The following is a 55,409-nucleotide window of genomic DNA, read 5'->3' as shown; positions in this document are numbered from 1 at the left end:
TCTTTGAATGGGGCTATTTCTAAGGAGGCAACTACATGCCTATAAAATTCAAGAAGATAGATGAAACAAATTACGAGGAGTGCGCAACGTCAGAGTTTGCGGCAGGTGAAATGGTACTATGCCACCAGTAGAGTAGGAGGAGCACATGAAAAAGGAAAACATCATTACTGCGGTCGTGTTAGCGTCCGTGTTGGCTTTATACATAGTTATTCAATTTGATAAACATACGGTCATGGGTGAGGAGCTCGAGAAACGCCTTGGTGAGAACGCGGAGTTTGTGCAACTAGATGTGACGGTTTTTGATGAGCAGACGGAGAATCACGTGGCTGCTTCACATATGACCATGTCAGCTGATGGGATTTCAAATTTATTTGAAGAGTTAGATTCACTCGAATTAACAAAAGTCGATGAGATAATGACGAATGCCAGATATCAGCTTCGGTTGACCTACAAAAAGGAAGTGAACAATAATCATTTTCAAGAACGCATGTTAATGATGTCAGTAAGTGAGGATCAGATTTTTATGAATCGACCTTATGAAGTTAAAGATGCCAATCCTGTTGAAATTTTAGAAACCTTCTTCGATGAAGAGGGGGTTGAAATAGAGGAAATGCGGTAGTGGTTAGGGGAATAAGTCTATGCTTTAAAAACAAACGCAGTTACATATGTGGTGAGAAAGCCATGACATAAACGGGCCGTTAATTCTTGTGAACAGGCCGTATATTTTTAAAATCAGGCCGTAAAATCTCAAAAAGGGGCCGTAAAAATTTGAAAACGGGCCGATAATCTTGAAAAAGAGGCCAAATAGATTTGAATTTTATTGGGGTTAAAGGGGGAGCGTATGAAGCAAAACATACTTATCATTACCGCGATTATAGGGGTGTTAGGACTTTATATATTTATTCAAACTCAAAAACATACGACCTTTGGCGAAAAAGTTCAGGATCAATTGGATGGCGGTGAGGTCTTGGGAATAATAGTGACAAAGTTTGAGGAAGATGAACCGGAATATCCGAGGTACCCTGACCGAGTTGCTGAGACAACACTGAAAAAAGAAGGTGCGCAAACATTTTTAGAGGGCCTTGAATCGATTAGATTAAAGGAAGTTGACAATCTTCTGGATCACCCAAAATATAGAATCACCATTTCATATGAGGTTGAAGTACAAGAGCGACATACACAGCATAAGACCATGTCATTCTCTTTAAATGAGGATTTGGTTCAACATGATGGAACGTATGAGTCAAAGGAAGATATTAACCCCGTCCAACTGGTTGAGGAATTACTTGAAGAACAGGACGTCGAATGGGAAAATTTACGTAACTAACTTTAGAGAAACAAGAGGGGATTTCATTGGACCAAACAGGATTAGTACTAGAGGGTGGAGGTAGCCGAGGCGTTTATACGGCTGGCGTGCTTCACTACTTAATGGACCAGAATATTTACTTACCATATACGATAGGGGTTTCGGCGGGGGCGTGTAACGGCTCGTCTTATTTATCCAGGCAGATTGACCGTAATCGGACGGTGAATATTGATTTTGTGAACCATCCAGAGTATTTATCGTTGCGTAACTGGATTAAGAAGCGGCAAATTTTCGGGATGGATTTTTTATTTGATACGTTACCAAATAAGCTTGCGCCGTTTGATTTTGACGCTTACTATGAAGCGGATGAAGAGTTTGTCATTGGCGTTACGGATTGTGTGACGGGTGAGGCCTTGTTTTATAAAAAATCGGAGTATCCAACTGATGTCGTGACGTTGCTTCGGGCTTCGAGTTCTCTTCCGATGTTCGCGCCGATGGTTGAATTTGATGGGCGCTATTTAATGGATGGCGGGATTGCTACACCAATTCCAATTAAGCAGTCTGAGAAGGATGGTAATACGAAGAACGTGGTCGTTTTAACGCGTAACCGTGGCTATTATAAAAAGCCTCAGTCGTTTATGAAGTATATGCGAAAGAAGTATGCTGACTTTCCTGGGTTGTTGGACGCGATGGAGAAACGTCATGAGGTCTACAATGACTTAACGGACTACATATTTGATCAAGAGGAAAAAGGCAACGTATTTGTGATCTGTCCGTCTGAAAAGTTAAAAGTCGGTCGGGTTGAGCGGAATAAAAATAAGTTAACTGCTTTGTATCATCAAGGGTATCAAGATGTGAAAGGCATGGAACATCAGTTGAAGGAGTTTTTAGGAGCCTAGAGTACCAAACGCGGCTCATTGTAGATAAAGGAATTTGTTTCCATTATGTAGAAGTAGATCAAGGAGTGTGTGTAATGGAACTATTGAAAAATTTCAATGAGTTTATAGTAGAGTATCGTGAGTCTTGGAACAGTACGGATGCGAATCGAATAGCTTCGCATAATTCTGATGAGCTTAAGGTTCGTTGGGCTAATCCAGATGGTGAAGTGTCAGACTGGGGAAGTGAGGGTTCCAAAGAAGGTTGGATTCAGGCTTACAAACAATTTGAAGGCCGTAATCCTAAATGGTACTTCGAGGATGTTTTAACCGTAATTAATAGTCAGCAAGAAGGTGTCGCCGTGTTTTGGGTGACGTTTGAAATTGACGGAAAACTAACGAACTCAAATTTATTATTCACCGAAACCTTCCGTCAAGAGAATGGGGAATGGAAGAAGATTCGAGAGTATATCGAGAACGGTTTTAGTAGTGATCAAAAAGTTCATACATAGGATTAGGGGGAACCGAAATGTATCCACCGAAGCATATTGTTTCGGCCGCGACGGTTGTATTAAATGAGAACAATGAGTTGTTATTGATTAAAGGGCCTAGGCGAGGTTGGGAGATGCCTGGTGGTCAAGTTGAAGAAGGCGAGTCGTTAGAAGAAGCGGCCATACGAGAAACGAAAGAGGAATCAGGTATCGACGTCGAGGTGTTAAAGTTCTGCGGAATTTATCAAAACGTTGAGCGATCGATCTGCAATACATTATTTTTATGTAAAGCAGTCGGTGGTGAGCCCACGACAAGTCCAGAAAGTTTAGAGGTCGGATTTTTCCCTATCCAAGAAGCGTTAGATATGGTGACGTTTGCGAACTTTAGAGAGCGAATTGAGGCTTGTTTAGATGAAGCGGCACAGCCTGTTTTTGTCGAATTTTAACTGTTTATGTCTGAGGGGCTCCATAGTATAATTAGTTTAGAATACTAATTGAAGGGAAGAGGACCTCAATTGGAAACGAAAGAATTTAGTATGATTATGCAGGAAATTCGTGAGTTGTCGGACAAGTTTAGTGGCTTGGAAGAGAAGGTCGACAACCTAGACAGTGAAGTGAAAGTCTTATCTGAGAAGGTTGATCAGAACACTCAAAGCATTCAAGAACTAAAACAAAGTCATGATGAATTGAGAGAAAGCCACGATAAATTAAGGTTAAGTCATGATGAGTTAAGAGAAAGCCACGATGAGTTAAGAGTGAGCCACGATGAATTAAGGCAGAGCCACGATGAGTTAAGAGTGAGCCACAATGAATTAAGGCAGAGCCACGATGAGTTAAGAGTGAGCCACGATGAATTAAGGCAGAGCCACGATGAGTTAAGAGTGAGCCACAATGAACTAAAAATCAGTCATGACGAATTAAGACTTAACCATGTTGAGCTAAAACAGGGTCAACAAGACCTGAAAGAAGGCCAGGCTGAGTTGAAAAAAGGACTCGATAGTTTAAATGAGAAGACAGAATATATACAACATAAATTAATGGATCATGATGAAGATATTTTTCATCTAAAAAAGAGAGCTTACTAGATTAAACCCACTACAACCGATGTAGTGGGTTTTGTTTAATTACAGGCTTCATGGTCACTGTAACCATTCTGCACCTTTAGGACGTGTCCTGTCTCTTTCTCGACGTGAACGAATTTCTGATCGCAAAAGTCACCTCTATGTCTGAATTCGACCGCGAAATAATTACCGTGATCTGTTACGACATCAATTTTTTCATGTGGGGCATCAGACCATTTAATACCAGGCGGTGTGTCCCAGGGCGAATCCTGGTTAGGTAAATAGGTGTTGAGTCGCCCTTCGATATGACGGTTGGCGATGGCCTGAGCCTGTTCTTCTGATAATGGAAGGTCATCTTGATTTATTTTGAGAGATTCAACTGCCCAAGATTTATTTGAGCTTTGGAACCAAATGATTGAGGCAACTGCGACAACGAGAATAATTGATGATAGAATGAGATTCTTTTTCATATTTTCCTCCGAACCTTGATTTGGTGAAAATTTTACCAGTTTTGAAGGTGGATTTCAACATGTTCCATGTACTGTTTGTCCGTACACGGGTGGACAACCAACCTTTTATTAATAGAAAGCGTGTGAAAGTCGATAGAAAGTGAGCTAATGTTGATAGAGAACGTTCAATTGTCGATAGGGTCGGCGCGATTGTAGATAGAGAGCGCTGGAATGTCGATAGGGTCGGCGCGATTGTAGATAGAGAGCGCTGAAACGTCGATAGGGACGGTGCAATTGTCGATAGAGAATGCTGGAATGTCGATAGGGACGGTGCAATTGTCGATAGAGAATGCTGGAATGTCGATAGGGTCGGCGCGATTGTAGATAGAGAGCGCTGGAATGTCGATAGGGTCGGCGCGATTGTAGATAGAGAGTGTTGAATTGTCGATAGGGACGGTGCAATTGTCGATAGAGAGCGCTGGAATGTCGATAGAGAACGTAGAAATGTGGATAGGGGCCGCGCAAATGTTGATAGAGAGAGCTTATTTGTTGATAGGGGAGGCGTAATTGTCGATAGGGGCAGGGCAGCTTTCAATAGAATACCATAAATATCGATATCAACTTGTTTGAAACATAATTAAGGGTCACTTCGTATATGTTGTAAGTACATACTTAAGGAGAAAAACTATGAAATTTAAATTTTGCATTCCAAAGGCAGACGAAGAATATGACCAAACGCTGAAGCAGGAAGGTTGGACGCCGTTAAAAGAGCCGAAAACGATAGGGAAGGCAACGTTGATTTCAGTCCCGTTTATGTTGGTCAACTTAGTAATGAGTTTAGCGGTTATTATATTGGCAGACGGTCTCACTTGGCGTGAATTTGGTTTTACTAAAGAAGGGTTTGAGTTCGCGATTACGATCTGGCATATACTTGGATTTTTTGCCATGATCATCATTCATGAGTTAATTCATTTTGTGTTTGTGCCGAACTTTTTAGGGTCCGAAAAAACGTACCTCGGGATTACGTGGCAGGCTGGGTTTATTATAACTGAAGATATCATCTCAAAATCTCGCTTTCTATTAGTCTCGTTTGCGCCGTTTATAGTGATTTCGGTCATTCTGCCGTTTGTGTTGGCTTGGTTTGATTTATTGACGCCATTTCTAAAGTTTTTAATAGTTTTAAATGGAGTTTCATCATCTGTCGATTTCCTGAATTCCTATATGATTATGAGACAGGTGCCTAAGGGAGGACAGATCATTAACAATGGTTTTAAGACATACTGGAAAGCTGCATAGATGTTATAATGGTTCTGAGGTGAGTCAACATGGTCTGTTTTTTAAATTCGTTTTTAATTGCCCTTTTTACGTTTATATACTTAATTATTTTTTCATTAATCCAACCGCTGTTCGGTATTGAGAGTGACGGCCTAAATACATTGAGCCATGTCGCGGGGCTTGCGTTGTCTATTACGCTTGCTGTTTGGACGACGAAAAAAGTATTACCAAAGGTGTCACGAGGTCAAGTGTGCGAGAGGGGAGTACGTTATTAAAAAAGTAGTTGTTGTTTTAGTAATGCTATTTATTTTCATAGGTGGGATGACACGGTTATATCCGCAGTCATTCCTTAGTGTATCGGATTATAAGTTTGAACCGGATACTGGCGAGGTAGCAGGTTTGCAGGAAGACCTTGAGAATTTAAAAACATTAATAGAGTCTGACACAACGGAAGATGCGGCAGTGATGCGAGCCGAGACAGTAGTTGATTTATTCAATATGGAATGGCTCCATGATTCAGTAGAAATGGATGACGCATATTTAGATCAAATAGGCTTGTTGCTCTCATCAGCAAGAGAAGATGTCATGACGTTAATGGTACGGGAAAATTATAATGAAACCACCAAGGAGTGGCTGGCTCTAACAAGTTATAACTTAATCAACGCTGAAATTAAGTTGGCCAGGTTAAGCGAATCGAATTGGGCATCAAGAAGGGAGCTAGATCATGAGTTTAGAAGGATGCATCAAGATCTAGCTAATAGTATAGATCATTTCAATACTTTCTTTGAACGTCGTGTTAGCTTAGGATCTGAACAGTAAACGAAACGAGTGCAAAGAATGATATTAAGAAGTATAAATAACCGAATGCTTTTTTGCCTTCTTTGTAGGCAGAAGCCCCTGACACACCTGTCACTACGGCTATAAGTAAGAATAAGTTAGTTGACGATAAAGAAAATCCATCATATGTGTTATGTAAAACAAAGATCAACGCGGCAATCCCAAAGATCGCGAGTTCAATTTTTCTAAGCATCAAAAACGCCCTTTCTAACAAACTATTGAATTCAAGTATATCAAAAAGAGGAAAAAACGGAACACCCTTTATGCGTGGGTGTTCCGTTTTCCTCATAAATCTGGATTTTTCCCTATAAAATTAATTTTTTCCTTATATATTTAAAAATTTCCTTATAAATCTGGAAAATTCCTTACATATTAAAATTTTTTCTCATAAATTAACCATTACAATGCGTCGCCGATGACTTTTCGGTAGTAGATGACCGACAGGATTCCGAAAATAGAGTAAAGTCCGGTATAGAGTCCCATCACCAAGAGCATTGGCGTCCAAACTTCGGATCCGAAGAAGAACCAGCCTGATTGGACGGCGAAATAACTGTGCAGTAACCCGATGGCTAGCGGGATTCCGAAGTTAAAGAGTTGCTTATACTGGATTCCTTTTAACAGGTCAAATTGAGTAAACCCGAGTTTTCTGAGGACGGTGTAGCTAGGTTTCTCACTTTCGCTTTCATCCATTTGTTTAAAGTAAAGAACGCAGCCTGACGTGACAAGGAAAGTTAGCCCAAGGAAGCCGACGATAAACATGACAAGTCCCATGTTCATCTTTTGATCTCGAATCGACTGAAGTTGCGACTCGTTCCCAGCAAATTCATGAATGCCATGGTTGAAAAATAAGTCATTAGCAGTTTCTAACTCACTCTCACTAACATCGACTCCTGTGAACATGAGCGAGCTGCGTTGGTAGTCCGGGTCCATGTCAGCACGTAATGTCTCGTAAGTTGATTCATCAACCACTGCGAGCGGCATGCCTCCACCATTAGTATAATATGATGATACTAGGTACTCACGGTTAAGGCCAGTTTGCTCAAGTTCATGCGTGTCGCTCTGCCCGAACAACGTGATTTGACCTGAATTCTTAATGGACATGAACCTCATCATTAAGTCTGAGTAGCCTGTAAGTAATGTATCCCCTTGAGCTACGTCAATATGGTCAAAGTTGGCATCGCTGACGAGCGGAAGTGTTAATCTGCTTGGGTCCATGGTGATCGTCGGGTCTTCATCTATATCAAGCTCTAAAATATCTGAAACATTGGCCTCGTATTGAATCACTTCTATTTGTGTCATGGAGTAGTCGATCTCGTTGTTCTCCAAGACAGTTGTAAATTCCTCAACAGACCCCTCATCTGCTAACGCAAAATCGTGTACGACATAATCTTCAGCAAGTTGTTCAGCTGAGTAGTAAGAGATATAACTTAAGCTTAATAACCCAATCGCTAAAGCTGAGATGGTCGTAATAATCGTTAGTAATAACGCATTCGATTTCATTCTGAACATAATCGATGATAATGACATGACTTTGTTGATGTTCAAATAGCCCTTTTGTTGCTTGCGGATGAGTTGGAAAATAAACGCGACGGATCCTTTGTAAAACAAGTACGTTCCGATAATGACTGACCCTAAGATGAACAACATCGCCATGTACAGTTCTTGGATGGACATAAATGCCCCGTCGAATAACATCTGTGACACGTAGTAGCCTGTGCCAATCATCGCAATTCCGAAAAAGCCAATGATCATTTGCCAAATGGACATTCGTTTAACCTTGGTTTCAGTAGATGATCTAACTTGGAACAAGGCTAGTATACTTTGTTTTTTAATAAAAATATAATTCGTCAACATAATCAGTAAATAGATTCCGAAAAAGACGAGAACAGTTTGAACTAGTGCTTCTTGAGAAAAGGTTAAAGTTGCGACGGCTTCTACGTTTGTAATTTTAAACACAATCATGACAATTAATTTTGATACCGAGAAACCTATTACAAGGCCGATGATCATGGACGCAAAATAAAGAATAAAATTTTCGATACTTAAGATGCGAAAAATTCGTCCTTTCGTCATCCCAATTAACTGAAATAATCCAATCTCGCTGCTCCGGCGCTTAATAAATAAGTTGTTCGCATAAATCAAGAAAACTCCTACAATCACGATCAGGACAATTGATCCAGCCTTAACAGCTGCTTGGCCTTTAATCGAACCAGTTGCAGGGTCCATCGATGGATCGTATTGCAGGGTGACAAAGGCAAAGTAAATGGCGACACTAAAGATTAAGGCAAATACATACAAATAATAGTTACTTAAATTTTTCTTAAGGTTGCGTAGGATCAATTGATTAACGTTCATGTTGCACGCCACCTAATACGCCCTGTGTCTTCATAATGTCCTGAAAGAAGCTTTGTCTATCTTCATTGCCTTTATTAAGTTGTGTGTATACTTGCCCATCTTTTATAAAAATAACGCGTTTACTGTAGCTTGCCGCCACGGGGTCGTGTGTCACCATCATGATCGTTGCCTTTAGTTTGTCGTTCAAATCGCTAAGTTTATTTAATAAGTTGGAAGCTGACTTCGAATCGAGCGCCCCTGTTGGTTCATCAGCAAAAATAATACTCGGTTCATGAATGAAAGCACGTGCTGCAGAGGTCCGCTGTTTTTGCCCACCAGAGATTTCATTTGGATATTTATCTCGCACGTCATAGATGCCAAGCTCATTTGCCAGGTCTTCAAAACGTTCACTGGCTTCCTTTTTTGAAACCTTTTGAATGGATAGTGGCAGTAAGATGTTCTCTTTTACCGTTAAAGTGTCAAGTAGATTATACTCTTGAAAAATAAACCCGAGGTGATGCTTGCGAAATTCTGCAAGCTTCTTCGATTTCATACTCGTAATCAGGTTACCGTCTACCTCGATCGTCCCATGGCTGACTTGATCAATGGATGATAGAACGTTCAGCAATGTCGTTTTACCAGAACCGGATGCCCCCATAATACTAACGAATTCACCTTCTTCAAGGTTCAAATCGATGCCTTTCAATACTTCTTGTCGATTAAATTTGTTTCCAAAGCTTTTATGGATTTTGTGAGCTTTAAGTAGACTCATGTGAAAAACTCCTTTTCCGTTTATCTGAATTCATTGTAAAGGGGGGATGGGTGTCTTTTCCTTCATTTTACCTAACAATTAGGAAAAGCATGTGACGTTTTTGTCACATGCGTGTGAGGTTGATGGTTTTTTGAATGATTGGTGTGACTAAGTAACCTATGATAAAGCCTGTTGTATTAAGGATTAAGTCGTCGATATCCATGCTCCCGCGTTCTAAAATTAGTTGAAGTGTTTCTATGATGCTAATCGACGTGACAGCGATTAATATTAGTGTGAGTAAATTGGGACTTTTAGCGATTAAACGATAATAGATTCCAAGAGGAGCGGTTAAAGCAATGTTGGCACCGATGTTATAGAGCGCCACAAGCGGTTCAGCATTTCCTGATAAATATAATTGGATTGTTTCAAATGGCATCATATTAATGTTGTCGGCACCTGGTCCGTTTGGTCTGAAAAATAATAACGTGATTAACCCCGCTGTGTAAATCACTATTCCTAGGTGGAGTACGTTAACAGGGATTGTAATCTTTTTATGTGACCACAAAAGGCCGGCAAAAAGGCCAAGCGCAGTTACACAAACCCACGCGACACCGATGACGACGGCATGTAAGTAGTCCATGAGCTCAAGCCAGGTTGGGAACAGGATGATAAAAATGATCTGTGAAAATAAGATACTTGTTACGAGTTTTTTCATAGGTCACCTGCAATTTGAGTGAAGTCATTTTTTTCAGGAAAGGTCAAGGTGAAGGTCGTGCCTTCTCCCAAAGTTGACTCGACATTTAGCTTGATTTGTAATGAGTTGGCCACCTGTTGCGCTAGGTAAAGCCCCATGCCTGTAGCGGAGTTGTCTTGATGCTTCTCTGTCGATGTGAATCCTTTTTCAAATATACGCGGCAAGTCTTTGGCGTCAATACCACGGCCGTGGTCTTTGATTTGAAGCTTGGAGTGGCCGCTTTCCTTATAACTTTTTAAAATAATATCGGCCTTCTCACTATATTTAACGGCGTTTGATAGCAATTGTCTGATGATGAACGCTAGCCATTTTCCGTCTGTTAAAACCTCGTTCACCTCAAGGTCAACGTCAAATCCGATTCCTTTGTGAATGCACCAGGATTTAAGGTCTCTAATTTCCTGGTGAATAATGGGCTCTAAGGCTGTTTTCTCAATATATAAATCATTTTCAATAATCGCCATTCGTTTTCTATGTAATTGTTGGTCTAGAAGTAAATGAATTCGAAGCCATTCGTAATTTAGGCTCGTTTTCAATGCTTGGTCGTCAATTCGATCAATGATGAGTTGCATGGCTGTTAAAGGTGTTTTCACTTCATGAATCCATGAAAGCAGTTCATCTTTTTCTTGTTCTAAATGGGTTCGATTATTGGACTCGATTTGTTTTAGCTGTTCAGACTGTTGAATGATATTTTCCGAAACCATTTTCTCAAAAGGAGAGCGTGGTTTCGCTAACTCAGTGTCATCCAAATAATTAGACCGTTCGTTTAATGATTTATAAAAACGTGTTTCCCGGTGATAGCGAATAATCAGGAAAAACACAAAAACGACGCTTGATAAGAACGAATAATAAGCGATTGTCCCTAACGCGATTTGGGCATCAAGGTACGATAGAAATAACAATAAGGCATGTAGCATCACCCATAGTAAGATCCAACTTTTTCGTTCGATTATAAATTTCCCAATCATATTTTTACCCTTCCTTAGCTATGTAACCTTGTCCGACCTTTGTTTCGATGTTAGAGCCCAGATCAATCTCATCAAGGCGCTTTCTTAAACGATTCACATTGACGGTTAATGTGTTGTCGCTGATGAACCGCTCATCCTCCCAAAGGCTGTGAATGAGGTCCTCACGGCTGACAATATTGTTTTTGTGTTCGATTAGTTTTTTTAAAATATACGTTTCGTTTTTCGTCAATTCAATCGTGCCGTGGTCATTGGAAACAGCATTTTTTTCATAATCAATCGTCGCCCCACACCACGTCTTCAGTTGCACTTGATCCGTGTTGTAGTTATAGACGCGACGAAGAGTGGCCTGAATTTTGGCAATGAGAACATCAAAATGGAAAGGCTTTTGAATATAATCATCCGCCCCAAGCTGCATTGACATGACCATGTCGGTCGGGTGGTCACGTGACGAGAGGAAAATAATCGGCACATTCGAATGCGCACGGATCATGCGACACCAATGAAACCCATCAAACTTGGGAAGCTGTATATCAATAACCACAAGGTCAGGCTTGATTTCAGTGAATTCTTCTATGACCCTCTCGAAATTTTGTATTCCATATACATCATAAGACCATTGCGTTAATCGTTCTTTGATTTCATTAAAAAGGGACTCGTCATCCTCAATGATGAGTAACTTAAACATCGTATCATCCTTCTAATTTTTCTTATTAACGCTAGTATACCAAATGTTAGCAACTGACGTAGAGAGAGGTTGCTGAAGAGAGGAGAGTTTTCGCCGAAGAGGGAAGAGATTTCGCCGAAGAGGGAAGAGATTTCGCCGAAGAGGGAAGAGATTTCGCCGAAGTACATTGAATCGTTCAATACCTAACGGATAACTGAGTCAGTTTTTAGAAGGAAATTATAAAAAAATGTCGAAGTAGGTTATTAAGGAAAAAAATGTAATAAAGCAGAGGAATCCCTTATGTTAACTCTAAAAATTAATACCATTGAACAATCAGCTAGTTGGGTGAAGCGTCATGCTCGTCCTTTAGAAGTGGCAAGGTGGGAGTATGAGTTTGAGGAAGGTTCGCAACAAAATGTGATGAACTATCTATCGGCTTTTCAAAACGAAGATGGTGGGTTTGCGCATGGACTTGAGCCGGACTTCTGGGTGCCTCACTCAAATGCGATGGCGACGTGGGCTGCGGGAAGAATCTTAATTGAACTGGATGCGCGTGCGGATCACGAGATTGTTCAGAAGATGGTGACGTATTTAATTAATACGTCTCAAAAGTCGGGAATGTGGGCGTCGGTGATTCCTGAAAATAGTGATTACCCTCATGCACCTTGGTGGGGTTACTCGGAAGATGCTCAGAACAATTGGATGTTTAATCCGAGTGTGGAGCTCGCGGCAATGTTAATTCACTGGTCTGATGAGGAAGATGAGGCGTGGCAAGTTGGATGGCAGTCTGTTTCAAAAGCCTGCGAACGGCTTATGGCAGCAGAGGAAATGGACTTTCATGAAGTTAGTAATTTTAAACAAATGACAAGTTTGCTAGATTTACATAAGAAAGTTTTCAAGAATCAAACAGGTCATGATTATAATGTTGTTTTGGAAAAAGTAAAAAGCTTAATTTTACATAGTGTCGAGCAGGATCCAACTAAATGGGGGACGAGTTATCAACCGTTTCCACTTGATTTTATCGACGGTCCGAACGATCCGTTAGTCGGTGAGTTCGAAACGCTAATCGATCAAAACTTAGATTTTTATATTAACGAGATGTCCGATGAAGGCATATGGGATATTTCATGGGAATGGGGAACGTACCCGAATGAATTCGCGATTTCAAGACGTTATTGGCAAGGCATTCTAACTGTTGACCGTTATAAACTATTAAACCGTTTTGAGAGGGTGTAGGGATGAAGAGCTTAGAAGATTTCAAGGAGTTAGAATGGATTGACGAGGAAGTAGCAACTCAGGATTCTGAAGACTTGAAGGTTAAACATGTTGTTCCAAATCGCTTTAGTCATTATTGTAAAGTTTTGAACCCGATTTTTCGTGATGAAAAAATCAGCGACGAGTCTCTTTTATATCGTGATTGTGACCCAGACTCGGTTGAACTTACTTTTGGAGAAAAACTGTCGTATAAAGATTTGGCTAATAAATACGGATTGTCTCTTTCAAAAGAGTTCAGTTCGTCGACCATCGCAGAAGCATTAGGGGGTTACCCGCGTTACATGATCCTTGGGGGAGAAGGGACGATTGAAGAAGATGCCTTTCAAGAGGTATTATCTGTTTTAAAGCTTTTTACACCACAAGAACAATGCTATTTTCATTATAGTTTTTTAAAGATCATCGGAGTGATACATAATTTCGACAATCATGAGCACGGCCTTCTCTATGAAGGGAGTCTGGATGATGTTCGAGCCGCTTACGATAAGGGTGACCATGTTGGCTTAGGTTCTCCAACCTATTGGTGGGCAAAGGACCAGAGCTGGTGTATTCACACAGACTATGATTCAGATTTCTCCATTGTATGCGGAAGCAAGGAACTAGTGGAGGCGCTATTGTCAAACCCGGAGATCGAATGTATTCAAGTTGATTTAGATACGAAGATTGGTCGGTCGTTCTAATTCGCTGTTGGGTCGTATATATTGACTAGGGGTGGAGTCGGTGAAACGTAAAAAAATAGTCATTTCTATTTTAGTCATGTTGGCGCTATTATTGGTGTGGGGACTTATCTATTACAATAACTCGTCTTTAGAAAAAGTAGTTCAAGATGACTTTTACGATGAGCCAGCTAGTATTCTAGAAAGGGTTCAAGTCGGGGACGAAACGTTTGTGATCATTGATTCAGGTGACTATATGAACGGTGGTTTATATCGAAAGGGATTTTTTGGGTGGAAGCAAGAGGTTGGCAATGCTCCGATTGTGAAGAGCTTCGAACAGGAAGGAATACGGTACGATCAATATAATGTTTTAAATTTGGATCAATCCGGGGTTATCTATGGATTCGTCAACCCTGACCAAGTTGATCATGTCCGGTTTACGAATGAAAAATTTGACTTGCGACATAATGTTGATACGTTTTATTGGTACATTGTGACGCCTTTTAGTTTATCGAGTTTTGATCCGAATCAATTTAGTATTATTAAGAAAGACGGAAGTGAAGTGTTTTACCCGTTTGAATAGAGAGGTGGTAGAATGAGTAAAGAATTTGAATTGAGTTTTAGAAACAAATATGTAAGAGTTTGGTTTTTTATGATTCTCCCGCTCATAATCGTAAGTTCAATTTTATATTACATCTTGCCAAATGAATACTCTATATTTGTATCTCTGTTGTTGCCGCTGGGAGTCATCGTATATTTTAGTTGGTATTTTTATGATAAGAAGTAAATTTCCTTATAAAATTGATTTTTTCCTCATAAAACAGGATTTTTCCTTATAAATTAAAATTTTTCCTCATAAATCTGAAAAATTCCTTATAAATTCAAAAAATTCCTCATAAAAGTAGGCATCAAGCCGCGGCTTGATGCCTTTCATCTTTTAAATCACGTTAATGACGATTTTGCCTTTTGCGTGGTGGGTTTCACTTAGTTCGTGTGCATCTTGAATTCCTTGTTCCGTTAACGGGAAGCGGTGGCCGATAATGACCTTGAGCTTGCCGTTTTCCATTTGGTCTGCAATTTCTTTAAGTTGCTCGCCTTTTGGTTCTAGCCAAACGAAAAAGGCTTTGACTCCGTGTTCGTTCGCCTTTTCTTCCTCAGGTGGTGCTGCCACAGATGCGAGTTCGCCGCCTGACTTCAAGACCTTGTAGCTTTTCTCTTGGATGTCGCCGCCTAATGTATCCAGGACGAAATCATAGTCAGAAAGCTCTTCTTCAAAATTTTGTTTCGTGTAATCAATGACCTCATCTGCGCCGAGTTCTTTAACGAGCTCGACGTTTTTCGTGCTGCAAGTAGTTGCAACGTAAGCGCCAGCGTTTTTCGCTAATTGAATCGCAAAGGATCCAACGCCACCAGAGCCTGCATGGACTAACACCTTGTCGTCTTCTTTAACGCTACCGTGTTCAAACAAGCACTGGTAGGCGGTTAGTGCAGTTAATGGTGTTGCTGCCGCCTCTTCATAGCTGATATTTTCTGGGATCTTAGCTAACAGATGCGCGTCCACGACTGTATATTCAGCATACGTTCCGCGATTCGTTAGTTCAGGGCGTGCAAATACTTTGTCGCCTACTTGATAATCGGTCACACCTTCACCGACTTCATCAACGACACCGGCTACGTCCCATCCTAAGATAATTGGGAATTCAAATGGAACCATGTCTTTTAAATAGCCTTCGCGAAGCTTCCAGTCGATCGGGTTAATGGACGTCGCATGCACTTTGACCACGACTTGTCCTTCTTCAGGAGTTGGCTTTTCAAACTCCTGTTCTTGTAAAACGTCTTTATGTCCATATTCTTTCATTACAATTGCCTTCATGTTGTCACCTCGTTTGATTGATGTTTTTAATCTGTGTTGATTCTAATAGGTTATTCATAGGCAATTGTAAAAGGTAAGTAACTATACTTAAACTATTCTGCTCAATCATTCAGTAAATCGTGCAGCATCTTATCTCGATGTTGTAAAAAATACTTCGTGATCTGGTAGTGATCCGTTTCCTCATAATCGATGGTCGTAATTTTTTCTTCGTCAAAATTAAAGATCGTGGCCTCAGGATAGCCGAGTAAAATCGGAGAATGTGTCGCAATAATGAATTGACACTCGCCTGTTTCGGTTAAGTTATGTAATATTTTTAAAAAAGCAAGCTGGCGCTGAGGTGATAGTGCAGCCTCGGGCTCGTCGAGTAGGTAAATGGCTTTGCCGCCAAAACGATTTTTGAACAATGACAAAAACGATTCACCGTGTGATTGCTCGTGAAGCGACTGGCCACCATAAGCATCATAGACGCTAGGGTTTTCAATGCTAAGTTCATCAATATATGAGGCAAAGTGGTAAAAAGACTCTGCTCGTAAAAAGAAGCCGTTCGACACCTTGGGCAACCAAGATAAACGAAGGTAAGGGCCAAGGTCGGAGCCGGCAGCGTGGACATCATAATAGTTATTGCGACCTCCACCTGCTGTATTAAAATCGCATTTGTCGGCGATGCCTTCTAACAATGTCGACTTGCCAGAGCCGTTTTCACCAACGAAAAATGTGACGTTGGATGTTAAGTTGAGTTCCGTCAAATTTTTGATGGCAGGAATGGTAAAAGGGTATTGGTTGTAAGTTGATATTTTCTCGTGTAAGAGTGTTAATTTTTTCAAAAACATTGAATCAGCACCTGACTTAATAGAGTTAATTATATTATAGATATTGTTTAACTAAATCGCGAATGGTCTCGCCTTTAGGTAGAGGCGCGAGGGTTAGGTAGCCATCGGGGCCTGGTTCCGCGTTCTTTTGGCAACTGAGGTCAGGCTTGCCATTAATCATCATCATGCATGTTGTACAAAGCCCCGTTCGGCATGAAAAACGATAAGCGATGCTCGGGTCGTGTTCTTGATAGATGGTTTCGAGTACGTTGAGAACGGTCATGCCTGTCGTATAGTCAATAGTGTATTGGCTGGTGTAATCTCCGCGGTTAATTTTCACGTCAAGTTTCACCATTATCAGCCTCCTTTTGAAGCACATTTAATTGATTGTTCTTTAAATGAACTTTGTTGTGAAACACTGAGCGGTTTGCCTCAGGATGATCCGCGTTAAAATGTGCCCCACGACTTTCCTTACGGTTGATGGCCGATAAAATAATGGGTTCGGCGGTTGTCATCATATGCTTCGCCTCGATGTAGTCTAGAATGTCACGTGAATAGACGTCTTGATTCGTGATGAGCACGTCATCAAGCTGTTTCTGTAAATCTTTTATTTGGTCAAAAGCTGATTGCAAACCACAATCGGTTCGGATTACACCCAAGTAATCCATCATCAGCTCTTGAAGCTGTTTTTTTATTTGAAAAGGACGATGTTTTCCTTGTTGGTTAAAATTAACCGAAGTAACACGCACGTCAGATTCGGCCTGTGACACATAGTGGGCAGCACGTTGACCGGCTCGTGCACCAAAAACAAGACACTCAGACAATGCGTTATTCCCTAGTCGGTTTCCGCCATGAAGTCCCCCTGCCGTTTCACCTGCCACCAAAAGTCCTGGAACGTCCGTTTGGCCATGTTCGTCAATGTGCACACCACCCATCATGAAATGAGCAGCTGGGCCAACTTGGATCCGGTCGTTTTCAAGGTCGAAGTCACGGTCACGACATAACTGGTATTCATGAGGGAATTCTTTTTTGACTTGGTCAATAACGTCGGTTGCATCTAACCACAATGGTCCACGTCCTTCGGCAATCTCTGTTGCCATCGCAAGCGCTAGTGTATCACGCGTCGCATCTTCGAGTGTTTCAGGCGCGTAATTTTGCATAAACCGTTCGCCTTGATTATTAAAAAGCTTCGAGTAATGATAAAAACTTATACACAAGCCTGCGATGGAAGCGGGTGAGATGACACTAACGGGATAAAACTGCACCTGTTCCATGTCGATTAAGGTTGCGCCTGCTCTCAAGGCGAGTGCATATCCGTCGCCTGTTGATTGAACAGGGTTACTTGTTATTGGGTATAGCTGTCCCGCTCCACCAGTTGCTAGAATCGTTGCTTGGCTAATGATTTTATAAAATCTATTCGTCGTTAGGTCAAGCACGAGAGCGCCGACGACCTGATCATTAGATTTTAAGAGTTGGGTCGTAATCACATCACTCCATGTTGTAATCCGCTCGTCTTTAGTCACCTTTTTTCGGAGAGTATGTAAAAGCCCAAGTCCAGTCTTGCCCTTTTTCGCACTAATGGACCTAGGAAGAGTGTGCCCTGATGTGTGAGATAGCGCCACTTGATCACCGTGACGATCTAGTTTTAACCCCCATTCAATCAAATCTTCTAATCTATGTTCAATGTCATTGACCAATGTTTGAGCAAGAAGCGAGTTACTTAGGCCTCGACCGCTTTTTTCGATGTCACTTAAATAACTTTCTGGTCCGTCCTGTTCATGCGACCAATCACCAAGGCTAGCGATTTGAACGGCACCCGTTGACGACCCACTACGCCCGAGAGCCCCTTTATCTAATACAAGCACTTGTTTGTCTTCTTGTGCCGCGTATGCAGCCGCTGCTAGCCCCGCTGTTCCCGATCCAACCACTAACACGTCCGTATGAATGGTGTTCATCGCCAACCCACCTTTCTATATCAAACTCTTATTACTATTAAATGATTTAAGCGTATCGTACCATGACAATGAATTTTATTCGAATGTCATATATTTGAAGCCTAATGTCTCAAAAACGTGGTCTGGTCCCTGTCAAGTGGACACCTAATTACCGCCCATTTTATGCTGCTTTGTTTTGATACTTTTTAGGTGTGGTGCCTAGTTTTTCTTGCACTCTAACCGTGTTATAATAATCGATATAGTGATCGATGAGGTTAGATGTTTGCTTGAATGTTTCAGGATTGCCGAAATGTTTAATTTCAGTTTTAAAGTGACTGAAAAAACTTTCTATACAGGCATTATCCCAACAGTTCCCTCGCCTCGACATCGAGGGAATTAAGCGCATTTTTCTGACTCGTGCTAAGTATTGTGGGTTTGTGAATTGAATGCCTTGATCTGTGTGGAGGATCGCATTCTTCTCAAACCCTTTTTCTTTTAATTGGTCAACTGTATTATAAACAAGCTTCAACTCTAATGACGGTCCAAATGTATAAGCCACAATCTCGTTGTTATAAAGGTCTGTAATAGCGCATAAATAGGCCCAACGTTCGACAGGTCGATAGACCTTGATATACGTAATATCCATGCAGAATTTCTTTCCTGGTTTGATAGCTTTAAATTGCCTTTCCAAGATGTTCTTGACATAGCGGGGTTCTTCAGTGTACTTCCTGAATCGTTTTCGGATTTGACACTTGAGCCCATAATTTCTCATAATCCTTGCTATGCGCTTCTGATTAATCTTAATTCCAAATTGGTCTTGAATGGCAAGTTTCACTCGGCGACGCCCAATGGTTCCTTTAGCTTGTTTAAACACACAATGAATATACTGATAGATTTCCTCATCTCGATATTCTTGGGTATAGACACCACCACGTTTAACCCAGTCATAATAACCAGACGTTGAAACGTTCAGTAAATCAGCTAGACCGATAACGGAATACTCATGCTTATGAGTATGTATAAAGACAAATGCATCTCGTTTACTTATCACCTCCTCTTCAGATCCATAAGCTTTTTTAAATACATAATTTCCAGTTCTAAAGACTTGTTTTGTTTTTTCAGTTTCTCTAATTCACTTTCTTCCGCATCATCTGTCGATTTAGGTCCTCTTTTTTGACGGTATAAAGCTTCATAGCCACCATCTCGTACTTTACTCACCCAATCGCTCACTCGACGCCTGCTATTCAAGCCATACTTCTCGACTAATTCTGTTGATGAAACACCATTAAAATATTCTTGTACCACTTCTTTTTTTAGATCAAAATCATATGATTGTCTTTTGCTTCGTTCTGCCATAGATAGCCCTCCTCAATTATGGGTGGAAGTTGGTTTGACATCGAGCCTCCGGACCCATGGTTAAATGCTCTGGGTGCTAGGGTTAAACAAACAAGCATTTCCCACAACGATACCATGGGTCCTACTCGATATAAAACCCCTTCCGTTTTCTAATTTTTTTGGGCGCTAATTTCAGTGTCCGTTACAGTGGTACCATATCAACGAGTCTCAATGTCTCATAAAAAGGGTTCAATACCCGTTTTCGACAAAATTCGAGCCCTCAAATGGCTCACGTATGTCCCATAAAAGCAAATCAATGGTCCAAACTTTTGCGCTCAACTGCAAAAGTTTTTCATATTTTTCACAGTCATGCATCATAGGCTAGTGGAAAGGAGGGGATTTTCAGTGACGAAGGTCGGCTTTTTGTATCCGGGGTTTGCAGCTGAGGATGATTATCTGTTGCTTGGTACGATGGTGGATCCAACGGTTGAGGTGGAGTTAGTCCATACAAAATTCAACCGTGATGCGCATACGGTTGAAGCGTTGACAGAGATGGGAAGCGTCAGAAGGCTGCTTGAAGGTGTCGAGAAGCTGAGAGGGACCGGGATTGAGTCGGTTATGTGGACGTCGACGAGCGCGAGTTTCACATTGGGCATCGAAGGGGTACAGCGGCAAGTGTCAATTTTAGAAGAGTCCCTGCATGTTCCGGCTTCCACCACGGCATTGGCGTTTGTCCATGCGGCGGATGCGATCGGAGCAAACCGAGTGGCGATTGCGGCGACTTACCCAGATGAAATCGCGCGCTTGTTCAAACAATTTCTGGAGATGCACGGATTCGAGGTTGTCAAGTTTTCAAGCAAGGGCGTCATTACGGCCGCAGAAGTTGGTACGTTGCAGCGTGAAGAAGTGATTGATTTAGCGGTGCAAAACGACTCCGATCGAGCGGATACACTGTTAATCCCTGATACGGCTCTACATTCAGCCTCTTGGATCGATGAAATAGAAGAGGCTATTCAAAAACCAGTTCTGACAGCGAATCAAGTGAGTTTTTGGGAAGCCCTTCGCTTAGCGGGAAAATTGACTGCTCAAACAGGACTCGGCACGTTATTCCGCGAGCCATTTAAAGGGGTGACTTAAATGTTATACCGAGCGACACCGGGTCAGGTGAGTTATGGAGAATCGATTGGCATACTGTTGCTAGACACATTCACGCCTTTTGTGCCTGGTGATGTAGGCAATGCGACGACTTATTCGTTTCCTGTTAGGTTTCAGCGTGTGGATGGATTTACGTTTACAAAATTGTTGACGAAGGATCCTAAATTGAAGGAGCCTCTATTAGAAGCCGGGCATCAGCTCGTAAAAGAGGGAGTTCGAGCCATTACAGGTGACTGCGGGTACATGGCTATGTTTCAAAAAGAAATTGCAGCCGAACTGAACGTGCCTGTCTTTTTATCTAGTTTACTTCAGTTACCGTTTATGTCGGCTATGCTTGGACCTGATGAAAAGATCGGCATTATTTGTAGTCATTCTAAGTATTTTGATTATGATTTACTAAAAGGGTTAGGACTTGAGGTGGACCCTGTTAAGTTTGAAGTCATCGGTATGGAGACGCAAGAGCACTTTCGCTTGGCGGCACATGTTGAAAATGGGCTATTAGATCCAGAAGTGGCTGAAGATGAAGCTGTGTCAGTTGCGGTGGATTTAGTTAATCGTCATCCTGAGGTGAAAATGATTCTACTTGAGTGTAGTAGCCTTCCGCCATACGGTGCTGCGATTCAACAGGCGACGGGTTTGCCAGTGTTTGATTACATTACGATGATTAATTACGTCCATTCAGCCGTCGTAAAATCAAAGTATATTGGGTTCATGTAGCTAACCTTCTAGTAACGCATGGTAACTCACAAGCTCACCATCAACTTCCACTAAAATGACAAACGGCGCATCACCGTCTTGGTACTCATCTTTAGTCGAGTAGACGGCCGTACCTTTCGGCAGCTGACTCGCGTAAAGATTTCGATACCACCACGTGTTGGTCGTTTGTTTTTTGATTTCTCCTATTTGAACACCTTTTGTATAATCCCGGTCTTTTTGCGGATTTGAAGAGTATATGATGCCATCTAGCTTAATCAGGTCAGCGTCAGGATTACCTTCCAAAATGTCTTTTGCAGATGGATTATCCGTCGCCTGACAACCTGCCACGATCAAAAGTATCAAAGCTAAAGCTATTATACGTTTCATAATAAGCCCTCCCTAGTTAACTAAATTTTAACATAAAATTCCTAAATGAAAGCGGCGAGTTTTATAATCAAGTAAGGTTAGGGCAGGTATCAGCATAACTGAACCATTAATCACAATCCAAACAACACCTTCAACATGGTACAATGATAAAAGTACTATGACGAAGGTGTTGTTTATGTCATCTACACCTAGAAGGAGAAGTTTATGAAGCGTAATATTTCTCTTAAAACAAAAATTCTTACCTTAATTACGTCACTTTTATTTATTGTGACCATCCTGATTACTGCTATTAATGGTTACATAGAATATAATCAAACGAAAGATGCTGTGGGGCAAAGAGCATTGGATGTTGCGACGTCAATCTCATTAATGCCAGAAGTGATTGAAGCCTTTGAATTAGATAAACCATCAGAAGTTATTCAGCCAATTGCTGAAAGTATTCGAGAGCAAGTTGGTGCTGAGTTCATTGTGGTAGGTAATAAAGACAGTATTCGTTATTCCCACCCTCGAGGAGATCGTTTAGGAAAGAAAATGGTCGGGGGCGATAATGAACCAGCACTGGTACATGGAGAATATTACCAAACAAGCACTTTGATGTCTGCGGTTGCTGTCGCTGCAGTCTTTTTATATTGGTAAATGACCTTTACGCGTGTAAACACGTGTAAAGGTTTTTAAGTAGTTAGATATATTTATAAAAAGGGTAGATAAAATAGCCTTTTTTACTCCGTCGACAAATTTCGGGGTAGATAAATTCAAAAAAGGGGTAGATATATCTGATTTTGGGGTGGATAAAAAGGCCTTTTTTATGTATGTTTGCATTTAACTGAAACCAAACCCATTACAAAACGTAGTACCTATTGGAGAAAGAAAAAGGGGGAGAGGGTCCATTGAGTCAAGTTGCGTTGGAATTAAAAGATGTTAAGAAGACAATTGGCAAGAAAGAGATTATTAAAGGCCTTGATTTATCGATTAATCAGGGTGAGGTGTATGGGTTTATCGGGCCGAATGGTGCTGGTAAGACTACGACAATTCGTATGATTGTTGGCCTGATGAAACTATCAGGTGGGGATGTGAAAATCCTTGGGAAGAGCATTCAGTCAGACTACAAAGACGCAGCAAAAAATATCGGGGCGATCGTTGAGAACCCTGAGTTATACCCGTTTATGACGGGGTGGCAGAACTTGATGCACTACGCACGTATGTATCAAGGGGTGACGAAAGAGCGGATTCAAGAGGTTGTAGCGCTTGTTGGATTAGAAAAAGTCATTAACGATAAGGTTGGTAAGTATTCATTAGGGATGAGGCAGCGTCTAGGTGTTGCTCAAGCCATTTTACATAAACCAGCCGTGTTAATTTTGGACGAGCCGACAAACGGGCTGGACCCAGCAGGTATTCGCGAGATTCGCGACTATATCCGTGATTTAGCCGTTAAGGACAATGTAGCAGTCATGATTTCAAGTCACTTGCTATCTGAGATTGAGCTTATGTGTGATCGGATTGGAATCATTCAGCAAGGTGAACTAATTAAGGAGCACTCGGTTCATGATGAATCTGAAGCGGCTCAAGAAGACTTAAAAGTCATTGTGGATGTCAAAGATAACGAGAAAACAGAAGTTGTGTTAAAAGAGTTAGACTTAACCGTTGAAAAAGAAGCTGGCAAACTCGTTGTTGAATTAAAGCGTGATGACATACCAAACGTCGTGAAGAAGCTAGTCGAGCAAGGTGTGGAGATTTATGGAGTCACACCAATCAAAGCAACACTTGAAGATCAATTCTTAGAGCTGACGGGAGGTAATGTCATTGGGTAATTTTTTTGGATTGTTAAAAAATGAACTAATTAAAACTTATATTCGGAAATCAACATGGGTGATGTACGCGGTTATTTTAATTATTATTGTTGGGGCGGCCATTTTGACAACGGTGTTCAATGATGTCGTTACCACAAGCTACTCTGATAACTGGAAAGAAGAACTGACACAAGAAAATGAAGAGTTGCAGAAAGATGCGAGTGAAGTAGGGTTTGAAGGATTGCACGCTTCAACTATAGCTAAAAACAACTACTACTTAGAAAATGACATCAGACCGACCGGCTATCAAGCGTGGCAATTTACACTAGATAATGCAATGCTGGCTTCTTTAATCAGTTTATTTACGATTATTATTGGAGCAGGGATCGTCTCGAGTGAATTTAAGTGGGGAACGATCAAGTTATTACTCATTCGCCCAATTTCAAGGACGATGATTTTATTTACAAAATTCTTAGCCGTACTACTTTTCGCATTTGCGACTTTAGTGTTTACGATATTAACGTCACTTCTAGTTGGGGCTATTTTCTTTGGATTTGAGGGTATGAACCCATCCTTTGTAACGGAAACAGCGAACGGCTTAGAATATGTCTCTGTTGTAGGTGAAGTGTTCTCGTCATACGGCTATAGCATGGTAAATCTAGTGATGATGACGGCTTTTGCGTTTATGATTTCAACGCTGTTCCGAAACAGTTCACTGGCTATTGGTCTTGCGATTTTCTTAATGTTTAGTGGAAATATGATTGTGACCGCGTTACAACGATATGATTTTGCGAAATACATTTTATTTGCCAACACGAACTTAAAACAATATGAAACAGGCTATATCATGTTCGATGAAATGACTTTAGGCTTCTCCATCACGGTGCTGATTGTTTACTTCGTGATATTCCTAGCCATCTCGTGGTTATCATTCAACAAACGTGATGTCGCGGGACATTAAAGGTCTATATAAAGAGGAGCTGATCCGAAAAGGTCAGCTCCTTACCTTTATAACTCAATATTCGGCCCGAAGAATTCATAATGAATCTGTTCGTCTGGTACATTCCATTCTGCTAGGCTTTGTTTTAAGCTTCTCATAAAGCCTTCTGGTCCACAGAAGTAGAAATCACAATCGTTTGAAGGAAGAATCTCCATTAACCAATCAAGTGTTACAAACCCTTCATAGTCGTATTGGTCACCTGCTTGTGGGGTGCTGTAACATGTGTAAGCATTTACTTGAGTGTGTGCGTTCGTTAAGTTTTGAACTTCTTTTTTAAGCCCATGTACAGCGCTATTTTGTGCTGCATGAATAAAATAGACTGGACGGTTTGGTTGCTTTTCAACAACTGTATTTAACATACTTAACATTGGTGTTTGACCAACGCCACCACTGAGTAATACGAGTGGCTTTTCATTTTCTGTATCTAAGAAGAAGTCGCCTCCTGGTGCACTAATTGGAAGGATGTCACCTTCTTCAACTTGCTTGTGCAAGTAGTTACTGACAACACCTTCAGGGTGATCTTCGATGCTATCTTCACGTTTGACGCTAATTCTGAAATAATCTTTGCCCGGAGCATCAGACATGCTGTACTGGCGTAAGTGATTGTATGGTTCACCTGGAATTTCTGCTTTTACCGTAATGTAATGACCAGGCTTGAATTCTGGTAAAAGTCCTCCATCTTCAGGTTTTAAGTAAAATGACGTGATGACATCACTTTCTTTAACTTTTTTCGCAACTGTAAAGTTTCTAAAACCAGTCCAACCACCAGTTTGTCTGCTAACTTCATGATACATTTCTTGCTCAACTTCAATGAACACATCCGCAATAACGCCATACGCTTTGCCCCAAGCTGTAATAATTTCATCTGTCGCTTGGTCACCTAATGTGTCTTTAATCGCTTGGAGTAAGTTTTCGCCGACAATCGGATATTGTTCTGGTTTAATATTCAAGCTGCGGTGTTTATGTGCAATTTGTTTCACGACAGGTACAATTGCTTCAAGGTTGTCGATGTATTGTGCAGCTGCATAGACTGTATTCGCTAATGCTTTTGGTTGACGACCTTTCCTTTGGTTCGTTTGGTTAAATATGTTTTTTAGTTCAGGATGATTTTGAAATAATAATTGATAAAAGCGTTTTGTAATCGATTCACCATGCTCCGCTAAAACTGGGACTGTGGCTTTCACCGTATCAATTGTTTTTTGATCGAGAGCGGGTTTTTCTTGAGTCGTAATCATATACAACACTCCTTATGAGTTAAAAGATGTATTTTTTGTACACCTTTATTGTAAACTGAAAACATGTATTATGAATGCAACTTTTATGGCGATATTGTAAAGAAAATATCTCAATTTGATGAACACATATTCGGTAAGGTAAAATAGATAGGATGAAGATTAGATAGGAGCGTTTTTATGCGTTTAAAAAAATATACAGACTATGCACTAAGAGTATTAATCTATGTGAACTCTAAAGAAGAAGGGGAACTTGCGAGTATTAAGGAGATCTCAGAGACCTTTAATATTTCTCAAAATCACTTGAGTAAGATCGTTTATCAACTGGGTCAATTCGGATTAATCAAGACAATTAGAGGCCGAAATGGTGGTATTGTTTTAGCAGAATCACCAGATAAAATTAATATTGGCCATGTAGTTCGAATGATGGAGGATGACTTTGTCATGATGGAATGTTTCGATAAAGACGTTAACACCTGTGTCATAACGCCATCTTGTAAGTTAAAGCACGTCTTAAACGATGCATTAATCGCATTTCTTAAAGTGTTAGACCAATATACACTTAAAGACTTAACCGCAAATAAAGATGAATTACGTGATTTAATGGATATAAGTTCTTGATGAAAAAAGTTCCTTCACTATAGTGGAGGAACTTTTTTATACGACAGATTTTAAGTGGTCAACCAATGAAAAAGTTACGTTCATAAACCTGAAGTTACGTTCAAAAAATTAAGAAACCCGTTTATAAATGGAAAATTCCCGTTCAAAAAAGAAGGAAAGCCGTTTATAAAGTAAGGGTTTACGTTCATAAATGGGAAGAAGTCGTTCATAGACAGCAAGTGAGGGAAAGTTCTAATCAAAAGGTATAGTAATAATGAGCTTTTCCTTATGTATATTTTTCCATGGTTAGCTCAAATTATAAGGGTTAAGAAGTGAACGAGCCATATTGGGGGTAACAAACGTGAGCTACCAGGAGTATTGGAGTAAAATTAGAAATTTATATACAGAACTAGATCAGGTGACGAATGCTTACTGGCAAGAATATTCAAGTTTTGGAGATTGGCAGTTCTGGGCCGTTGTCGCCATAACTGTCATCCCTTTATTAATATTGATTAAATATGTCGATCGAGAACGCTTGTTTGAGGTGTTCTTTTTCGGTTTTGTGGTACACATTATGTGGAACTATGCTGGGGATGTACTTGAATTAAAAAGGTACTTTATACATACGTACTTTTTAGCACCGATGTTGCCATCTATATTTAATATGGCAGCCTCTGCATTGCCTGTTGCTTTTTTACTGGTCTATCAGTACTGCACCAACCATGATAAGAATTTTTATCTGTGGATCGCGGTTGCGAGTGCTGTGTTTGCTTTCGGAATAGCTTATGTAGAAAACTTGGTGGGATTAGTGGAATTTGGGCGCGGTTTTAATTACTTTCACTTGTTTTTAGTGGATTTAGCTGTTGTGCTTCCAGCGTATTGGTTCACTCGCTTTTTAGTTAATATCAAGCGAAAATCAACATCACAATAGTTGAAAATACCTACTAACAGAAATGGTTCTATGCCGTTAGTAGGTATTTTGAATTTAAGGCTTTTGATTATAAAATAATATGGTATATTTAGATATGGAATCTCTAAGTTAACTTAAAGTGGTTTCTAATTCTTGGTTAATACGTTGAAGTATAATTTCACAATTAGTTAAAAACCTATTCTGATCATTAAGTTTAAATAATTGAGATGCTAGTTCTATATGATCTTTAGCTAAACTTAAGTTTTTTAACCTCATGTGAGCATTGCCGATTAGAAAATGAAACTTGCCATAACCATTTAGTGATTGATTTTTTTTACAATGAATAATACCTTCCTCTGCATAATGGATTGTTTGTTTATAATCCTCTTTGAAATAGTAAATTCTTGCTAAATTAAAATTTATTAGTGTTATTAGGTTACCATCATGTAAATACGGAAGTTTGTTTATAGCAGATTGTGCATCTTCATATATGCTAATAGCTTTTTGGAAATTTTTTCTGTCTGTATGTAGATTCGCCTTGTTAATTAACATATGAATTTCTCTTTCTGAGTAAGACTTACTACTTGTATTACTTAGTTGCAGCGCTTGATCGAGTAGAGCTTCTGAGTTCTCATAGTCTTCATCTATATATCTGGCGCACAGAGCTTTTTGCCATAAGATGAATTGTTTAAATTTTTTATTATTCATTAGGGGGGTTTTTTCTTCTCTAGTTATTAGTTCCTCTAATTTTTCAAACTCATCATTTTTTACAAGTTCTCTGGCTTCTAGTTCAACTTCTAATGCATAATCAACTCTGGAATTATATGTTGAATCATAAAAATAATTAATATCAACACCGAGTCTTTCTGCAATTTCAAATAGGATGTCAGCTGCAATAGCTAATGACCCATTTTCAATCTTACTAATGTAGGCCTGAGTGCATATACCTTCACATAACTCTTTCTGGGTTATTTTGAAATATCTTCTTAATTCGTAAATTCTTTTTCCTATTTCTTCACGAGGATCCATTTATAAATTCCCTCCAAAAGTATGAAATATTCCAATGTTTATATTATTTGAGAAAATCGAAGAAAATCAAAGAAAACTAAATCTGTACTAGCCAAAATCGCCTCTCATCCCAAATTCATAGATTTTTATATTCTGATAATATCTAATTATAAAATAAAGTTGAGGGTTGAGGGAGGTGAAACTATGAAAAAGTTATTAGGTATTGCTGTAATCACTGCATTAATCGTTGGTTTCTCTCTAAACGTAAGTGCTGGGGATCTGAACGATTCTGCAATGCAAGTTGAATTAATGGCTAAAAAAGGTAACGGTGAAGATGATTTAGGTGCTATGGATTAATCACCTAATACTTACTTAACTCAAAAGCATTTCCTTATTAAGTCGTCCATATTTTTTATTCGTCCATAATTTTATATGCTACCAGAAATTCTACTCTAGATTTTTGGTAGCACTTTTTTTTCATCATACTTGAAAATGCTAGAATAGAAAAGGTGCAATTTTCCAAAGTGTCGTAATTTAGGCCTATATATTCAAAGAAAACATACCAAAATAACTAGCAAGATACGAATCATATAGTTGAAAAGTCTTAATTGAATCGGGAGGCTCTTAGAATGGGTGAAAAAAGATTAAATGAAAGAGTATTGAGCCCAGAAGAGTTTGTGTCTGGTTATCAATATATAACGGAGTACTTAAAAGCAGGTCTTCCGTTATGCGATGTGTTAAAAAGAGCTTTAAAATATTTTGAGGATCAGTTTGTGGATTCTTACTGTACCATTATGTTGTTGAATTCTAAGGGTACAGAGTTTGTCAATGGTGCGGCCTATTCATTACCGGATGACATGTTGGAAAAGTTTATGCACATTAGATTGTTTGATGGACTGGGTACTTGTGGGACGGCGGCTGTTCGCGGCGAGCTAATGGTTTCTCCGAATGTTCATAACGATCGCACTTGGAGGTCTTTTGCGAATGTCGTTAAACCATACGGATTGAAATCTTGTTGGTCAGTTCCGGTATTTAAACCTGGAACATCTGATATTGTAGCCATCTTTGCGGTTTATTCAAAATATAGTCGCTATCCAACACAACGAGAACTAGACACATTATCGGCTTATAATGAGCTGCTTGGGCTAATTGTTTCAAATTATAAAATTGATGATTCTGGTGAGATTGAGCAATTGGATTTAAATGAAGATGACAATCTGAACTCAAAAACTTTATACGTAGAATCGATCAAGACTGGTTTGAAGAACGGTGAGATTTATCCTTACTATCAACCAGTATTAAAGTCAGATGGCCAAGAATTACATGGAGTGGAAGCGTTGGCTCGCTGGGAACATCCCGAAAAAGGGCTTGTGCCGCCAATTGATTTTGTAGACCATGCGGAAGAGTATGATTTTATTGATTGGTTAGATGAAGTGATTTGTCGTCGAGCTTGTGAAGATATGAAAAAATTAATGGATGATACAGGTAAAACGTTTACGTTGTCTGTTAATATCTCGGCTGTTCATATTCGTAAACAGAATTTTGCCCAACGAATCGAAGACATTTTAGATGAAACGGGATTTCCTGCGGATTGTCTGGCAATTGAAATCACGGAAACGTCATTGATTGACAATCTAACAGAAGTGGCAGTGACATTCCAACAGTTAAAGAATCTTGGTGTGAAGATTGCGATTGATGATTTTGGAACGACTTATTCATCACTAAATTATTTAAAGTACCTCCCTGTAGATACGATTAAGTTGGATAAAACGTTTATCCATGATGTCGATAAAAGTCCGATTGACCGTCGTATTTGTAAGACGATTATTCAACTTGGCAGTGATTTAGAGTTAGACGTTGTCGCAGAAGGTGTTGAATGCGATCAGCATTTATCAATCATTCAAGATTTTGGATGTAACATCTATCAAGGTTATTATTTCAGTAAGCCTTTAACGTTAGAAGGTTGGAAGAATTACCTTGAGCAATTTTAATCTCCCCTTAATAATATATAGATTGGTGCCACCTGTTTAGGGTGGCTCCTTTTTTTGTATGAAGGTTTTTTAATATTTGTAACGAATATAGTTTTTAGTAAGTAGTCATGAAAGGAGGCTTGGGTATGACGGTTGTAAGTGAAAGCAAAACCATTACTCATAAGTTAACGGGTGAGAAGATTACTTTTGTGGAGACGAGCCAGGATACGAACGGAGATTATGAGTATATTGAAGTGTTTTTGCCACCGAGTGGAGAAGGACCGCCCCTTCACATGCATCAAAAATTTGAAGAGAAGTTTGAGGTTATAGAAGGAGAGTTACAAGTTCAAAATGGTAACGGGTCTAAGATTTTAGTAGAAGGTGAGGAGTTAGTCATTCCAAAAGGAACACCTCACCGTTTCCTAAATGCGTCAAGTCAAAAACCGGTCACGTTCAGAGTCCGGATTACGCCTGCTCATCAGTTTGAAGAATCGATGCGTATTTTATATGGGTTGATGGAAGACGGGAAAACGGATGAGAAAGGTTTTCCGAATGACCGAATTCATATCGCGTTAATATTAGATATGCAAGATTCACAAGTGGTGGAATTGCCTTTTATTTTAAAGTTACTGATGAAACGTCTTGTTAAAAAAGGTAAGAAAAAAGGAATCGATCAAGAGCTGATCAATAAGTATGCTCGAAAGTTTTAAAGGGGATTGTACGGGAATTAAAATATAGACAAAGATTCTTTTACGGGAGGTGTGTCAGTATGGAACGGTTAACAGATGAACAAATTGAGCAGGAATTAAGGAAATTACCTGACTGGCGATTAGTTGATGAAAAATGGATACGCAGACGTTATAAATTTAAAGATTACTTGAACGGGGTTGAATTTGTTCGACAAGTGGCTGAGTATTCTGAAGGCAAAAGTCATCACCCGAACATTGCGATTGATTATAAGGTCGTGACGTTAAAAATATCATCGTGGGAAATGCGTGGGTTGACGGATCTTGACTTTGAGATGGCTCACCACTTTGATGAGTTGTATAAAGATCAAGTACAAGAATAGCCACCAAAAGTTTGGTGGCTATTTCTATAGAAGGAGCCAGGCAATTAACACGGCAATTCCACCGAATGTTAAGGCGTATCCGATATTCCAAAGTGTTAGTTGATATGGATTGCGTTTGAAATATTGATTTAGCATCGTAATTGGAATGTTAAAGGTTCCGGTCATATCATTCGCAATCACCGATACAATCATAACAACTGAGATACTTAAAGGGTTAATCGTATCTAAAAATGGTGTAACGAATAACCCTTGGAGACTAAGCGTGACAAGCGGATGGAAACCGAAGAACGCCAACACCATTGAACTTAATTGGATAAAAATAAATAGGAGTAATGGAGCCTGCTCTAGCCAAGCGAATGATTCCATGGCTTGGTCGAGTAGCGGTGTTTCACTAATAACCTCGTTAAATAAACCAATAGGTAATAAAAGCACCATAAAGTTTTGCATGCTCCAAATATGCTCGCCCCATACTTTTTGATTGTAGCGGGTAAACGTACGATACTTCTTCGTGACGATGGCCCACAAAAAGGTATACGGAATGATAACAAGAATAATAGATTCAAAGAAATCTAGATCTGTCGCTAGATGTGTCATAGCTGCAGTAGCGATGAACAGCACTAAAAAAACGACTAAGGATACTAAATGCCTTACATTGACTTTAGGTTTATCCGGTTCATCTCCTTGTTCATCGAATTTAATGTGACGATATTTTGCGTAACCTAATGATGTGTCAATCAATAACATTGTCACAGAGAATACAAAAAGAATAGGGAGTAAAATTAAATAAGATGACCCTGTGAACGCCACTACCATAGCAATGTAGACTTCAATCGGGCTCCACGTATTTGCGGCAGCAAATGGTCTTAAGACAGCACGCGTCGCAAATTGGTGCGTCACCTGACTTGAAAGGTGCGCTGTTTTTTCTCTAATAAGAGAAAAAACTAACGGGATCGTTGAAATAAAGATAAATAGAGTAAGAGCATATGTTGTTAAATACGACTTAACGTAGAATTTACCTAAGTTAGGTGTGTTTTTCTGAAGAAGATTAAACAATGACTGCTCGTATCCACCTACAATCATGTAATGGTTAATAAAAGGGATGAGATAAAGTAATGATAGTAATAATCCCATCGATGTAAAATAAATAGCGAGATCGTTAAATGGCACGTGATAAATCATCATGAGAGCAAGAGAAACGATGAGGAAGACAATCCCAATGGTTTGGTATGTGCGGTTTGCACCTTTGATAGAGAATGCTAAAGCTAGCATGCCTAAAATTCCTTGTAACGTTAACAAGACATCGCTGTTTAGAAATAAATCGAATACAAATAAAATAACAAAGCTAGTATATATGTAAAAAAGTAAACGTCTCATAAAATCACGCTTTCCTAATGATAGTCCTCTATTATCTTAACAAAATCCTATTAATCTTCCTAATTAGGTGAGCTTTTAGTTACACGCTTTACCATATCTTACATTCATAAATAAAACTTTTGACCTGATTTGTAAAATAACCGTCAAAAAAATGAAAAATTCTCGAAATAATTGTGGATAGTTCTTAAGACTTATCGAATTAACTGACTTTAACAGTCTTCGACAAAACGCGACTATTTTCGTGAATAATATTATTTCTAAACACCCATCATTAACCTAGGACTTTTAGAAAAATGGAAGAAAATCGACAAATAATTAGGGGTTATGACGGATTTCTATGAACCTATGAATGAATTAATATGACGTTAAGAGATTAGTCAGAAAATTCATATGACCTAATCTCGATAAAGGCAAAGCTGGAGAAATGTATCCTGTTGAATATATTGATGTTAGAGGTAAAACGCATACATTCAAAGGTAAGCACTAACCCAAAAGAGGACCGGACGTGGTTTTTACGTCCGGTTTTTCTTATGGTCAAATTATTTATGGGGAATTTTTTAAATTTATGGGGAAATTTTTTAATATATGGGGAAAAAATCGATTTTATGGGGAAAAATTTGAATTTATGAGGAAAAAATCAAATTTATGAGGAATTCACAAATTAACAGATCTATAGGAGGTCAAATTAAAGGTAGTGAACAGGAATGGCCGCCCTCAATAATTAGTTTTTTTATGAATAGGGTTGACTTTTAACTGTACAAGTTGTAAATTAGTTAACAATACTTTAATGCTAAAAAGCGTTTAAGCGTTTATGTAAATTAGTGAAAGGGTGAGGGGAAACATGACTTTAACAGTACAAAAAGTTCCAAAGCATTTAAGAAAATTTACGGCTGAGCAACATTATGATACATATACACCGATCAACCATGCTGTTTGGCGCTATGTCATGCGTCAAAATCATCACACATTAAAAGATTTAGCTCATGAAGCTTACACGGATGGTTTGAAGGCCTCTGGAATTACGATTGAGCAGATTCCTAATGTAGATGAGATGAATCAAGCTTTAGCACCATTTGGATGGGGTGCTGCTACAATTGATGGTTTTATTCCTGGTGTGGCCTTTTTTGAGTTTCAAGGAAACGGAATTTTACCGATTGCAACCGAAATTCGTAAGCTAGAAAATATTCAATACACACCAGCACCTGACATCATTCATGAAGCAGCAGGACATGCTCCGATTTTGTGTGACTCAAAGTACTCTGAATACGTTAAGCTTTTCGGTGAAATAGGGAAAAAAGCGATCGCAACCAAGGAAGAGCATGATCACTTTGATGCGGTTCGTCACTACTCTAATTTATTAGAAAAAGGTGATGCGACAGAAGAAGAGATTCAACTAGCTCAACAAAACATACAAGAAAAGGAAGCGGCAATTAAAGGAGTATCTGAAGCAGAAAAAATTGGTCGATTGTACTGGTGGACAGTAGAATACGGATTAATTGGAACGGTTGATAAGCCTAGAATTTACGGAGCAGGGCTGTTATCGTCAGTCGCGGAAGGTAGTAACATCTTAAGTCCTGATGTTGAGAAACGACCTTTTGATGTCCAAGATATAGTCAACACGTCCTTTGATATTACAAAGCCTCAGCCACAGCTGTTTGTCTGTGAAAGCTTTGAGCAGTTAATTGAAGGGTTAAAAGAGTTTGCTTCGGAAATGGCATTTATGAAAGGCGGCGCGGAGAGCTTGGATAAAGCGATTCAGTCTGAAAATGTGGCAACAGCTGTCTTGAGCTCTGGGCTTCAAGTTTCAGGAGTTTTCGCGGGTCGCATTACTGATTCTGAAGGTGAAATTGTATATCTTAAAACGTCAGGGTCAACGAACTTAGCATTTGACAATCAAGAGTTACCGGGGCACGGAACAGATCATCATGCAGATGGTTTTGGGTCGCCAGTCGGTCCATTGAAGAATATGGATAAAAACTTAGAGGATTTATCTGACTCTGAATTAGAGAATGTAGGTATTGTAACAGGACAACGCGCGACGCTAGAATTCGAAAGTGGAGTTACCGTTTCTGGGTCGGTTACAGATATCGTTCGACAAAACGGGAAAGTCGTAGTAGTCACATTCGAAGACTGCCGCGTGACGTTAGATGATCAAGTTTTATTCGAACCTGAATGGGGCACGTTTGATATGGCAGTCGGTACTGAGATTGTGTCAGTGTTTGCTGGGGCAGCAGATGGAGAAGCTTTTCATCCGAATATTGACAGTGAGCCTGCTGAATCACCGGGGTTACCTGAGTTAACGCCATTAGAACAGCTTTATCAAGAGGTGCGTAATATTCGTCATAATGGAGGGTCTGAAACGGAGTTAGCGTGTGTTTTAGACGAACTTGAGAAGGTAGCGCCAAATGATTGGCTACTCCGTATAGAGATTTTAGAAATTTTAACAGCACAGGGAATTTCGTCAGATCTTCTCGAGAAAGTGGAACAAGAATTAGAGAGAATTCAAACGCTAGATGATGAGTGGAATACCCTAGTCGAGCGAGGAATAAATGTTGCTAAACATGCACCGTTAATTTCAGAATAAAGGGGTAGGCATATCACCAGACGTTGGTGGTATGCTTTTTATTTGAGCCTATTTCGCAATCCCTACTATGAATTTGAGCGACACATAAGCTCAATACACGATCATCTCACTTATTACGAAACTCAAACTCTCAATCCGTCCCTCTAAAATATGATAAAATAATCATAGAGAGGTGAGAGTATTGGGATTTACTAGAGACGTACATATAAAATTGCCAGTTGACGTTGTGTTTCGTGAGTTAACGTCATTTGAATATGCTCCTAAAGTATTAAATCACATTGAGGAAGTAAGAGTCTTAGATGATGAGGTTAAAGTTGGCACGGAAATTAAAGAAGTGCGGACCATTAGTAATAGAAAAGTCGAGAATACTCTTGAAGTGATTGAGTATGAACCGAACGTTAAATTTGCCACTTACAGTAAACAGAACGGACTTGACCTTCATTATATTTATACCCTTAGTGAGATTGATGGTGGGACGGACATTCACTTTGAAGGGAAAGTGAAGACAAAAGGGGTGAGAAACTTTATAACCAAGCCTGTCATTAACCGGATTATTAAAAAAGAAGACGGTGACTTATTGTATAAATTTAAGCAATATGTGGAATTGAACTATAAAGAGGCTGAGGAGTAGACTGTTCGATGGAGGGCGGTCTATTTCATTTATGGAGAATTGTTATAACTTTTCAATTATAACGAGGTGAGGTCATGCGTGATTTTAAAGAATTGCATAGTAATGAAGAGATTGATCAACTGCTAGAGCATCAGCTGTCCTTTTTGTACATTTCAAGAGAAGGATGTAGTGTGTGTCATGGATTGTTGCCACAGGTTCAACAGTTGATGGAAAATTACCCTAAGATTAAACTTGGGCATGTAGATGTGACAGACGTACCTGAGGTAGCGGGACGTTTTTCGATTTTTACAGTTCCAGTCTTAATTTTGTTTGTCGATGGCAAGGAATACTTAAGAGAAGCGCGTATTGTACAGATGGGTCAGTTTAATGAAAAGATCAGTAAAATCTATGAGGGTTTATTGGGTTAGCCCTCATAGACGACTTTAAATTCTTCACATACAACATACATATTCTCATCAAACTTACGATCGCTTTCTGCTAATTCACGGTTAAAAAACTTGATATGCTCACGACGCCAGTAGTCGTAACTTTTGTCACCTTCGCCTTCTTTGTAAGCGAACTCTTCAGACACTTCATTAAAAGGAATGAGTTCCACTTTCATCGTTCGGGTGATAACTAACGGGTTACCGTCCCAATCAGTTATAACATTATATACGCCCACTTTAGGTAAGTCTTCACCTTCGTCTAAGTATAATTGATAAAGCGAGCAAGTTGCTGTTTTATCGCCGCTCTTAACTAGTGAAGCTAGTTCCTCTGCCAACTCAGGTCCGTCTCCAAAAGGCCATGCCTCATATTCTGCTACACTCGCTTCTTGTCGATCCAAAGTATCTAAGAAGTTTTGCCACATCGTTTTCACAGATTGTTTAATCAATGTTCATTTCACCTACCAGTATTTATGACATAATAGACATAACCTTATTTTAACACGTTGAAAGGGAGATGCGTTATGCAAAATTATAGCTCGACATTATTAAGGTTCTCAGCCTTATTTGCTGTGGTCGGAGCGTTCATTGGCTCTCACATGGCAGGTTCAATGGACTTGGAATTTAAATCGGTGCATGCTCATATTTTAGTCGTTGGATGGCTTTCGCTATTCGCTTGGGCTGTGTTTTATAAAATTTTTTACAAAACTAAATCAAAACTAGCTACAGCCCATGTTTGGACAGCCATTTTAGGTTCATTAGGCTTAACGACAGGGATGTGGATGTACTATACTCGTCCGTTTGGTTTACCAAATGGGCTTGTGACAGTTTACTTTATCATTGGAGGGACTATCCTTCTTGTGAGTTTTGTGTTATTTTTCCTATTAACCTTAAGCAAGAACATTGAAAAGTAATAGGAGGCTACAAGATGAACTTTTACGATCAATTAATGAACGATTATAAACAAGACCTTACACACTCTGGTGTCAATGGCACTCGCTTAGCAGAGCGTCTTTCTAAGCTTGCGGAGATTGGCTGGACTGAAGAAGGTGGCTGCCGTAGAATTTCATTCACTCAAGAAGAACTTCAGGCTAAACAATTAGTGATGAAGTGGATGAAGGAAGAAGGTCTAACTGTCAACATGGACGGAGCCGGAAATGTGTTTGGTCGTTTAGAAGGGAAACAAAGTTTACCAGCCGTCTTGTCTGGTTCACACGTTGATAGTGTTCCTCATGGTGGGCATTTCGACGGTCCATTAGGTGTGTTAGCTGCGTTGGAAGTCGTATCAGCTTGGCGTGAAGTGGGGTATCAGCCGAAGCGCCCATTTGAAGTTGTGATTTTCTCTGATGAAGAAGGTGCTCGCTTTAATGGTGGATTAACGGGTAGTCAAGCCTTTGTGGGTGAAATTGATGAAGAACAGGAACGCCAGCGCATAGACTATGAAGGTCGTGCATACGAAGAGGTTCTAAAGGATGTTGGTCTGACACCAGAGGGCGTTGCTCAAGCTAAGCGTGACTTGAATGACGTTTACGCGTTTATTGAAGTGCATATTGAACAAGGTAAACGATTAGAGAGAGCTAATCTGCCTACGGGGATTGTAACGGGTATTGCTGGTCCAACTTGGTTGAAAGTAAACTTTAAAGGTGCTGCTGGCCATGCTGGTAATACGCCGATGAATGACCGCCAAGACGCGTTAGTCGCTGCAAGTGATTTTATTACACAGGTTAAAGAGTTTCCAACACAAGTAAGTGATTCAGGTGTCGCAACAGTTGGTAAGCTTGAAGTGAAACCAAATGGCGTCAACGTCATTCCAGGTGAAGTGGAACTGACTGTAGATATTCGTGACATAAAGAAAGAGTGGAAGGAAGAAATCGTTCGTTTGGTGAAAAGTTCAGCCGAAAGAGTGGCGGATGAGCATCGAATTGAGGTTGTGCATCAAGAACTGATGAGTGTCGATCCAGTTGAAATTCCTCAAGGTATGCAACAAAAAGCAGCGGATGCCTATAAGGAAGTTTTAGAAAACAAACCTTATTACTTACCAAGTGGTGCCGGGCATGACGCTATGGTCGTTGGACGTTACGTACCAGCGGCGATGCTTTTTACACAAAGTCAAGACGGCATCAGTCACAACCCAGCAGAGTGGTCAACCCTCAATGATTGTGTGCAAACCGTTCATGTGCTGAAGCGGTTTATAGAAAAGGTTTGTGAAGAGTAGTAAATAAATATAACGATATACTAAAAACCACTCTGTGATTGGAATCGTTTTTTAAAAGCTAGGAAAGTATAAATACTCTATTTCTAATTTTATAACTTATGTTAATGAAGAATTGTCTAGCGCAATGCGCCCAACCACCCCTATTTAATTGGAACCTTCCCGCCTAAACCTACGATAAGTCAACATCGACTCGCTTCGCTTGTCGTGTTTCCTTTATCTCAGTTTAGTCGGTCAGCGACGAACTGGACGTTCTAGTGCCGACGTTGGCCACAAATGCTACTTGCGTTACTTCTTTGCTTAAGTTTGCGCCGAGTAATCGCAGGCGCAGGACGTGGCCGGTTTTAGTCGGCGCACTGCGTGGTTAAACGGGCGCTTGCACTTTTCTTAAAAAGCACGAGCAGTTCGAAAAATCCTGCTTAATCAAAACTAAGGAGATGAGACACTATGTCAGAATATTATTTACCAAGGTCTGGGCCAATGCCAAGGCCAAAAAGCGTTGAGGAAGGGCGCGAGATTTTAAAAAATGAGGCGTTTGATGCCCCGAATGTACAGGAGATTACGTTTAATGCATTAGAATTCACCGCGGTTTGTCCTAAAACAGGTCAGCCGGATTTTGGGCGTGTTGAAATTACGTATACGCCAAACGATAAATGTATTGAATCGAAGTCACTAAAGTTCTACCTATGGTCATTTAGAGACCAAGGAGCTTTCTGTGAATCATTAGCGGCTCAAATAGCAGACGATGTGAGTTTTGCAATTGAACCAAAGCGTGTTGAAGTGACCGTTTATCAATCAGCACGTGGTGGCATTGAATTAACCACTAAAGCGGTGCGTGAACATGAATAAAGATCAAAAGCTGATATTGTTGAATGTGATTTTTGCGAGTGCTTTAGTCGTGGCGAATGTGATTGCTGGGAAAATCGTCATGTTAAGTGAGAATTTCATGATTCCAGCTGCTGTTGTTGTTTATGCTGTAACGTTTTTAATAACAGATATTGTGCATGAGAATTATGGGCGTGAGCAAGCGAAACAAACGATTATTTTTGGTTTTATAGCGCAAATATTTGCAAGCATTATGATCTTTCTCGGTCAGCTGTTACCAGTTGCTCCGTTTGCGCAAGAATCTCAACAAGCTTACGAAACACTTCTTGGGCAAAACGCTAGATTCGTTATTGCTTCATTAGCTGCTTATTTGACGTCGCAATATTTAGATGTGTATATTTTCTCTAAATTAAAGAAAATAACGAGCACAAAATATAAGTGGTTACGTAATAATTTAAGTACAGCATCGTCGCAATTAATAGATACGACTGTCTTTATTACTATTGCTTTCATTGGTTCAGTTCCAAATTTATGGATGATGATTTTAAGTCAATATGTAATCAAACTGGCTATTGCAATTGTCGACACTCCGATTTTCTATTTACTAACGAGAAAATCGAAGAGTGAGTCTCACGAACCAACATTAAAAGCAACCTCATAATATAGTTCGCATCAAGGGAAGTCTCCCTTGGTGCTTTTTTATAATAATGGCGCGAGAGCTTAACAGTCACTGGCGAAACCAAGACAGAGCTTTAAATATACGTCGGATTTCACATCTTTTTATAACAAAAATTAACATAATAAATGTACTTTTGATGGAGTTATTCATTGGTGGATATGGGGTAAACTAAACTAAGGTTTGAACATGTTTGGGGGAACACCAATGAATTTATTAAAAATCATTAAAGATGTAGAATTAATGAAACCTTTTAATGGTCCTGATTTTGAAATCGAACATATAACAGATGATTCAAGAGAGGTAAGGGAAGGTTCCGTGTTTGTAGCTGTAAAAGGTTATGAACATGATGGACATGTTTATATAGATGAAGCAATATTTAACGGAGCACAAGTAATTGTAGGAGAAAAGGATTTAACTTTACCTACTACGTATGTGCAAGTTCAAAATAGTAAACAAGCCTTAGGAAAAATGCTTTGTGAGTTTTATGAGCACCCTTCGTACAATAAAAAAGTCATTGGTGTCACAGGCACAAATGGTAAAACAACTACAAGCTATATGTTGAAAGCGGCTTTTGAAGCAAACGGATATTCTGTTGGCTTAATTGGTACTATTGAATATTTTATAAATGGTAAGTCATATAAGAGTAAAAATACAACACCTGGCACCGTTAAGTTACAGGGACTATTACATGAGAGTCAAGATGACGTCGTGATTGTTGAAATCTCTTCGCATGCTTTAAAGCAACATCGAGTCGAAGGGCTTCGTTTGGATGCGGCAATTTTTACAAACTTAGATTCTGAACATCTAGACTATCACCATAGTATGGCTGAATACTTTGATTCGAAATATAAGATTTTTAGCTTACTGAAAAATGATGGTGTTGCTTTTGTTAACATAGATGATGAATGGGGTGGAAGAGCGTTTGCCCTTTTAAGAGAAAAAAATCAAACTGTTTATTCGGTTGGTGTTAGTTCCTTAGCTGATGTGATTGTAAGCCCTAATGATCGCTCTGTGACGATTAAATCAGACAATCAATTATTGGCTTTAGAATTAAAATTGCCTGGCATGCACAATCGGTTTAATGCGGCATTCAGCCTGTTAGTTGGTGAGGTTTTTAATTTGAAACGAGACAAATCTGTTGCCGCACTTAAGCAAGTTAAGAATGTAAGTGGAAGATTTGAAGTTATCAATTTCCCGGGAAATAAGACGATTGTTGTCGACTATGCACATACACCAAAAGGATTTTATCACGTATTGAATACTGTGAAAGAGTCAGGTGCTAACAAGATTTTTCATGTATTCGGGTTCCGTGGCTCACGTGACTTATCGAAGCGTAAAGCTATGATGGACGAAACCGTAAAAGTGAGTGATCAATATATATTAACCTGTGACGATTTAAATGGAACATCAGAAAATGAAATGGAGCAGACGTTACAGGACTATCACTACCAATATCAACAAGGTGAAGTCATATTGGACCGGACAAGAGCGATTGAGAAAGCAATCGCTACAGCAGGTTCTGGAGACTGGGTTGTTGTAACAGGTAAAGGACATGAAGCTTATAAAGAAGCTTTCGATTTAGGTACAACAAATGATCTTGAAACGGTTGAAACTTTAAAGAAACGTGAACAAGAAGTCCTTAAATCAGGTTAACGAATGGGCGAGAGCCTGTTCATTTTTTTATGAAGCAATTATTTATGGGGAATCTTTTAAATATATGGGGAAATTTTTTGTTTTATGGGGAAAAAATTAAATTTATAAGGAAAAATCATAATTTATGGGGAAATTCAAAAACATAAAGAAAAACTTGGCCAAGTGCCAAGCTTCTCAAGGGGGTAATCTATATCAATTAGGGGATTAGGTATTTAAATCAACATGTTTTCCTTTAACTAAATAAATGATGCCTTCTGCGATGTTCGTCACATGATCCGCAGCACGCTCTAGGTAACGACTAATAAAAGCGAGTTGCGTGATTTGACTTATTTCATTTGGATGTTTCGTCATGTGTGTTAACAGTTTTTCGATTGACTCACCGTATTGTTGATCGACTTGGTCGTCGATGCGTGAGATTTCAAATGCTGTTTCAATATCCTCAGTCATATAAGCATCAATCACCAAATCAATCATCTGTTGAACGACGGATGAGGTGGCTAGAATGTGTTCCTTTTCGATAGGCAAAGGATTATTGCCTATACGGATAACAGATTTAGCGATATTAACGGCTAAATCACCAATTCGTTCGATATCATTAGTAGCTTTCAGTGTCATCACTAAACGCCTTAAATCTTTTGCGACGGGTTGTTCTTTGGCGATTAACCAAATGGTATCATCGTTAATGCGATCTTCGATTGAGTTAATTTCTTCATCATGGTCAATGACTTGTTGAGCTTGTTGTGGGTCCTGTTGTTCGAGTGCGTGTAGAGCATTGGTTAATGATGACTTTGCCATACTGCTCATAGTAAAAACACGCTCTTTTAATTCGTACAATTGATCTTCAAAGTTTTCCCTTACCATTGTCCAAGCTCCTCTCCAAATAGTTTATCCGAAACGTCCTGTGATATAATCTTCTGTACGTTGATCTGAAGGGTTAGAAAAAAGTATTTCCGTATCGTTAAATTCAACTACTTCACCGTTTAAGAAAAAGGCTGTTTTATCTGAAATTCGTGCCGCCTGCTGCATGTTGTGTGTGACAATGACAATGCTGTAATCTTGCTTAAGCTTTTGTACTAATTCTTCAACTTTTAGTGTTGAGATTGGATCAAGTGCAGAAGTCGGTTCATCCATTAAAATGACATCAGGTTCAATCGCAAGAGTTCTCGCAATACATAGGCGTTGTTGTTGACCACCAGATAAACCATAGGCATTTTCTTTTAGACGATCCTTAACTTCATCCCAAATAAAAGCGTCTTTTAAGCTTTTCTCTACAATTTCATCTAAAACTTTTTTACTTTTAATACCGTGTATCTTTGGACCATAAGCAACATTTTCGTAAATGGATTTCGGAAAAGGATTCGGTTTTTGAAACACCATTCCAACACGTGTTCTTAATTCTTCAACTTTAAATTGCTTATTTAAAATGTTTCGGCTTCGATATTCAATATCGCCTGATGTTTTAACAGATGGTACGAGGTCCACCATGCGATTTAGCGTCTTCAGGTAAGTCGACTTCCCGCAACCAGAAGGGCCGATAATGGCTGTGATCTCTTTCTCTGGAATCGGAAGAGAAATATCTTTTAACGCATGTGTGTTGCCATACCATAGGTTTAAATTTTTAGTATTAAAAACGATATTCTGATCAACTTGTGGTGCTTGTTTTATACTCGTTTTTTTAAGTGTTGCCATACTCATTTGAGTCACTCCTTATTAATAACGTTGTTGAAACTTATTACGAATTAAAATCGCAATGGAGTTCAAAGCAAATAATAGTAACAATAGGACAATGATTGTTGCGGCAGCTAAGTTTGCGTATTCATCAACTAATGATGAATCAAGTGTCCAATAGTAAATTTGCATTGGTAGAGCTGTAAATTTATCAAAGATTCCACCTGGAAACGGAATGAGAAGGGCAGGGATGCCAATAACGGTTAATGGTGCCGTTTCTCCAATTGCTCGGGATATAGCTAAAATGGCGCCCGTTAACATGCCTGGCAATGCTGCCGGTAATATAATGCGTCTAATTGTTTGCCACTTTGTTGCGCCCATGCCATAAGAAGCTTCCGTTAAATGCTGAGGTACTGAGCGAATAGCCTCTTGAGCAGCAACGATGACAATCGGTAATATGAGTAGGGAGAGTGTCAAACCACCAGCTAAGACAATGTTTCCAAAATCCATTGCTCGAACAAATATCGTTAACCCTAAGATTCCGTATACAATCGAAGGGACCCCGGCTAAGTTCGCAATATTCGTCTGAATCATGGATTGTACTTTACCTTTTCTTAAATACAGCTCAAGGTATAAGGCGGTGCCAATTCCTACAACTATTGTGACAGGGATTACAACCGCCATAAGCCAAAACGTACCAAGGATGGCACCCATAATTCCTGCTCGACTCGCCTCTGTTGATAAACGTCCTGTTAAAAAGTCCATATTAATGGAGCTGATTCCTTGTGTGATCACTTGTATTAATAAGGCGGCAAGTACGACTAAGCCAATGGTTGTGGCAATAAAAAATATATATTTAAGGATGTTGTTTTTAATAATCCTTGTGTTCATGTTTTTTTGTACTTGATCGATGTCAACATAATTCATGTTAGTATTCCTCCCTAAACTTACGAGACACATATCTAGCTAGTAAGTTCATGAGTAGTGTGAAGATAAATAACGTCATCGCAACAGCATATAAGCTAAAGTAAATGGTTGAGCCAGCAGGTGCTTCGCCGCCAGCTACTTCGACGATATAAGCCGTCATAGTTTGCATGGATTCAGTAATGTCGAACGTAAAGTTTTTAGAACTACCGCTGGCAATCGTAACAATCATTGTCTCACCGATTGCGCGAGAGATTCCTAAAATGAATGAAGCGATGATTCCGGATAAAGCAGCCGGTATAACTACTTTAAATGTTGATTCTAATTTGGTTGCTCCAAGTGCGTACGCTCCTTCACGCATAGAGTTTGGCACCGAGCTCATGGCGTCTTCAGAAAGAGATGCGATCATTGGAATAATCATAACTCCCATGACAATCCCTGGACTTAAAATATTGGTAGCATCAATCGATGGCCAAATCGACCTTAGTATAGGTGTGACAAATGTGAAGGCGAAAAACCCGTACACGATGGTTGGGATTCCTGCTAGTACTTCAAGCATTGGTTTTAACACACGTCGAACTTTATCAGTTGCATATTCACTTAAATAAATTGCAGCCATGATACCAATCGGTCCAGCCACAAGCATGGCGATTAAAGACGAAAGAATCGTTCCATTTATCAATGGTAAAATTCCAAACTCAGGGTTCTGGCTAAGCGGTTTTAATACCGTACCAGTAAAAAAGTCGATCAAAGGAACCTGTTTGAAAAACTCGATGGTCTCACTCAATAACGTATATATAATGCCTATTGTCGTTAAAATGGATATGAATGCGAATAGAAATAAGATTGTTGGAATGAGTTTTTCAAAAATTGTAGTTAAGTTTTTACTTTTCCGTTTTTCTTCAATCATGTCTTGTACTGAAACTTTTTTAGACTCATTCTGTGATGTCATGATGATCTTCCTCCCTTCAAGGAAAAAGCAAACTAAAATGAGAGCAATGAAGCTCTCATCTTAGTGTTTACTTCAGTTCTTTAAGTTCTTCTACTAATTGATTTGTTTCTTCATCAGGTAATGGAGCAAATCCGACTTCACCTGCATAGTCGTTCACGTTTTCCATTAACCATACGGCGTAATCTAATACTTGTGCTTTCTCTTCAGCATGATTCATATTTAGATAGGTGAATACTGGGCGTGTAAAGTTAGCGTAAGGGCCATCTTCTGCAATGGTGTCAAGTGAAGGTTCAACCGGTCCTTCGCCAAAGTCGACTTTAACAGCTTTTACATCATCTTTGTTATTGTCATAGTAACCAAATCCAAAGAAACCAATTGCATTCTTGTCTTCAGCCACTAATGTTACTAGTGTTGAATATTCTTGCTGTAAGTTAATGTTATCTACTAGATCTTGTTCATCTAAAATCACTTCATAGAAAAATTCATACGTACCATGGTTTTCGTTCGGACCGTACGTTTGGATTTCTTCATCTGGCCAATCCTGATTAATATCAGACCACTTTGTATATTTTCCTAGGAAAATATCTACTACTTGTTCTTCGGTAAGCTCAGTCGCAAAATCATTTTCTGGGTTAATCACGATCGTTAATCCGTCTAAAGCAACCTTTAATTCTTTAACATCAATTCCTAATTCTTCAGCTTTTGCTTTCTCTTCATCTTTAATTTCGCGAGATGCATCGTTAAAATCAGTTCCATTTTCGACTAAAAACTTCTCAAAACCTGCGCTTGTACCAGAACGGCTTACTTCTACAGAAACATAAGGTTGAGAGTTAATCATGTACTCTTCTGCCATTTTTGCCATTAGTGGATAAACCGTCCCAGAGCCGTCAATCACAACACTGCCTTCTAATTCTTGACTGTCAGATGATTCTTCTTCACTGTTTTCTGTGTTCTCTTCATTGCTGTCGCCACTAGAAGCTTCACTTGAAGAACCTTCATCTGATCCACAAGCAGCTAAAGCCACTAATAATAGAGTTAAGATTGATAGAATGAAAAGCTTTGACCATTTAGTCATTTGGAATGTCCCCCTTAGGAATGTTCTAATTATTTGTTACAAGTTCATCATAAAAGGGAAACGCCCAAATGTCTGTAAAGTAAGTGTAAAGATAAGGTTAAGAAATTGTAAATCCCAGTTGTGGCGGGGATGAGTGAGTTTTGTGTGAGGGAAATTAAAAAGCAGAGAGCACTAGGCTCTCCGCTTTCTAAAATTGGGAGGGGAAGAATTTATTTAAAGAAAGCTGCTTGATAACGTGTACTTGCAACAGCATATTCAGCACGAGTGACATCCTTGTTAGGGGAGAATGTCGCTATAATGTCGGGTTTTAAATCATATGGGTTCTGCTTCACTTCAAAGTGGGCATTCAAAATGTTTAAATCTAGTGCAAGCTGAACATAACCTTTTAAATGATCAGGAATATCATCTTGATCTGCTAAGACCAAGCGTTCATCCTTGTACTGAACTGTTACATCACCTGAAAATTTACCTGTGATTGGCTGTCCATTGTTGTGTAATTGAAGGTCACGATCTTCACGGACATCATCAACTCCAGTGAACGCGGTCGCTTCCGCTTCCAGTTTACAAATGAGTAGGGTTGAGGTCGTAACCAGAGCACTATATCGACGAGCAAATTGTTAATTATGTAAAAAAGTAATAAAAAAGAGAGATAAGTTAAGATTCCATTTAGGATACTTGTTGAGAATGTTAATTCATGCATAGCAAAACTGTTAACGACAATTGAATATGTTAAATATAAGCTAATCGCAAGCTGTGCTGGGTTAAACAGGATTGACCTTAACGGACGTTCATGCAATAAATTGACTGCTAATACGACTGAACTATATACGACAATGGTCAGGTTAAGGCCGTAAATAAGTAACATGACATATATAAGAGGGAAGTTGATCGTTGTATACCCTTTCCAAGCCGGGAAGGGATAATACTCTGTAACGCCTAATAAGACGACAAAAAGTATTAGAATTAATAAAGAATTAGGCATTGTTGAAAGATTAAACAGGGATAAACTAAATATGGTGATGCCAACTATTGTGATGCTGGACATGAATAATTTAGACATAATTTCACGTTGTTGATATTGCACTGAAGAACACTCCAATTTAAAAATTCCACGATATATTAATATTCGTGTCTAATTCTCGTTCTCCTTCAAATAAAACACTTTCTCACTGTGAGTTTATTACAAGACAAATTTTAATCCGGTGAAGGTAGACATTAAATTGTATGAGTTTTTACATGCACACGGTGGTATACGACATTTGTGACAGTTTCACAATCATAGGGGAAGATTTGAGCGACAATTGAACCTTTTTTACAGACAATACACAGGGTTTCGAGCAAATTAGCAGCTGTAAAATATACTCCAATCAAAAAAGACACCCAAAACTATGAGTGCCAATTAAGATGAAGATATCAATTTCAGTCCAACAGTTGCCGAAATGATCATTGTGATGAATAGTACTCGTAAAAATGTTGCGCGTTCCTTAAACCAAATGATTCCTACAATAGCGCCGCCAGCTGCGCCAATACCAGTCCAAATGGCGTATGCGGTTCCCATGGGGAGTTCTTCCATCGCAAATGAAAGCAGTACGAAACTTAATGTAAAGGCTAATATTAGCAAAGCTAAGGCCGACCAAGTTTTCTTTTGATGATAAATATTAATCATTAAAACACCTGATGTTTCAAACAAACCTGCAAAAATTAGAGCTGTCCAATACATTAAGTTTCACCTCGCTCTTTGGTAACCATTTTTAACCCAATAACACCTACTAATAGAAGTGCAATTAAGCTAACTTTAGCCATGCTAAAAGGTTCACTAAAAAATATAATTTCAGAAGCGACTGTTCCCGCTGTACCTAATCCTACAAATACAGCGTACGATGTTCCGACAGGGAGCTTTTCCCCAGCTATAATTAACAGTGTAAAACTGATGAAAATTGCGACTACTGTCACGGACCACTCCAATATACTTTCTGCGTGTTTTAAGCCAATCACCCACATAACTTCAAAAATAGCACCTATAATCACTTGCAGCCATGCGCGTTGCATACCATCACCTCTTAAGATAGCGGAAGCCCGAGAGAAATATTCTCTCGGGCTAAAGAATTCAGTTATTTTATTTTACCATTGCAAATAAGTGAATTCTATTGAAACAGCTTATCTAAAAAAAGTATAATCAAGTGTGGAAGCTTAAAAGGGAGAGTTCATCAATGCACACTTTGAGTAAACGAATTGTCGAGAAAAAATCATTTCAAAATTTTATTATCATATTAATACTAGCTAATGCTGTTTTAATAGGAATGGAAACATATCCACGAATCTATGACGCGTATGGCAGTGTTCTCAATGTCTTAGATGTCGTGATTTTAGCTATTTTTACAATAGAAATTGTTTTAAAACTAATAGCGTCCGAACCAACGGGGAAGTTTTTTAAAGACGGTTGGAATATTTTTGACTTTCTAATTGTGTTATTTAGCTATATATTTGTCGGTTCAACGTATGTAACTGTCTTACGTATTTTGCGTGTGTTAAGGTTGTTCAGAACGATTTCTGTTATACCGTCGTTACGTAAGCTGGTGAATGCCCTTCTAATGACACTGCCGTCATTAGGTACGATTATGTTATTACTCGGAATTGTATTTTATGTGTTTAGTGTAATTGGAACAGTCTTGTATCGAGATGTTAGTTTTGAATACTTTGGAACCATTCAGCATACGGCATTAACGCTTTTCCAAATGATTACGCTTGAATCCTGGGCTAGTGGTGTTATGCGCCCAGTTATGGAAGAGGCGCCATATTCATGGATTTATTTCGTATCATTTATTTTAGTTGGTTCATTCGTTGTGCTTAACCTGTTTGTCGGTGTTATTGTTAACAACTTTGAAAAGGTAGAAGCCCTCGAAAACGGGGACGATGATGGGGAAGAGTTAAAACAAGAAATTAGTCGCTTAAGAGATGAAATTAGTGAACTTAAAGAGCTGGTGAAAAATCGTGAATAATTTTTAGCGATTTGGTTAAATTATGACACACGAGTCTAATGCCTTAAGAAAGTGAGGCATGTGTTATGATTAAGTCTGTAGTTGTTACTTTATTATTAGGAGTAACTTGTTTTGTGTATAGCTTAGCCGTAAGTGGGGTGGAAGTGTTTCCTGTTTATCAAGTTGAACAGGATTATATTTCGTCCCTTCCTAATCAATACGTTGCATTAACGTTTGATGACGGTCCGTCAGAGTATACGAAGGAAATCGCTGATATTCTAGCTGCACGAGGCGTCGCAGGAACGTTTTTCTTCATCGGTAAAAGAATAGAGGAATATCCCGAAATAGTTCAGTATGTTAAAGACCAAGGACATATGATTGGTAGTCATTCTTACGAGCATACTAACTTAAACCTATTAACGCCTAAATTACTTGAGGATGATCTTTTGGAATCGATAACGGGTCTTGAAGGTCTAGTCGGTCATCATGTTGAATTATTCAGACCGCCATTTGGGTCTGCAGATGATGAAGTAGTAGAGGTTGTGAAAAATAATGGTTTAAAAATGGTTATGTGGAATCGTGATCCTAAAGACTGGGAAACGGAACGTGCTCAAGATATTGTAGATTACTTTTATTCCTATGACCCCTCAGGTGGCATTTATATATTACATGAAAATGCTGAAACAGTTGAAGCACTACCTCAAATATTAGACTATTTACAGTCAGAGGATTTGCAGGTTGTTGGTTTACAATAAAGAAGAGCCGTTGAATCGCATCAACGGCTCTTCTACTTATGAATCATCGTTATCTTTTTTATTACCTTTTGCGTATTTACCTTGGCGGCCGTATTCCTTGTTTCCTCTCTGCGGTTTTCGCCACTTTTACCTTGATTGTTTGCCACTTGGATCAGCCTCCTTTGGATTTTTGTCTTCATAAGCCATATATCCGTTTGTCCAGTATGTATGTTAGTAAAAAAGAACTATTTTAACCCCCGCCTACAAAGACAGGGGTTATTTTATTAGTGCTGTTGTTGCGAAGCGTGTGTAAACCCGTTTAACAGTTGATCTTGTGTTTGCTGATCAAACTGTGCAACTTGATAATACCCATTGTCATTCTGATAAAGGAACACTTCATAAGCCATCTCACATAAATTCGGCACACTATCTTGTAGAACACGACGTACAACAGGGTTTGTCGCTTCAAGTGCTGCCATTGTTGCACCAGAAGCACACTGTTTTAGATGTCCTAACATAAATCCTGAGTAACACTCATCATTAAGTTGCTGTGGATTATCCTTAGGTTGTTTAGGCTGCCCTGGAGTTAAACCATACGTTACATCATTACTTAATTCCATATTGTAAGTCGTCGTCGGTTGTGGAGGGCGCTGACCTGTTTGGTAAGCATCCACAAGCGTATTGTACATTTGTGTCATATACTGGTGTTGTTGATTCAAGATTGTCTTTAAGTTTTGATCCTGAATACCTTGTTCATAGATTTTATAATGCTCCATTGCACCGATTAAGCCACCTAGAACCTCTTTTACATCATAAATCTCGTGAGCTGAATGGCTTTGTTGAGCTGGCATTTGGTTTGAGTTTTTCATCTGACTATTTGGGTTTTGTTGCTGATGCATAGTCATCCTCCTCATAATAAGTGATACAGTTATAAGGTGGGTAAAATCGAGAGCAAATATGCAGTTTTCTAACTGTTACTTATTTAAAAATACATAAAAAATTACCAATTCATTCTCATGACATATAAAAAAGCGAGCCATAATGATAATGGCTCGTTAAGTGCTATTTTTCATCACCAAAGACATCTTGCCATTCATCTTTATGATTTAACATTTCTTGGGCTAGTTCTTTAGCGCCATCCAAGCTATGGTTCGCAGCCCAACCACATTGCACTTCATTACATGCAGGCACTTCATCTGCTTGTAAAACATCGTTAAATGTTTTTTCTAATGCATTTAGAATGTCTTCATAATTGTCGTGATTTAATACAGCAAGATAAAAACCCGTTTGACACCCCATTGGACTAATATCAACCACGTTGTCTAAATGATTTCGGATGTTTTCGGCCATTAAATGTTCGATAGAGTGGAGGGCGTCCATGTTCATGTAGGCTTGGTTAGGTTGTTTAAATCGAATATCGTACTTATGAATTGTATCACCGTTGTGACCTTCCGTTACCCCAACAAGTCGTACATAAGGTGCTTTAACCTTTGTATGATCTAAGTTGAAACTTTCCACATTCATTTTTTTAGCCATAGAAAAACTCCTCTCAATAAGTCTTAAATTTTAAAAAAACCGAGAAATCGGCCTGGGCCGACTTCTCAGTTGATTTACACATTAACGTGGTTGTGGCGGTTCGCAAATTGATTAACCGACCCAACATATTGATTTAGTTTTGATGCGCCTTCGATTGCGTTTGTAATAAACGTTTTGGCTGATTTAATTGCTTCTAATGGTTCTTGGCCTTTTGCAATGTAAGCAGTAATGGCAGACGCGAACGTACAACCAGCACCGTGCGTGTAAGTTGTGTCAATGGAATCTGTTTCGATTAAGATGAATTCATCTCCTGCATAGAAAACGTCAACGGCTTTATCGCCTTCAACGTCAGAACCACCTTTAACGATGACGTTTTTAGCGCCTAGTTCATGAATCCGTTTCGCAGCTTCTTTCATTTCGTCTACAGTTGTGATATTCGACATACCTGCAAGCTGACCTGCTTCAAATAGGTTAGGCGTTGTAACGAGTGCTTTTGGCACTAAAATGTCACGAAGCGCTTCAGAGTTTTCAGGGTGAAGAGCCTCATCCTGACCTTTACATACTAAAACAGGATCAATAACAGCTGGTAAGTTATGCTGCTCAATCACATCAGCTGCAAGTTTAATGACTTCTGCTGTTGGAAGCATTCCTGTTTTCATAATATCTACACCTACACCGTCTAAAATCGTGTGCAGTTGTGCTTTCACCGTATCGAGCTCGATTGGATACACATCGTGTGCCCAGTTAGTTGATGGGTTTTGAGCCACAATTGTTGTCAGAGCTGTCATTGGGTAGATCCCAATTTCTTGAGAAGTCTTAATATCCGCTTGAATTCCAGCTCCTCCACTTGTGTCAGAACCAGCTAATACTAGAGCTTTTTTCATATGAACTCCCTCACTTTCTTTCTACCTGTTTGTATTTTAAGACAATTTATAGAACATGACAAATAAGTTATATTAGCAAATCTTTTATGACGTTGAGTGCTTCGTTTGGGTTCGTACGTTTGCTTCGGATTGATGTTCTTTCATCTTGATAAATAGAAGAATTAATCCACAAGCAAACAACATGGCACTTGTCATTAAAAAGACTGATGAGATATTGTAAAAGCCAGCAACCACGCCACCTAACACTGGACCTATCATATTGCCCAAGAAACGGAGACTAGTGCTATAACCCATCACTTCACCTTGCATATTAATTGGTGCGACTTGACGAATGTAAGCCATTCGAACTGGAATGATTCCACCGAGTGTGACTCCAAGTAAGAATCTTACAATCACTAATTGCCAAACCTCATTTACAAATGCGCCTGGTAAATAGACAAGACCTGCCGCTAAAAGTAGAAGGATTAGAATTTTTTCATAACCGACTTTATCGGCAATTCGTCCCCAACGTCTTGTCATTAAAAGGTTACCTAAGCCAGTAATGGAGAACGCGATCCCTGATATGAATGCTAAGTTTGCCGGTCCGTTCAGCTCACTGACGTACAACGCTAATATCGGCTGCACAGCAAAGTGCGCTACTTGAACAAACATTGATAAAATAATCACGGAGATTAACATTGGGTGCCTTAATATGAACGAAACAACTTCTTTTCTAGTATAATTTTCTTGTTCGTTTTCTTTGTCTTTTACTTTAAATTCTTTTAAACCAAAAATAACAAGGATCCCTGCTAAGAAAATAGTTGCTGAAGTAAATTGGAAAGCTTGAGCATAACCAACTGTATCAGCTAGAACCCCACCGAGCATTGGACCCATTAGTGTACCTGTAACCGTACCTGTTTGTAGCGTACCCAAAACACGGCCAGAAATGCCCTTTTCCGTTTGTGTCGATATGAGTGCTTGAGATAATGGAATAAATCCAGTAAATACACCCATTACAAACCTTAGTAAAAATAATTGAAATACCGACTGAACCTCACCCATTAAAAATACACTTGTCCCTAAACCGAATGCCGCAATAATCAAGATTGGTTTCCGTCCGTATCGATCACCAATTCGTCCCCAAAGAGGAGAGACAATAAATGCTGTTAAAAATGTAATCCCAAATGTATATCCTGCCCAAGTTTGGACGTATTCATCTGAGAAATTTCCGAACGTTTCTATATATAACGATAGAAATGGCATCACCATTGTCATACTGCCTGCCACAAAAAAATTGGCGAACCACATGATCGCCAAATTACGTTTACCTAGTGTCTGTTGATCCAATGTAAGACCCTTCTTTCTGATGTTTCGGAACACGTTTATTTCGTTAGTCTAAATAATAACACAATTTAGAGCCAAAGTCGACCGAGTTGCTCGGACTTATAAAAAATAGTTCTTTAGGTTGAGTTTAAAATTCAATGTGAGGATTGGCGTGAGATGAGTGTCGTTCAAATGAAGGGAAGTGCACGTGAAATGGTCAAGAGTGTCGTTCAAATCGGGGCAAGTGCGCGTGAAACCGAGACAAATGTCTCTCAAATCAGAATCAATGCACGTGAAATGAGTTTATGTGTATATCAAATAAGGAAGAGGCTGGGACAAAAAAAGTAGCTTAACAGAAAAACGAATATTGAGTTTTATTAGCGTAGTCAAAATGCGCAGACTCCTGGTCGGCTAAAAACGGCCACGTCCTGCGCCTGCGATTACTCGGCGCAAACTTAAGCAAAGATGTAGTACAAAAAGCATTTGTGGCCAACGCCGACACTAGACCATCCAGGTCGTCGCAGAACAGCACGAGATGAGGGGCCACAGGATGTGGGTCAGTTCGGCGTTGCAACATGGATGTTGCGTATTTAGCCGAACATCCTTAAACTCCGAACGAAAGTGAGTTTGGGGAAGTTGAAGCCGTGCCTGCGGAAAGCGAAGCATTTTGACGCAGCTAAAAATTGAAGACGAATCTTAGGAGTAACTTGACTCCTAATATTCGTCTTCTCTAAAGAAAAGATATCTTTTGTCCCAGCCTCTATTCGTTAATAAATTATCGAGGTTTCAGTTCTTAATGCACACACAATAGCTTCATAATTAAGTTTTCGATAAAACACGCGGCTTTATTGCTAAACGTTCTGAAATGTCACAGTCAGTACCGAAGATTTCTTCGGGTGTACCTGTTTCCGTAATTTTGCCGTTTCGTAAAACGACAATTTGATCAGCTAGAGCTTGTGCGTCTTCCTGGTCGTGTGTAACAAAGATGGATGTCACACCTGTTGTCTTTAAAATTTTACGTAATTCTTCTCTAATTTTAATTTGCAAATCAGCATCTAAATTACTGAACGGTTCATCAAATAATAATAATTTTGGCTTTGGTGCAAGAGCACGAGCTAAAGCAACACGTTGTTGTTGACCGCCACTTAACTCATATGGATAACGTTTTTCAAAACCTTCTAAGTTAACGAGCTCCAACACTTCTTGCAAGCGAGCTTTCTTTTCTTTGCGCGACCATTTTAACAGACCGAATTGAATATTTTCCTTAACAGTCATATGTGGGAATAGAGCATAGTCTTGGAACACCATTCCAACACCACGTTTTTCAGGTTGAACGAACTTAGAATGACTGCACATACAGTCATCGCCAACCATGATATTACCTTTTGTTGGCATTTCTAACCCAGCAATTAATCTTAGTAGCGTACTTTTACCACTACCTGATTCGCCGAGAATCGTTGTGATATCACCTTTATGAATCGTTAAGTTAAATTGATCAATGGTTAATTTCTCTGCATTTGG

66 protein-coding genes (1 of these 66 only partly in view) are annotated in these 55,409 nt (G+C 39.3%); 34 read left to right on the top strand and 32 right to left on the bottom strand.

Annotation, left to right across the window (positions count from 1 at the left end):
- Positions 1 to 145 precede the first annotated feature (145 nt).
- The 6 genes from ACTWQB_RS00595 (at position 146) to ACTWQB_RS00570 (ending at position 3,757) form a co-directional block, all read left to right on the top strand.
- Positions 146 to 619, top strand: a complete 474-nt coding sequence (locus ACTWQB_RS00595) for a hypothetical protein (protein ID WP_443137242.1) — start codon at positions 146 to 148, stop codon at positions 617 to 619.
- Between the two features lie 222 nt (positions 620 to 841).
- Positions 842 to 1,327, top strand: a complete 486-nt coding sequence (locus tag ACTWQB_RS00590) for a hypothetical protein (RefSeq protein ID WP_443137241.1) — start codon at positions 842 to 844, stop codon at positions 1,325 to 1,327.
- A 26-nt stretch (positions 1,328 to 1,353) separates the two neighbouring features.
- Positions 1,354 to 2,205, top strand: coding sequence for a patatin-like phospholipase family protein (locus ACTWQB_RS00585; RefSeq protein ID WP_443137240.1), 852 nt, complete (start codon positions 1,354 to 1,356; stop codon positions 2,203 to 2,205).
- 74 nt (positions 2,206 to 2,279) lie between these two features.
- The gene (locus tag ACTWQB_RS00580) at positions 2,280 to 2,693 is read left to right on the top strand and encodes a nuclear transport factor 2 family protein (protein WP_443137239.1); all 414 of its coding nucleotides are present in this window, start codon (positions 2,280 to 2,282) and stop codon (positions 2,691 to 2,693) included.
- A gap of 17 nt (positions 2,694 to 2,710) precedes the next feature.
- On the top strand, positions 2,711 to 3,118 hold the full coding sequence (locus tag ACTWQB_RS00575) for an NUDIX hydrolase (protein ID WP_443137238.1): 408 nt from the start codon (positions 2,711 to 2,713) through the stop codon (positions 3,116 to 3,118).
- A 69-nt stretch (positions 3,119 to 3,187) separates the two neighbouring features.
- A complete protein-coding gene (locus tag ACTWQB_RS00570; RefSeq protein WP_443137237.1) occupies positions 3,188 to 3,757 on the top strand; it encodes a hypothetical protein in 570 nt (189 codons plus the stop codon).
- Positions 3,758 to 3,792: 35 nt separating this feature from the next.
- Here the strand turns inward: ACTWQB_RS00570 and ACTWQB_RS00565 are convergent, their stop codons facing one another.
- Positions 3,793 to 4,203, bottom strand: coding sequence for a hypothetical protein (locus ACTWQB_RS00565; RefSeq protein WP_443137236.1), 411 nt, complete (start codon positions 4,201 to 4,203; stop codon positions 3,793 to 3,795).
- 666 nt (positions 4,204 to 4,869) lie between these two features.
- Between ACTWQB_RS00565 and ACTWQB_RS00560 the strand changes: the two genes are divergently transcribed.
- From ACTWQB_RS00560 to ACTWQB_RS00550, 3 genes are read left to right on the top strand one after another with little or no spacing between them, the layout of a single operon-like run.
- The gene (locus ACTWQB_RS00560) at positions 4,870 to 5,478 is read left to right on the top strand and encodes a DUF3267 domain-containing protein (protein ID WP_443137235.1); all 609 of its coding nucleotides are present in this window, start codon (positions 4,870 to 4,872) and stop codon (positions 5,476 to 5,478) included.
- Between the two features lie 29 nt (positions 5,479 to 5,507).
- Positions 5,508 to 5,732 (top strand): hypothetical protein, encoded by a 225-nt coding sequence (locus ACTWQB_RS00555; protein ID WP_443137234.1) that lies wholly within the window; start codon positions 5,508 to 5,510, stop codon positions 5,730 to 5,732.
- A 46-nt stretch (positions 5,733 to 5,778) separates the two neighbouring features.
- Positions 5,779 to 6,276, top strand: coding sequence for a hypothetical protein (locus ACTWQB_RS00550; protein WP_443137233.1), 498 nt, complete (start codon positions 5,779 to 5,781; stop codon positions 6,274 to 6,276).
- Here ACTWQB_RS00550 and ACTWQB_RS00545 read toward each other — a convergent pair.
- The 6 genes from ACTWQB_RS00545 to ACTWQB_RS00520 form a co-directional block, all read right to left on the bottom strand.
- On the bottom strand, positions 6,254 to 6,487 hold the full coding sequence (locus ACTWQB_RS00545) for a hypothetical protein (protein ID WP_443137232.1): 234 nt from the start codon (positions 6,485 to 6,487) through the stop codon (positions 6,254 to 6,256). The two genes, ACTWQB_RS00550 and ACTWQB_RS00545, sit on opposite strands and share 23 nt — an antisense overlap.
- 206 nt (positions 6,488 to 6,693) lie before the next feature.
- Positions 6,694 to 8,649 carry an FtsX-like permease family protein gene (locus ACTWQB_RS00540; protein ID WP_443137231.1) on the bottom strand — a complete coding sequence of 652 codons (1,956 nt, stop codon included), beginning with the start codon at positions 8,647 to 8,649 and terminating at the stop codon, positions 6,694 to 6,696.
- Entirely contained in the window at positions 8,639 to 9,400 is a 762-nt protein-coding gene (locus ACTWQB_RS00535; RefSeq protein WP_443137230.1) for an ABC transporter ATP-binding protein, read from the bottom strand. Before ACTWQB_RS00535 ends, ACTWQB_RS00540 begins: the two co-directional genes overlap by 11 nt.
- A 103-nt stretch (positions 9,401 to 9,503) precedes the next feature.
- On the bottom strand, positions 9,504 to 10,094 hold the full coding sequence (locus ACTWQB_RS00530) for a VanZ family protein (protein ID WP_443137229.1): 591 nt from the start codon (positions 10,092 to 10,094) through the stop codon (positions 9,504 to 9,506).
- Entirely contained in the window at positions 10,091 to 11,098 is a 1,008-nt protein-coding gene (locus ACTWQB_RS00525; protein ID WP_443137228.1) for a sensor histidine kinase, read from the bottom strand. The genes ACTWQB_RS00530 and ACTWQB_RS00525 overlap by 4 nt, the downstream gene beginning before the upstream one ends.
- A gap of 4 nt (positions 11,099 to 11,102) precedes the next feature.
- Positions 11,103 to 11,783 carry a response regulator gene (locus ACTWQB_RS00520; RefSeq protein ID WP_443137227.1) on the bottom strand — a complete coding sequence of 227 codons (681 nt, stop codon included), beginning with the start codon at positions 11,781 to 11,783 and terminating at the stop codon, positions 11,103 to 11,105.
- Between the two features lie 279 nt (positions 11,784 to 12,062).
- Between ACTWQB_RS00520 and ACTWQB_RS00515 the strand changes: the two genes are divergently transcribed.
- Genes ACTWQB_RS00515 through ACTWQB_RS00505 form a run of 3 tightly spaced genes read left to right on the top strand, consistent with a single transcriptional unit; the run spans position 12,063 to position 14,273 of the window.
- Positions 12,063 to 12,998: a hypothetical protein gene (locus tag ACTWQB_RS00515; protein WP_443137226.1), complete on the top strand. Its 936-nt coding sequence runs from the start codon at positions 12,063 to 12,065 to the stop codon at positions 12,996 to 12,998.
- 2 nt (positions 12,999 to 13,000) lie between these two features.
- On the top strand, positions 13,001 to 13,714 hold the full coding sequence (locus tag ACTWQB_RS00510) for a hypothetical protein (RefSeq protein WP_443137225.1): 714 nt from the start codon (positions 13,001 to 13,003) through the stop codon (positions 13,712 to 13,714).
- Between the two features lie 40 nt (positions 13,715 to 13,754).
- Positions 13,755 to 14,273 (top strand): hypothetical protein, encoded by a 519-nt coding sequence (locus ACTWQB_RS00505; RefSeq protein WP_443137224.1) that lies wholly within the window; start codon positions 13,755 to 13,757, stop codon positions 14,271 to 14,273.
- Positions 14,274 to 14,627: 354 nt separating this feature from the next.
- Here the strand turns inward: ACTWQB_RS00505 and ACTWQB_RS00500 are convergent, their stop codons facing one another.
- The 6 genes from ACTWQB_RS00500 to ACTWQB_RS00475 all read right to left on the bottom strand — a co-directional run bounded on the left by ACTWQB_RS00500 (position 14,628) and on the right by ACTWQB_RS00475 (position 19,662).
- Positions 14,628 to 15,563 carry an NADP-dependent oxidoreductase gene (locus tag ACTWQB_RS00500; RefSeq protein ID WP_443137223.1) on the bottom strand — a complete coding sequence of 312 codons (936 nt, stop codon included), beginning with the start codon at positions 15,561 to 15,563 and terminating at the stop codon, positions 14,628 to 14,630.
- Between the two features lie 101 nt (positions 15,564 to 15,664).
- Positions 15,665 to 16,393 carry an AAA family ATPase gene (locus ACTWQB_RS00495; RefSeq protein ID WP_443137222.1) on the bottom strand — a complete coding sequence of 243 codons (729 nt, stop codon included), beginning with the start codon at positions 16,391 to 16,393 and terminating at the stop codon, positions 15,665 to 15,667.
- Between the two features lie 34 nt (positions 16,394 to 16,427).
- Positions 16,428 to 16,727 (bottom strand): 2Fe-2S iron-sulfur cluster-binding protein, encoded by a 300-nt coding sequence (locus ACTWQB_RS00490; protein WP_443137221.1) that lies wholly within the window; start codon positions 16,725 to 16,727, stop codon positions 16,428 to 16,430.
- Entirely contained in the window at positions 16,714 to 18,327 is a 1,614-nt protein-coding gene (locus ACTWQB_RS00485; protein ID WP_443137220.1) for an L-aspartate oxidase, read from the bottom strand. The genes ACTWQB_RS00490 and ACTWQB_RS00485 overlap by 14 nt, the downstream gene beginning before the upstream one ends.
- Before the next feature lie 160 nt (positions 18,328 to 18,487).
- Positions 18,488 to 19,357: an IS3 family transposase gene (locus tag ACTWQB_RS00480; RefSeq protein ID WP_443137219.1), complete on the bottom strand. Its 870-nt coding sequence runs from the start codon at positions 19,355 to 19,357 to the stop codon at positions 18,488 to 18,490.
- The gene (locus ACTWQB_RS00475; RefSeq protein WP_443137218.1) at positions 19,354 to 19,662 is read right to left on the bottom strand and encodes a helix-turn-helix domain-containing protein; all 309 of its coding nucleotides are present in this window, start codon (positions 19,660 to 19,662) and stop codon (positions 19,354 to 19,356) included. The genes ACTWQB_RS00480 and ACTWQB_RS00475 overlap by 4 nt, the downstream gene beginning before the upstream one ends.
- A 384-nt stretch (positions 19,663 to 20,046) precedes the next feature.
- Between ACTWQB_RS00475 and ACTWQB_RS00470 the strand changes: the two genes are divergently transcribed.
- The gene (locus ACTWQB_RS00470; protein ID WP_443137217.1) at positions 20,047 to 20,778 is read left to right on the top strand and encodes a maleate cis-trans isomerase family protein; all 732 of its coding nucleotides are present in this window, start codon (positions 20,047 to 20,049) and stop codon (positions 20,776 to 20,778) included.
- On the top strand, positions 20,779 to 21,513 hold the full coding sequence (locus ACTWQB_RS00465; RefSeq protein WP_443137216.1) for an aspartate/glutamate racemase family protein: 735 nt from the start codon (positions 20,779 to 20,781) through the stop codon (positions 21,511 to 21,513).
- Here the strand turns inward: ACTWQB_RS00465 and ACTWQB_RS00460 are convergent, their stop codons facing one another.
- On the bottom strand, positions 21,514 to 21,879 hold the full coding sequence (locus tag ACTWQB_RS00460; RefSeq protein WP_443137215.1) for a lipoprotein: 366 nt from the start codon (positions 21,877 to 21,879) through the stop codon (positions 21,514 to 21,516).
- Between the two features lie 204 nt (positions 21,880 to 22,083).
- Here ACTWQB_RS00460 and ACTWQB_RS00455 point away from each other — a divergent pair, with 204 nt between their 5' ends.
- The 3 genes from ACTWQB_RS00455 (at position 22,084) to ACTWQB_RS00445 (ending at position 24,627) form a co-directional block, all read left to right on the top strand.
- Entirely contained in the window at positions 22,084 to 22,515 is a 432-nt protein-coding gene (locus ACTWQB_RS00455; RefSeq protein ID WP_443137214.1) for a hypothetical protein, read from the top strand.
- Between the two features lie 251 nt (positions 22,516 to 22,766).
- Positions 22,767 to 23,687, top strand: a complete 921-nt coding sequence (locus ACTWQB_RS00450) for an ABC transporter ATP-binding protein (RefSeq protein WP_443137213.1) — start codon at positions 22,767 to 22,769, stop codon at positions 23,685 to 23,687.
- Positions 23,680 to 24,627, top strand: coding sequence for an ABC transporter permease (locus ACTWQB_RS00445; protein ID WP_443137212.1), 948 nt, complete (start codon positions 23,680 to 23,682; stop codon positions 24,625 to 24,627). Before ACTWQB_RS00450 ends, ACTWQB_RS00445 begins: the two co-directional genes overlap by 8 nt.
- 47 nt (positions 24,628 to 24,674) lie before the next feature.
- Here the strand turns inward: ACTWQB_RS00445 and hmpA are convergent, their stop codons facing one another.
- Positions 24,675 to 25,901: an NO-inducible flavohemoprotein gene (gene hmpA / locus ACTWQB_RS00440; RefSeq protein ID WP_443137211.1), complete on the bottom strand. Its 1,227-nt coding sequence runs from the start codon at positions 25,899 to 25,901 to the stop codon at positions 24,675 to 24,677.
- Between the two features lie 177 nt (positions 25,902 to 26,078).
- Between hmpA and ACTWQB_RS00435 the strand changes: the two genes are divergently transcribed.
- On the top strand, positions 26,079 to 26,519 hold the full coding sequence (locus ACTWQB_RS00435) for an Rrf2 family transcriptional regulator (protein ID WP_443137210.1): 441 nt from the start codon (positions 26,079 to 26,081) through the stop codon (positions 26,517 to 26,519).
- Positions 26,520 to 26,859: 340 nt separating this feature from the next.
- The gene (locus tag ACTWQB_RS00430) at positions 26,860 to 27,429 is read left to right on the top strand and encodes a hypothetical protein (RefSeq protein ID WP_443137209.1); all 570 of its coding nucleotides are present in this window, start codon (positions 26,860 to 26,862) and stop codon (positions 27,427 to 27,429) included.
- 108 nt (positions 27,430 to 27,537) lie between these two features.
- On the opposite strand, the gene ACTWQB_RS00425 is transcribed toward ACTWQB_RS00430, so the two are convergent.
- Complete coding sequence (locus tag ACTWQB_RS00425) at positions 27,538 to 28,437, bottom strand: helix-turn-helix domain-containing protein (protein ID WP_443137208.1); 900 nt, start codon at positions 28,435 to 28,437, stop codon at positions 27,538 to 27,540.
- A gap of 183 nt (positions 28,438 to 28,620) precedes the next feature.
- Between ACTWQB_RS00425 and ACTWQB_RS00420 the strand changes: the two genes are divergently transcribed.
- The 4 genes from ACTWQB_RS00420 (at position 28,621) to ACTWQB_RS00405 (ending at position 31,455) form a co-directional block, all read left to right on the top strand.
- On the top strand, positions 28,621 to 28,773 hold the full coding sequence (locus ACTWQB_RS00420; protein ID WP_443137207.1) for a hypothetical protein: 153 nt from the start codon (positions 28,621 to 28,623) through the stop codon (positions 28,771 to 28,773).
- A 272-nt stretch (positions 28,774 to 29,045) separates the two neighbouring features.
- Complete coding sequence (locus tag ACTWQB_RS00415; protein WP_443137206.1) at positions 29,046 to 30,407, top strand: EAL domain-containing protein; 1,362 nt, start codon at positions 29,046 to 29,048, stop codon at positions 30,405 to 30,407.
- Positions 30,408 to 30,532: 125 nt separating this feature from the next.
- A complete protein-coding gene (locus ACTWQB_RS00410; protein ID WP_443137205.1) occupies positions 30,533 to 31,096 on the top strand; it encodes a cupin domain-containing protein in 564 nt (187 codons plus the stop codon).
- A 59-nt stretch (positions 31,097 to 31,155) separates the two neighbouring features.
- Entirely contained in the window at positions 31,156 to 31,455 is a 300-nt protein-coding gene (locus ACTWQB_RS00405) for a 4a-hydroxytetrahydrobiopterin dehydratase (protein ID WP_443137204.1), read from the top strand.
- 24 nt (positions 31,456 to 31,479) lie between these two features.
- On the opposite strand, the gene ACTWQB_RS00400 is transcribed toward ACTWQB_RS00405, so the two are convergent.
- Positions 31,480 to 32,829: a hypothetical protein gene (locus ACTWQB_RS00400; RefSeq protein ID WP_443137203.1), complete on the bottom strand. Its 1,350-nt coding sequence runs from the start codon at positions 32,827 to 32,829 to the stop codon at positions 31,480 to 31,482.
- 841 nt (positions 32,830 to 33,670) lie between these two features.
- On the opposite strand from ACTWQB_RS00400, the gene ACTWQB_RS00395 reads away from it, so the two are divergent.
- The 3 genes from ACTWQB_RS00395 (at position 33,671) to ACTWQB_RS00385 (ending at position 36,451) form a co-directional block, all read left to right on the top strand.
- Positions 33,671 to 35,413 (top strand): aromatic amino acid hydroxylase, encoded by a 1,743-nt coding sequence (locus tag ACTWQB_RS00395; protein ID WP_443137202.1) that lies wholly within the window; start codon positions 33,671 to 33,673, stop codon positions 35,411 to 35,413.
- 181 nt (positions 35,414 to 35,594) lie between these two features.
- Entirely contained in the window at positions 35,595 to 36,044 is a 450-nt protein-coding gene (locus tag ACTWQB_RS00390) for an SRPBCC family protein (RefSeq protein ID WP_443137201.1), read from the top strand.
- A 74-nt stretch (positions 36,045 to 36,118) separates the two neighbouring features.
- On the top strand, positions 36,119 to 36,451 hold the full coding sequence (locus tag ACTWQB_RS00385) for a thioredoxin family protein (RefSeq protein ID WP_443137200.1): 333 nt from the start codon (positions 36,119 to 36,121) through the stop codon (positions 36,449 to 36,451).
- Here ACTWQB_RS00385 and ACTWQB_RS00380 read toward each other — a convergent pair.
- Positions 36,448 to 36,915: an ASCH domain-containing protein gene (locus ACTWQB_RS00380; protein WP_443137199.1), complete on the bottom strand. Its 468-nt coding sequence runs from the start codon at positions 36,913 to 36,915 to the stop codon at positions 36,448 to 36,450. The genes ACTWQB_RS00385 and ACTWQB_RS00380 overlap by 4 nt on opposite strands.
- 75 nt (positions 36,916 to 36,990) lie before the next feature.
- On the opposite strand from ACTWQB_RS00380, the gene ACTWQB_RS00375 reads away from it, so the two are divergent.
- The 5 genes from ACTWQB_RS00375 to ACTWQB_RS00355 all read left to right on the top strand — a co-directional run bounded on the left by ACTWQB_RS00375 (position 36,991) and on the right by ACTWQB_RS00355 (position 41,835).
- Positions 36,991 to 37,380, top strand: coding sequence for a hypothetical protein (locus tag ACTWQB_RS00375; protein WP_443137198.1), 390 nt, complete (start codon positions 36,991 to 36,993; stop codon positions 37,378 to 37,380).
- A 14-nt stretch (positions 37,381 to 37,394) separates the two neighbouring features.
- Positions 37,395 to 38,681, top strand: coding sequence for a M20 family metallo-hydrolase (locus ACTWQB_RS00370; protein ID WP_443137197.1), 1,287 nt, complete (start codon positions 37,395 to 37,397; stop codon positions 38,679 to 38,681).
- Positions 38,682 to 39,125: 444 nt separating this feature from the next.
- Positions 39,126 to 39,527, top strand: coding sequence for a preQ(1) synthase (gene queF / locus ACTWQB_RS00365; protein WP_443137196.1), 402 nt, complete (start codon positions 39,126 to 39,128; stop codon positions 39,525 to 39,527).
- Positions 39,520 to 40,164: a queuosine precursor transporter gene (locus ACTWQB_RS00360; RefSeq protein WP_443137195.1), complete on the top strand. Its 645-nt coding sequence runs from the start codon at positions 39,520 to 39,522 to the stop codon at positions 40,162 to 40,164. The genes queF and ACTWQB_RS00360 overlap by 8 nt, the downstream gene beginning before the upstream one ends.
- A gap of 222 nt (positions 40,165 to 40,386) precedes the next feature.
- Entirely contained in the window at positions 40,387 to 41,835 is a 1,449-nt protein-coding gene (locus ACTWQB_RS00355) for a UDP-N-acetylmuramoyl-L-alanyl-D-glutamate--2,6-diaminopimelate ligase (RefSeq protein WP_443137194.1), read from the top strand.
- Between the two features lie 204 nt (positions 41,836 to 42,039).
- On the opposite strand, the gene phoU is transcribed toward ACTWQB_RS00355, so the two are convergent.
- The 9 genes from phoU to ACTWQB_RS00310 all read right to left on the bottom strand — a co-directional run bounded on the left by phoU (position 42,040) and on the right by ACTWQB_RS00310 (position 48,503).
- Positions 42,040 to 42,696, bottom strand: a complete 657-nt coding sequence (gene phoU / locus ACTWQB_RS00350; protein WP_443137193.1) for a phosphate signaling complex protein PhoU — start codon at positions 42,694 to 42,696, stop codon at positions 42,040 to 42,042.
- Between the two features lie 24 nt (positions 42,697 to 42,720).
- Entirely contained in the window at positions 42,721 to 43,524 is an 804-nt protein-coding gene (pstB, locus tag ACTWQB_RS00345; RefSeq protein WP_443137435.1) for a phosphate ABC transporter ATP-binding protein PstB, read from the bottom strand.
- A 21-nt stretch (positions 43,525 to 43,545) separates the two neighbouring features.
- Positions 43,546 to 44,430 (bottom strand): phosphate ABC transporter permease PstA, encoded by an 885-nt coding sequence (gene pstA, locus ACTWQB_RS00340; protein WP_443137192.1) that lies wholly within the window; start codon positions 44,428 to 44,430, stop codon positions 43,546 to 43,548.
- A gap of 1 nt (position 44,431) precedes the next feature.
- A complete protein-coding gene (pstC, locus tag ACTWQB_RS00335) occupies positions 44,432 to 45,379 on the bottom strand; it encodes a phosphate ABC transporter permease subunit PstC (protein WP_443137191.1) in 948 nt (315 codons plus the stop codon).
- 67 nt (positions 45,380 to 45,446) lie between these two features.
- Complete coding sequence (locus ACTWQB_RS00330; RefSeq protein ID WP_443137190.1) at positions 45,447 to 46,454, bottom strand: PstS family phosphate ABC transporter substrate-binding protein; 1,008 nt, start codon at positions 46,452 to 46,454, stop codon at positions 45,447 to 45,449.
- A 209-nt stretch (positions 46,455 to 46,663) separates the two neighbouring features.
- Positions 46,664 to 46,879 carry an S-layer homology domain-containing protein gene (locus tag ACTWQB_RS00325; RefSeq protein ID WP_443137189.1) on the bottom strand — a complete coding sequence of 72 codons (216 nt, stop codon included), beginning with the start codon at positions 46,877 to 46,879 and terminating at the stop codon, positions 46,664 to 46,666.
- 23 nt (positions 46,880 to 46,902) lie between these two features.
- Complete coding sequence (locus tag ACTWQB_RS00320; protein ID WP_443137188.1) at positions 46,903 to 47,538, bottom strand: hypothetical protein; 636 nt, start codon at positions 47,536 to 47,538, stop codon at positions 46,903 to 46,905.
- A 315-nt stretch (positions 47,539 to 47,853) separates the two neighbouring features.
- On the bottom strand, positions 47,854 to 48,174 hold the full coding sequence (locus ACTWQB_RS00315; RefSeq protein ID WP_443137187.1) for a DMT family transporter: 321 nt from the start codon (positions 48,172 to 48,174) through the stop codon (positions 47,854 to 47,856).
- Complete coding sequence (locus ACTWQB_RS00310) at positions 48,174 to 48,503, bottom strand: DMT family transporter (RefSeq protein WP_443137186.1); 330 nt, start codon at positions 48,501 to 48,503, stop codon at positions 48,174 to 48,176. Before ACTWQB_RS00310 ends, ACTWQB_RS00315 begins: the two co-directional genes overlap by 1 nt.
- Before the next feature lie 161 nt (positions 48,504 to 48,664).
- On the opposite strand from ACTWQB_RS00310, the gene ACTWQB_RS00305 reads away from it, so the two are divergent.
- Positions 48,665 to 49,453: an ion transporter gene (locus ACTWQB_RS00305; protein ID WP_443137185.1), complete on the top strand. Its 789-nt coding sequence runs from the start codon at positions 48,665 to 48,667 to the stop codon at positions 49,451 to 49,453.
- A gap of 65 nt (positions 49,454 to 49,518) precedes the next feature.
- On the top strand, positions 49,519 to 50,187 hold the full coding sequence (locus ACTWQB_RS00300; RefSeq protein WP_443137184.1) for a polysaccharide deacetylase family protein: 669 nt from the start codon (positions 49,519 to 49,521) through the stop codon (positions 50,185 to 50,187).
- Positions 50,188 to 50,450: 263 nt separating this feature from the next.
- Here the strand turns inward: ACTWQB_RS00300 and ACTWQB_RS00295 are convergent, their stop codons facing one another.
- The 4 genes from ACTWQB_RS00295 to ACTWQB_RS00280 form a co-directional block, all read right to left on the bottom strand.
- A complete protein-coding gene (locus ACTWQB_RS00295; protein WP_443137183.1) occupies positions 50,451 to 51,065 on the bottom strand; it encodes a spore coat protein in 615 nt (204 codons plus the stop codon).
- A gap of 163 nt (positions 51,066 to 51,228) precedes the next feature.
- On the bottom strand, positions 51,229 to 51,702 hold the full coding sequence (locus ACTWQB_RS00290) for an S-ribosylhomocysteine lyase (protein ID WP_443137182.1): 474 nt from the start codon (positions 51,700 to 51,702) through the stop codon (positions 51,229 to 51,231).
- Between the two features lie 74 nt (positions 51,703 to 51,776).
- Complete coding sequence (gene pdxK / locus ACTWQB_RS00285; RefSeq protein ID WP_443137181.1) at positions 51,777 to 52,586, bottom strand: pyridoxine/pyridoxal/pyridoxamine kinase; 810 nt, start codon at positions 52,584 to 52,586, stop codon at positions 51,777 to 51,779.
- Positions 52,587 to 52,670: 84 nt separating this feature from the next.
- Positions 52,671 to 53,912 (bottom strand): MFS transporter, encoded by a 1,242-nt coding sequence (locus ACTWQB_RS00280; protein ID WP_443137180.1) that lies wholly within the window; start codon positions 53,910 to 53,912, stop codon positions 52,671 to 52,673.
- 153 nt (positions 53,913 to 54,065) lie between these two features.
- Between ACTWQB_RS00280 and ACTWQB_RS00275 the strand changes: the two genes are divergently transcribed.
- A complete protein-coding gene (locus ACTWQB_RS00275) occupies positions 54,066 to 54,236 on the top strand; it encodes a hypothetical protein (RefSeq protein WP_443137179.1) in 171 nt (56 codons plus the stop codon).
- Positions 54,237 to 54,707: 471 nt separating this feature from the next.
- Here the strand turns inward: ACTWQB_RS00275 and ACTWQB_RS00270 are convergent, their stop codons facing one another.
- On the bottom strand, positions 54,708 to 55,409 hold the 3' portion of the coding sequence (locus ACTWQB_RS00270; protein WP_443137178.1) for an ABC transporter ATP-binding protein. It continues 36 nt past the right edge of the window; the window shows 702 of its 738 coding nt (coding positions 37-738); its start codon lies off the right edge, out of view; its stop codon occupies positions 54,708 to 54,710.

The organism is Piscibacillus sp. B03 (assembly GCF_052246295.1).
In the GTDB taxonomy this organism is placed as follows: Bacteria; Bacillota; Bacilli; order Bacillales; family Alkalibacillaceae; genus Piscibacillus.
This window is presented reverse-complemented; position numbering and strand designations above follow the sequence as displayed.

What these genes read in the sequence shown, in the direction of transcription:
- ACTWQB_RS00295 (WP_443137183.1), bottom strand. Translation starts at nt 51,065, where the DNA reads ATGCATCAGCAACAAAACCCAAATAGTCAGATGAAAAACTCAAACCAA.
- ACTWQB_RS00300 (WP_443137184.1), top strand. Translation starts at nt 49,519, where the DNA reads ATGATTAAGTCTGTAGTTGTTACTTTATTATTAGGAGTAACTTGTTTT.
- ACTWQB_RS00405 (WP_443137204.1), top strand. Translation starts at nt 31,156, where the DNA reads ATGGAACGGTTAACAGATGAACAAATTGAGCAGGAATTAAGGAAATTA.
- ACTWQB_RS00550 (WP_443137233.1), top strand. Translation starts at nt 5,779, where the DNA reads ATGACACGGTTATATCCGCAGTCATTCCTTAGTGTATCGGATTATAAG.
- ACTWQB_RS00490 (WP_443137221.1), bottom strand. Translation starts at nt 16,727, where the DNA reads ATGGTGAAACTTGACGTGAAAATTAACCGCGGAGATTACACCAGCCAA.
- phoU (WP_443137193.1), bottom strand. Translation starts at nt 42,696, where the DNA reads ATGGTAAGGGAAAACTTTGAAGATCAATTGTACGAATTAAAAGAGCGT.
- pstB (WP_443137435.1), bottom strand. Translation starts at nt 43,524, where the DNA reads ATGGCAACACTTAAAAAAACGAGTATAAAACAAGCACCACAAGTTGAT.
- ACTWQB_RS00305 (WP_443137185.1), top strand. Translation starts at nt 48,665, where the DNA reads ATGCACACTTTGAGTAAACGAATTGTCGAGAAAAAATCATTTCAAAAT.
- ACTWQB_RS00595 (WP_443137242.1), top strand. Translation starts at nt 146, where the DNA reads ATGAAAAAGGAAAACATCATTACTGCGGTCGTGTTAGCGTCCGTGTTG.
- pdxK (WP_443137181.1), bottom strand. Translation starts at nt 52,586, where the DNA reads ATGAAAAAAGCTCTAGTATTAGCTGGTTCTGACACAAGTGGAGGAGCT.
- ACTWQB_RS00495 (WP_443137222.1), bottom strand. Translation starts at nt 16,393, where the DNA reads ATGTTTTTGAAAAAATTAACACTCTTACACGAGAAAATATCAACTTAC.
- ACTWQB_RS00375 (WP_443137198.1), top strand. Translation starts at nt 36,991, where the DNA reads ATGCAAAATTATAGCTCGACATTATTAAGGTTCTCAGCCTTATTTGCT.
- ACTWQB_RS00520 (WP_443137227.1), bottom strand. Translation starts at nt 11,783, where the DNA reads ATGTTTAAGTTACTCATCATTGAGGATGACGAGTCCCTTTTTAATGAA.
- ACTWQB_RS00515 (WP_443137226.1), top strand. Translation starts at nt 12,063, where the DNA reads ATGTTAACTCTAAAAATTAATACCATTGAACAATCAGCTAGTTGGGTG.
- ACTWQB_RS00370 (WP_443137197.1), top strand. Translation starts at nt 37,395, where the DNA reads ATGAACTTTTACGATCAATTAATGAACGATTATAAACAAGACCTTACA.
- ACTWQB_RS00315 (WP_443137187.1), bottom strand. Translation starts at nt 48,174, where the DNA reads ATGTATTGGACAGCTCTAATTTTTGCAGGTTTGTTTGAAACATCAGGT.
- ACTWQB_RS00290 (WP_443137182.1), bottom strand. Translation starts at nt 51,702, where the DNA reads ATGGCTAAAAAAATGAATGTGGAAAGTTTCAACTTAGATCATACAAAG.
- ACTWQB_RS00530 (WP_443137229.1), bottom strand. Translation starts at nt 10,094, where the DNA reads ATGAAAAAACTCGTAACAAGTATCTTATTTTCACAGATCATTTTTATC.
- ACTWQB_RS00460 (WP_443137215.1), bottom strand. Translation starts at nt 21,879, where the DNA reads ATGAAACGTATAATAGCTTTAGCTTTGATACTTTTGATCGTGGCAGGT.
- ACTWQB_RS00435 (WP_443137210.1), top strand. Translation starts at nt 26,079, where the DNA reads ATGCGTTTAAAAAAATATACAGACTATGCACTAAGAGTATTAATCTAT.
- ACTWQB_RS00310 (WP_443137186.1), bottom strand. Translation starts at nt 48,503, where the DNA reads ATGCAACGCGCATGGCTGCAAGTGATTATAGGTGCTATTTTTGAAGTT.
- ACTWQB_RS00415 (WP_443137206.1), top strand. Translation starts at nt 29,046, where the DNA reads ATGGGTGAAAAAAGATTAAATGAAAGAGTATTGAGCCCAGAAGAGTTT.
- ACTWQB_RS00275 (WP_443137179.1), top strand. Translation starts at nt 54,066, where the DNA reads ATGAGTGTCGTTCAAATGAAGGGAAGTGCACGTGAAATGGTCAAGAGT.
- ACTWQB_RS00545 (WP_443137232.1), bottom strand. Translation starts at nt 6,487, where the DNA reads ATGCTTAGAAAAATTGAACTCGCGATCTTTGGGATTGCCGCGTTGATC.
- ACTWQB_RS00535 (WP_443137230.1), bottom strand. Translation starts at nt 9,400, where the DNA reads ATGAGTCTACTTAAAGCTCACAAAATCCATAAAAGCTTTGGAAACAAA.
- ACTWQB_RS00465 (WP_443137216.1), top strand. Translation starts at nt 20,779, where the DNA reads ATGTTATACCGAGCGACACCGGGTCAGGTGAGTTATGGAGAATCGATT.
- queF (WP_443137196.1), top strand. Translation starts at nt 39,126, where the DNA reads ATGTCAGAATATTATTTACCAAGGTCTGGGCCAATGCCAAGGCCAAAA.
- ACTWQB_RS00565 (WP_443137236.1), bottom strand. Translation starts at nt 4,203, where the DNA reads ATGAAAAAGAATCTCATTCTATCATCAATTATTCTCGTTGTCGCAGTT.
- ACTWQB_RS00525 (WP_443137228.1), bottom strand. Translation starts at nt 11,098, where the DNA reads ATGATTGGGAAATTTATAATCGAACGAAAAAGTTGGATCTTACTATGG.
- ACTWQB_RS00555 (WP_443137234.1), top strand. Translation starts at nt 5,508, where the DNA reads ATGGTCTGTTTTTTAAATTCGTTTTTAATTGCCCTTTTTACGTTTATA.
- pstA (WP_443137192.1), bottom strand. Translation starts at nt 44,430, where the DNA reads ATGAATTATGTTGACATCGATCAAGTACAAAAAAACATGAACACAAGG.
- ACTWQB_RS00355 (WP_443137194.1), top strand. Translation starts at nt 40,387, where the DNA reads ATGAATTTATTAAAAATCATTAAAGATGTAGAATTAATGAAACCTTTT.
- pstC (WP_443137191.1), bottom strand. Translation starts at nt 45,379, where the DNA reads ATGACATCACAGAATGAGTCTAAAAAAGTTTCAGTACAAGACATGATT.
- ACTWQB_RS00400 (WP_443137203.1), bottom strand. Translation starts at nt 32,829, where the DNA reads ATGAGACGTTTACTTTTTTACATATATACTAGCTTTGTTATTTTATTT.
- ACTWQB_RS00580 (WP_443137239.1), top strand. Translation starts at nt 2,280, where the DNA reads ATGGAACTATTGAAAAATTTCAATGAGTTTATAGTAGAGTATCGTGAG.
- hmpA (WP_443137211.1), bottom strand. Translation starts at nt 25,901, where the DNA reads ATGATTACGACTCAAGAAAAACCCGCTCTCGATCAAAAAACAATTGAT.
- ACTWQB_RS00510 (WP_443137225.1), top strand. Translation starts at nt 13,001, where the DNA reads ATGAAGAGCTTAGAAGATTTCAAGGAGTTAGAATGGATTGACGAGGAA.
- ACTWQB_RS00425 (WP_443137208.1), bottom strand. Translation starts at nt 28,437, where the DNA reads ATGGATCCTCGTGAAGAAATAGGAAAAAGAATTTACGAATTAAGAAGA.
- ACTWQB_RS00475 (WP_443137218.1), bottom strand. Translation starts at nt 19,662, where the DNA reads ATGGCAGAACGAAGCAAAAGACAATCATATGATTTTGATCTAAAAAAA.
- ACTWQB_RS00500 (WP_443137223.1), bottom strand. Translation starts at nt 15,563, where the DNA reads ATGAAGGCAATTGTAATGAAAGAATATGGACATAAAGACGTTTTACAA.
- ACTWQB_RS00360 (WP_443137195.1), top strand. Translation starts at nt 39,520, where the DNA reads ATGAATAAAGATCAAAAGCTGATATTGTTGAATGTGATTTTTGCGAGT.
- ACTWQB_RS00420 (WP_443137207.1), top strand. Translation starts at nt 28,621, where the DNA reads ATGAAAAAGTTATTAGGTATTGCTGTAATCACTGCATTAATCGTTGGT.
- ACTWQB_RS00590 (WP_443137241.1), top strand. Translation starts at nt 842, where the DNA reads ATGAAGCAAAACATACTTATCATTACCGCGATTATAGGGGTGTTAGGA.
- ACTWQB_RS00455 (WP_443137214.1), top strand. Translation starts at nt 22,084, where the DNA reads ATGAAGCGTAATATTTCTCTTAAAACAAAAATTCTTACCTTAATTACG.
- ACTWQB_RS00485 (WP_443137220.1), bottom strand. Translation starts at nt 18,327, where the DNA reads ATGAACACCATTCATACGGACGTGTTAGTGGTTGGATCGGGAACAGCG.
- ACTWQB_RS00395 (WP_443137202.1), top strand. Translation starts at nt 33,671, where the DNA reads ATGACTTTAACAGTACAAAAAGTTCCAAAGCATTTAAGAAAATTTACG.
- ACTWQB_RS00330 (WP_443137190.1), bottom strand. Translation starts at nt 46,454, where the DNA reads ATGACTAAATGGTCAAAGCTTTTCATTCTATCAATCTTAACTCTATTA.
- ACTWQB_RS00410 (WP_443137205.1), top strand. Translation starts at nt 30,533, where the DNA reads ATGACGGTTGTAAGTGAAAGCAAAACCATTACTCATAAGTTAACGGGT.
- ACTWQB_RS00560 (WP_443137235.1), top strand. Translation starts at nt 4,870, where the DNA reads ATGAAATTTAAATTTTGCATTCCAAAGGCAGACGAAGAATATGACCAA.
- ACTWQB_RS00385 (WP_443137200.1), top strand. Translation starts at nt 36,119, where the DNA reads ATGCGTGATTTTAAAGAATTGCATAGTAATGAAGAGATTGATCAACTG.
- ACTWQB_RS00540 (WP_443137231.1), bottom strand. Translation starts at nt 8,649, where the DNA reads ATGAACGTTAATCAATTGATCCTACGCAACCTTAAGAAAAATTTAAGT.
- ACTWQB_RS00575 (WP_443137238.1), top strand. Translation starts at nt 2,711, where the DNA reads ATGTATCCACCGAAGCATATTGTTTCGGCCGCGACGGTTGTATTAAAT.